Annotated in this window: 36 protein-coding genes, 6 pseudogenes and 1 riboswitch; of the genes and pseudogenes, 16 read left to right on the top strand and 26 right to left on the bottom strand. The window is 73.6% G+C overall.

Translation table 11 applies throughout. The annotated features are described in order from the left end of the window. The first annotated feature begins 296 nt into the window (after positions 1–296). Genes ACEPPI_RS24015 through ACEPPI_RS24005 form a run of 3 tightly spaced genes read left to right on the top strand, consistent with a single transcriptional unit; the run spans position 297 to position 2,502 of the window. On the top strand, positions 297–1,400 hold the full coding sequence (locus tag ACEPPI_RS24015; RefSeq protein ID WP_373917320.1) for a 7TM domain-containing protein: 1,104 nt from the start codon (positions 297–299) through the stop codon (positions 1,398–1,400). After that, positions 1,397–2,260 carry a sugar-transfer associated ATP-grasp domain-containing protein gene (locus ACEPPI_RS24010; protein WP_373917319.1) on the top strand — a complete coding sequence of 288 codons (864 nt, stop codon included), beginning with the start codon at positions 1,397–1,399 and terminating at the stop codon, positions 2,258–2,260. Before ACEPPI_RS24015 ends, ACEPPI_RS24010 begins: the two co-directional genes overlap by 4 nt. Further along, positions 2,260–2,502, top strand: coding sequence for a hypothetical protein (locus tag ACEPPI_RS24005; RefSeq protein WP_373917318.1), 243 nt, complete (start codon positions 2,260–2,262; stop codon positions 2,500–2,502). Before ACEPPI_RS24010 ends, ACEPPI_RS24005 begins: the two co-directional genes overlap by 1 nt. A gap of 58 nt (positions 2,503–2,560) precedes the next feature. Here ACEPPI_RS24005 and ACEPPI_RS24000 read toward each other — a convergent pair whose 3' ends face one another. Genes ACEPPI_RS24000 through ACEPPI_RS23990 form a run of 3 tightly spaced genes read right to left on the bottom strand, consistent with a single transcriptional unit; the run spans position 2,561 to position 4,523 of the window. Then, positions 2,561–3,217, bottom strand: coding sequence for a response regulator (locus ACEPPI_RS24000; protein ID WP_373917317.1), 657 nt, complete (start codon positions 3,215–3,217; stop codon positions 2,561–2,563). 8 nt (positions 3,218–3,225) lie between these two features. Further along, positions 3,226–3,414 (bottom strand): hypothetical protein, encoded by a 189-nt coding sequence (locus ACEPPI_RS23995; RefSeq protein WP_373917316.1) that lies wholly within the window; start codon positions 3,412–3,414, stop codon positions 3,226–3,228. Between the two features lie 8 nt (positions 3,415–3,422). Then, positions 3,423–4,523: a sensor histidine kinase gene (locus ACEPPI_RS23990; protein ID WP_373917315.1), complete on the bottom strand. Its 1,101-nt coding sequence runs from the start codon at positions 4,521–4,523 to the stop codon at positions 3,423–3,425. Between the two features lie 212 nt (positions 4,524–4,735). Between ACEPPI_RS23990 and ACEPPI_RS23985 the strand changes: the two are divergent. The 4 genes and pseudogenes from ACEPPI_RS23985 to ACEPPI_RS23970 form a co-directional block, all read left to right on the top strand. Then, positions 4,736–5,455, top strand: a pseudogene (locus ACEPPI_RS23985) (HAD-IC family P-type ATPase); the annotation flags it as partial. 327 nt (positions 5,456–5,782) lie between these two features. Then, positions 5,783–6,418: an ATP-binding cassette domain-containing protein gene (locus ACEPPI_RS23980; RefSeq protein ID WP_373917314.1), complete on the top strand. Its 636-nt coding sequence runs from the start codon at positions 5,783–5,785 to the stop codon at positions 6,416–6,418. Then, complete coding sequence (locus ACEPPI_RS23975; RefSeq protein WP_373917313.1) at positions 6,415–7,290, top strand: metal ABC transporter permease; 876 nt, start codon at positions 6,415–6,417, stop codon at positions 7,288–7,290. Before ACEPPI_RS23980 ends, ACEPPI_RS23975 begins: the two co-directional genes overlap by 4 nt. After that, positions 7,248–8,072 carry a metal ABC transporter solute-binding protein, Zn/Mn family gene (locus tag ACEPPI_RS23970; RefSeq protein ID WP_373917312.1) on the top strand — a complete coding sequence of 275 codons (825 nt, stop codon included), beginning with the start codon at positions 7,248–7,250 and terminating at the stop codon, positions 8,070–8,072. The genes ACEPPI_RS23975 and ACEPPI_RS23970 overlap by 43 nt, the downstream gene beginning before the upstream one ends. A gap of 66 nt (positions 8,073–8,138) precedes the next feature. Here ACEPPI_RS23970 and ACEPPI_RS23965 read toward each other — a convergent pair whose 3' ends face one another. Beyond that, on the bottom strand, positions 8,139–9,836 hold the full coding sequence (locus ACEPPI_RS23965) for a class I adenylate-forming enzyme family protein (RefSeq protein WP_373917311.1): 1,698 nt from the start codon (positions 9,834–9,836) through the stop codon (positions 8,139–8,141). Then, positions 9,833–11,617, bottom strand: a complete 1,785-nt coding sequence (locus tag ACEPPI_RS23960) for a CoA transferase (RefSeq protein WP_373917310.1) — start codon at positions 11,615–11,617, stop codon at positions 9,833–9,835. The genes ACEPPI_RS23965 and ACEPPI_RS23960 overlap by 4 nt, the downstream gene beginning before the upstream one ends. A 143-nt stretch (positions 11,618–11,760) precedes the next feature. On the opposite strand from ACEPPI_RS23960, the gene ACEPPI_RS23955 reads away from it, so the two are divergent. Beyond that, positions 11,761–12,969 carry an acyl-CoA dehydrogenase family protein gene (locus ACEPPI_RS23955; protein WP_373917309.1) on the top strand — a complete coding sequence of 403 codons (1,209 nt, stop codon included), beginning with the start codon at positions 11,761–11,763 and terminating at the stop codon, positions 12,967–12,969. On the opposite strand, the gene ACEPPI_RS23950 is transcribed toward ACEPPI_RS23955, so the two are convergent. Together ACEPPI_RS23950 and ACEPPI_RS23945 are read right to left on the bottom strand one after the other, a co-directional pair. After that, positions 12,956–14,044 (bottom strand): sugar ABC transporter permease, encoded by a 1,089-nt coding sequence (locus ACEPPI_RS23950; RefSeq protein WP_373917308.1) that lies wholly within the window; start codon positions 14,042–14,044, stop codon positions 12,956–12,958. The two genes, ACEPPI_RS23955 and ACEPPI_RS23950, sit on opposite strands and share 14 nt — an antisense overlap. Then, a complete protein-coding gene (locus ACEPPI_RS23945) occupies positions 14,041–15,159 on the bottom strand; it encodes an MFS transporter (RefSeq protein ID WP_373917307.1) in 1,119 nt (372 codons plus the stop codon). Before ACEPPI_RS23945 ends, ACEPPI_RS23950 begins: the two co-directional genes overlap by 4 nt. 351 nt (positions 15,160–15,510) lie before the next feature. Here ACEPPI_RS23945 and ACEPPI_RS23940 point away from each other — a divergent pair, with 351 nt between their 5' ends. Then, a complete protein-coding gene (locus ACEPPI_RS23940; protein WP_373917306.1) occupies positions 15,511–16,299 on the top strand; it encodes a hypothetical protein in 789 nt (262 codons plus the stop codon). A 144-nt stretch (positions 16,300–16,443) separates the two neighbouring features. After that, positions 16,444–17,139, top strand: a complete 696-nt coding sequence (locus tag ACEPPI_RS23935) for a sigma-70 family RNA polymerase sigma factor (protein ID WP_373917305.1) — start codon at positions 16,444–16,446, stop codon at positions 17,137–17,139. A gap of 124 nt (positions 17,140–17,263) precedes the next feature. On the opposite strand, the gene ACEPPI_RS23930 is transcribed toward ACEPPI_RS23935, so the two are convergent. The 3 genes and pseudogenes from ACEPPI_RS23930 to aceA all read right to left on the bottom strand — a co-directional run. Further along, the gene (locus ACEPPI_RS23930; RefSeq protein ID WP_373917304.1) at positions 17,264–18,154 is read right to left on the bottom strand and encodes a 3-hydroxybutyryl-CoA dehydrogenase; all 891 of its coding nucleotides are present in this window, start codon (positions 18,152–18,154) and stop codon (positions 17,264–17,266) included. Then, positions 18,151–18,639: pseudogene (locus tag ACEPPI_RS23925) on the bottom strand (malate synthase A); the annotation flags it as partial. The gene ACEPPI_RS23930 and the pseudogene ACEPPI_RS23925, both read right to left, overlap by 4 nt. Then, a pseudogene (aceA, locus tag ACEPPI_RS23920) lies at positions 18,636–19,373 on the bottom strand (isocitrate lyase); the annotation flags it as partial. The pseudogenes aceA and ACEPPI_RS23925, both read right to left, overlap by 4 nt. 337 nt (positions 19,374–19,710) lie before the next feature. On the opposite strand from aceA, the pseudogene ACEPPI_RS23915 reads away from it, so the two are divergent. From ACEPPI_RS23915 to ACEPPI_RS23900, 4 genes and pseudogenes are all read left to right on the top strand, one after another. Next, a pseudogene (locus tag ACEPPI_RS23915) lies at positions 19,711–20,838 on the top strand (acyl-CoA dehydrogenase family protein); the annotation flags it as partial. A 10-nt stretch (positions 20,839–20,848) separates the two neighbouring features. Next, the gene (locus ACEPPI_RS23910) at positions 20,849–21,622 is read left to right on the top strand and encodes an enoyl-CoA hydratase (protein WP_373917303.1); all 774 of its coding nucleotides are present in this window, start codon (positions 20,849–20,851) and stop codon (positions 21,620–21,622) included. Between the two features lie 318 nt (positions 21,623–21,940). Then, positions 21,941–22,168 carry a CbtB-domain containing protein gene (locus ACEPPI_RS23905; RefSeq protein WP_373917302.1) on the top strand — a complete coding sequence of 76 codons (228 nt, stop codon included), beginning with the start codon at positions 21,941–21,943 and terminating at the stop codon, positions 22,166–22,168. Positions 22,169–22,182: 14 nt separating this feature from the next. Further along, entirely contained in the window at positions 22,183–23,010 is an 828-nt protein-coding gene (locus tag ACEPPI_RS23900) for a CbtA family protein (RefSeq protein WP_373917301.1), read from the top strand. A gap of 106 nt (positions 23,011–23,116) precedes the next feature. Here ACEPPI_RS23900 and ACEPPI_RS23895 read toward each other — a convergent pair whose 3' ends face one another. Continuing rightward, positions 23,117–24,157, bottom strand: coding sequence for an MASE1 domain-containing protein (locus ACEPPI_RS23895; RefSeq protein WP_373917300.1), 1,041 nt, complete (start codon positions 24,155–24,157; stop codon positions 23,117–23,119). Positions 24,158–24,264: 107 nt separating this feature from the next. Then, positions 24,265–25,542 (bottom strand): PP2C family protein-serine/threonine phosphatase, encoded by a 1,278-nt coding sequence (locus ACEPPI_RS23890; RefSeq protein ID WP_373917299.1) that lies wholly within the window; start codon positions 25,540–25,542, stop codon positions 24,265–24,267. Positions 25,543–25,995: 453 nt separating this feature from the next. Next, positions 25,996–26,151, top strand: a riboswitch (cobalamin riboswitch). Between the two features lie 184 nt (positions 26,152–26,335). On the opposite strand from ACEPPI_RS23890, the pseudogene ACEPPI_RS23885 reads away from it, so the two are divergent. Together ACEPPI_RS23885 and ACEPPI_RS23880 are read left to right on the top strand one after the other, a co-directional pair. Beyond that, positions 26,336–27,976, top strand: a pseudogene (locus ACEPPI_RS23885) (5-methyltetrahydropteroyltriglutamate--homocysteine S-methyltransferase); the annotation flags it as partial. 354 nt (positions 27,977–28,330) lie between these two features. Then, positions 28,331–28,984, top strand: coding sequence for a deoxynucleoside kinase (locus ACEPPI_RS23880; protein ID WP_373917298.1), 654 nt, complete (start codon positions 28,331–28,333; stop codon positions 28,982–28,984). 37 nt (positions 28,985–29,021) lie between these two features. Here ACEPPI_RS23880 and ACEPPI_RS23875 read toward each other — a convergent pair whose 3' ends face one another. The 14 genes and pseudogenes from ACEPPI_RS23875 to ACEPPI_RS23810 form a co-directional block, all read right to left on the bottom strand. Further along, positions 29,022–30,392, bottom strand: coding sequence for a hypothetical protein (locus ACEPPI_RS23875; RefSeq protein WP_373917297.1), 1,371 nt, complete (start codon positions 30,390–30,392; stop codon positions 29,022–29,024). Positions 30,393–30,557: 165 nt separating this feature from the next. Continuing rightward, entirely contained in the window at positions 30,558–31,109 is a 552-nt protein-coding gene (locus ACEPPI_RS23870; RefSeq protein ID WP_373917296.1) for an MOSC domain-containing protein, read from the bottom strand. Between the two features lie 7 nt (positions 31,110–31,116). Continuing rightward, the gene (locus ACEPPI_RS23865; protein ID WP_356214527.1) at positions 31,117–31,350 is read right to left on the bottom strand and encodes an acyl carrier protein; all 234 of its coding nucleotides are present in this window, start codon (positions 31,348–31,350) and stop codon (positions 31,117–31,119) included. A 2-nt stretch (positions 31,351–31,352) separates the two neighbouring features. Next, a complete protein-coding gene (locus ACEPPI_RS23860; protein WP_373917295.1) occupies positions 31,353–32,399 on the bottom strand; it encodes an NAD(P)H-dependent flavin oxidoreductase in 1,047 nt (348 codons plus the stop codon). Further along, on the bottom strand, positions 32,396–33,262 hold the full coding sequence (locus tag ACEPPI_RS23855; RefSeq protein ID WP_373917294.1) for a hypothetical protein: 867 nt from the start codon (positions 33,260–33,262) through the stop codon (positions 32,396–32,398). Before ACEPPI_RS23855 ends, ACEPPI_RS23860 begins: the two co-directional genes overlap by 4 nt. After that, on the bottom strand, positions 33,249–34,172 hold the full coding sequence (locus ACEPPI_RS23850) for a diiron oxygenase (protein ID WP_373917293.1): 924 nt from the start codon (positions 34,170–34,172) through the stop codon (positions 33,249–33,251). Before ACEPPI_RS23850 ends, ACEPPI_RS23855 begins: the two co-directional genes overlap by 14 nt. After that, positions 34,169–35,137: an inositol monophosphatase family protein gene (locus tag ACEPPI_RS23845; RefSeq protein ID WP_373917292.1), complete on the bottom strand. Its 969-nt coding sequence runs from the start codon at positions 35,135–35,137 to the stop codon at positions 34,169–34,171. The genes ACEPPI_RS23850 and ACEPPI_RS23845 overlap by 4 nt, the downstream gene beginning before the upstream one ends. Continuing rightward, positions 35,134–36,456 (bottom strand): aspartate aminotransferase family protein, encoded by a 1,323-nt coding sequence (locus tag ACEPPI_RS23840; RefSeq protein WP_373917291.1) that lies wholly within the window; start codon positions 36,454–36,456, stop codon positions 35,134–35,136. Before ACEPPI_RS23840 ends, ACEPPI_RS23845 begins: the two co-directional genes overlap by 4 nt. 102 nt (positions 36,457–36,558) lie before the next feature. Next, positions 36,559–37,086 (bottom strand): hypothetical protein, encoded by a 528-nt coding sequence (locus tag ACEPPI_RS23835; RefSeq protein ID WP_373917290.1) that lies wholly within the window; start codon positions 37,084–37,086, stop codon positions 36,559–36,561. 228 nt (positions 37,087–37,314) lie between these two features. Next, positions 37,315–38,331 carry a phosphotransferase gene (locus ACEPPI_RS23830; protein ID WP_373917289.1) on the bottom strand — a complete coding sequence of 339 codons (1,017 nt, stop codon included), beginning with the start codon at positions 38,329–38,331 and terminating at the stop codon, positions 37,315–37,317. Between the two features lie 31 nt (positions 38,332–38,362). Continuing rightward, positions 38,363–39,358, bottom strand: a complete 996-nt coding sequence (locus tag ACEPPI_RS23825; RefSeq protein ID WP_373917288.1) for an ROK family protein — start codon at positions 39,356–39,358, stop codon at positions 38,363–38,365. Further along, complete coding sequence (locus tag ACEPPI_RS23820; RefSeq protein WP_373917287.1) at positions 39,355–40,479, bottom strand: zinc-binding dehydrogenase; 1,125 nt, start codon at positions 40,477–40,479, stop codon at positions 39,355–39,357. Before ACEPPI_RS23820 ends, ACEPPI_RS23825 begins: the two co-directional genes overlap by 4 nt. A 285-nt stretch (positions 40,480–40,764) precedes the next feature. Next, positions 40,765–41,271: a hypothetical protein gene (locus ACEPPI_RS23815; protein WP_373917286.1), complete on the bottom strand. Its 507-nt coding sequence runs from the start codon at positions 41,269–41,271 to the stop codon at positions 40,765–40,767. 427 nt (positions 41,272–41,698) lie between these two features. After that, positions 41,699–42,185: pseudogene (locus ACEPPI_RS23810) on the bottom strand (serine/threonine protein kinase); the annotation flags it as partial.

Genomic DNA, 42,185 nt, shown 5'->3' with positions numbered 1-42,185 from the left:
CCAACCACCCCCCGCCCCGCCCCCCGACCCGCGACGGCCGCCCGGGCCCGCGGGCCCCACCGACCGGGGCGGTCCGCCGCCGATCACCGCGGCCGGTTTCTTGCTTGTCGGGGGTGCACCGGACGGTTCGCCCTGTGTACTTTCGTTGCCCCTCCCGGGCCGATCGCCACTACTGCGCGCCGTGCCCGCTCGCCAAAGCTGGTCCTGTGGATGACCTTCAAACGAACACATCAGGGCCGGCCGTCGCGGACCGTACACCGCGCGGCGAACACCGGGGCGGCCGGGGGAAGACACCGGTGCTCCTCAAAGTGCTGGCCGCCGTGGCCGCGCTGGGCGTACTGCTGCTCGGCGTCCTCGGCTCGCCCGACCGGTCCCTCGGGCACTCGCCCGAAGTGATCGGCGAGCGGGAGATGGTGCGGATCAGCGGACCGAACGGCAAGACGCACGAAGTACTCGCCATGGTCGACACCGGCGCGTCGGCCTCCTCGATGGACACCCGGCTGGCCAAGGACCTCGGCTTCGACCTCTCGGCGGCTCCCAAGGTCACCGTCGCCTCCGCGCTGGGCCGCGAACAGCGGCCCGTCGTCGACTCGACCGTGCGCCTCGCCGGCCGGTCGTTCGTCGCCAAGACGACCGTCAACAACCGCTCCCGGCGCGAGACACCGGTCCTGCTCGGCCGACAGGACGTGAAGGGGCTCCAGGTGGCTGTCGGGAAGCGGCTGCTGACCCAGCCCGACGCCCCCAAGGCCCCGTCCGCCCTGCGCATCCTGTTCGCCAAGGCCCCGGCGATCGACCCGGTGTCCATGATGGCCCTGCTGCCCCTGGCCGCCCTGGTGATCGTCCTGCTGCGGGTGGTCGTCGGCCTGAACACCCTGGGCACCTTCAGCCCCGTCCTGCTGGCGCTGGCCTACGCGCAGTCGGGGCTGCTCCTCGGAGTACCCCTGACCCTGGTGCTGTTCGCGCTCGGATTCGTCATCCAACCGCTGCTGCGCCGGCTGCACCTGCCCCGCGTCGCCCGCCTCGGAGTACTGATCGGCGTGGTCACCACGGGCCTGATCGCGGCCCAGCTCTCCCTCGGCGGCATCGGGTTGTCCGACTCCTGGGGCATGACCCTGCCCGTCGTCGTCACCTCGATCATCACCGAACGGCTGTGGGAGCAGTGGGACCTCGACGGCCCCCGGTCGGCCGCCGTCGGAGCCGCGCTGACGATGGGCACGGCCGTCCTGGTGGCGCTGCTGCTCCTCACCCCGTACGTACGCCACCTCGCGGAGGCCGTGCCGCTGCAGCTGGCGGCCGTCTGCGCGGTGTGGGCGGTGCTGGTCGGGACCTACCGCGGGCTGCGGCTGAACGAGCTGTTCAGGTTCTCCCCCGCCGCCAGGGCGCAGGGTGGTGCCGCGTGATCCGGCTCCGCGGCTGGGACCCGGTCCTGGGCATGAACCTGCGCAACGCCCGGATCTCCGAACAGAACCCCTCGGCGGCGATCCGCCTGGTCAACGACAAGTACGCCACCAAGCAGGCACTGACCGCCGTCGGCGCGCCGACCTCCCCCACCGTCGCCCTGCTGCGCTCCCGCCCGGAGATCTCCTCCCTCGACTGGACCGGCATGCCCGACTGCTGGGCGCTGAAACCGAACCAGAGCCTCGGCGGCAACGGGATCCTGCTGTCGTTCGGCAGACGCCGCAACACCTGGTACTCCTCCTCCGGCAAGCGGATCACGCGGGAGGCCGTCACCGATCACCTGCGGCGCATCCTGGACGGGGAGTTCTCCCCGCGGCCGAACGACTGGGCGATGTTCGAGCCGCTGATCCGGGCCCACCCGGAACTGGAGCGGCTGTCGCACCAGGGCCTGCCGGACATCAGGGTGATCTGCCGTGGCGACCGGCCGCAGCTGGCGATGCTGCGGCTGCCCACCCGGTTCAGCGGCGGCCGGGCGAACCTCCACCAGAAGGCCATCGGCGCCGCCGTCGACCTGGCCACCGGCCGCATCACCCACGCCCTGGTCGGCAAGGAGCCCACCCGCCACCACCCCGACACCGGAGAACCCCTGATCGGCGCGGGCGTCCCGCACTGGCCCGAGGTGCTCGACGCGGCCCGCCGCTGCGCGGCGGCGACCGGCCTGCGCTACCTGGGCGCCGACATCGTCGTGGACGCCGACCGCGGCCCGTTGATCCTGGAGGTCAACGCCCGCCCCGGGCTCCAGATCCAGAACGTCACCGGCCGCGGTCTGGCGGCCACGTCCGCCCAGCACAGGAGGCACTGATGCGAGGGCTCGCCCTGGCTTCCAAGATCGTCGTCGCCGGACTCGCCGGGGCGTTCCTCGCGGTGAGCGCCGTCCGGGCGGAGCCGGCCCGGCCCGCCTCCGACCACGACGCCTTCCGGGAAGCGCCGGTCGGCGCGTCGGCCGGCCCGTCCACGCCGTCCACCCCGTCCACCCGGGCCACCCCGTCCGCCCGACCGTCCGTGCCCCCGTCGCCGTCTCCCGGCGCCTCCGGACGGCCCTGACAGGCACGGCCGGCATAGACCGGCCGCCGGTGACGGGCCGCCGGTGACCGGCGGCCGGTCACCGGTCGGGGTGGAGCCGGGCGTCCCGGGCGAGGAGCGCGGCCTGGACCCGGTTGGCACAGCGCAGCTTGGTCAGCATCCGGCTCACGTAGGCCTTGATCGTGCCCTCCCCCAGGTGCAGCCGTCTTCCGATCTCCGCGTTGGAGGCACCCGTACCGACCATGGCGAGCACCTCCCGCTCCCGGCCGGTGAGCGCCGCGATCCGGTCGAGCCGCGGGTCCACCGGCTCCTCGTCCGACGCGAGGTACCGGTCGATGAGGTGCCGGGTGATCCGCGGAGACACCATGGGGGTACCGCCCACGACGGTACGGACCGCCTGGATGAGCTCCTGCGGGGTGCTGTCCTTCAGCATGAACCCCATCACGCCCGCCCGGAGCGCCCGGGCCACGTACTCCTGCTCCCCGAAGGTGGTCAGCATGACCACCCGGACGGACGGGGCCCGGGCGGCGATCAGCTCGGCGGCATCGAGCCCGTCGGAGCCCGGCATCTGGATGTCGAGCATGGCGACGTCCACCCGGTGCCGGACGGCGAGCGAGGCGGCCTCGTGGCCGGAGGCGGCCTCCGCCACCACCTCGATGTCCTCGGCGTGCCCCAGCACCAGCCGGATCCCGGCACGCACCAGGTCCTGATCGTCGGCAAGGAGAACTCGGATCACGGCAGGCCTCACGGTGTGTGGAAGGAGATCGGGGTGAAAGGGGTGACGGGGCCGTGCCGGGCGTCGTCCTCGACGGAGACCCCGGGCGGCCCGGAGTCCGACGGGCCGTCATCCGCCGGGAAGGGCACGAAGGAGAGCGTGACGAACTGCAGGGCGACCGCGCCCACCACGCCCAGCACCATGACCGCGGCCGCCACGCTCCGGCTCAGCCACGTCTGCGCGCCGGCCAGTACACCGAGGTCCGCCGCCGGGTCGGACGCCGTGCGCGGGACGACCGGGCCGACGTGCAACGGGATGCGGGCGTCGACGCGGAACCCGCCCTCGCCCGTGCGGGCCGCGCGCAGCGAGCCGCCGAGCAGGCGCACCCGCTCGTGGAGGCCGGCCAGCCCGAGCCCGCTGCCGCGCGAGGGCCGCGCGGGCCGGCCGGCGGGCCCGGGCCCGTTGCGGACGTCGACCCGTACCTCGTCGGCCTCACAGTGGACGGCACCTCCACAGGGGCCCCGGCGGCGTGCCTGTGCACGTTGGTGAGGGCTTCACGGACCACCCGGTGGACGGCGCGCCGGGCGGTCGGGGCGGCATCCACCAGGTCCCGGCCGCTCCACCGCAGGTCCACCGGGATGCCGGCGGCGTGGGACTCGCCGACGAGGGCCGCGACATCGGCGTGGGTGCCCGTCGCGGCGGTCAGCGGATCCGGGGCCCCCATGGTGGCGTCGCCGGCCCGGAGCACGCCCAGCACACCCCGCAGTTCGTCCATCGCCTCGCGCACGGTGCTGTGCACCAGCACGGCGGTCCGCCGGATCTCCGGATCGCCCGCCCGGCCCGCCTCCAGTTCCAGCCCGCCGGAGTGCAGGGCCGCCAGGCTCAGCCGATGGCCGAGGAGATCGTGCATCTCACCGGCGATCCGGGCCCGCTCGGCCGCCCTGGCCTGCTCCTCCGCCGAGCGCTGCGCCCGCTCCAGGACGGCGTTGCGCTCCCACAGTGCGCTCAGCAGCCGCTCGCGCTGTCCGGCGAGCGCACCCACCAGCCCCGGCAGCGCGCCGCACACGATCCCGGTGACGAGGACGATCATGGCCTCGTACTCGCGGACCGGCACGGCCGCGCCCGCCGTGATCGCCGCGGTGAGCGCCGGCGGCCCCGCCACGCTCACCGTCAGCAGCGCCGGCCGGCGACGCAGGTCCGACCAGCGGGAGCCCGCCGTATAGGCCACCGCCACCAATGCCCCGCCGGTCAGCGGCTCGACCGCGACCAGCGCCGCGGCGGTCGCCAGCGCGACCGAGGGCCACCGCCGCCGAACCAGCACCGCCACAGCCGCACAGCCGGCGGCCGCGAAATAGGCCCCGGTCCCGATCAGCCCGCTGACGCCCCAGCTGTCGGTCCGAAGAGGACCAGGACCGTCGAGGTCACGGCGGCGATCAGCAGCAGATCGCCCAGCAGGCGGACCAGGGCGGGCGGCAGTCGCCGACAGGGGTCGGCCTTTCGTACGCGGTCGGTTCCGCGGCGGGCCCGGTCGCACCCGGCATCGAGGTGTGCGCACCCGGCGACGATCTCCCCGAGCCGCTGGCCGGGGCGCTGGCCGCTGCCGAGACCGCCGCTCTCACGCCCGTCCTGGTACGGGTCGACGGTGTCGGCCAGGCGCTCGTCGGGCTCGGGGACGTCCCGCGGCCGGGAAGCTACCGGGCCGTCGAGCGCCTGCGGCGGCTGGGAGTCGAGCCGATCCTCGCCACCGGCGACCGCGAGGCCCCGGCCGTGGCCGTCGCCTCGTCGCTCGGGATCACCCGCCTCCATGCCCGCTGCACCCCGGAGGACAAGGCCGCCCTCGTCGGGCGGTTGAGGGACGAGGGCCGGTGCGTCGCCGTCATCGGGGACGGTGTCAACGACGCCGTCGCACTGGCCGGCGCGGACCTCGGGATCGCCATGGGCGGCGGGGCCGACGTCGCCATCGGCGCGGCGGACGTGACCCTCGTGCGCGGTGACGTCGAGGCGGTGGCCGACGCGGTCCGACTGGCTCGCCGTACCCTCGCGACCATCCGGGTCAACCTGGTCTGGGCGTTCGGCTACAACCTCGTCACCATCCCGCCGGCCGCCGTCGGTCTGCTCAACCCGATGGTCGCCGCGGCAGCCATGTCGGCCAGCTCTCTGCTCGTGGTGGGGAACAGCCTGCGGCTTCGCGGCCGGGACCCCGCCGGCCGGCCCGCCGGTGCGCGGGCCCGTACCGCCCGGACAGGAAGTGGACGATGACCGGATCCCCCCGACGAGGAGCGACGCAGGGCCGCCGGGTCACGTGCCGGCGTCTGCGCGACGCGTACCTGGCCGCGTCCGCCCCGGTGATCGCGTGCCTGATCGGCCTGTGCGGACTGGCGGCCTGGGTCGCCTCGGGGGCTGCCGGAACCCCACCCCGCAGCGCGGTCGACGACGGCCGCGCCTACCTCCCGTACGCCGACGGGGAGATCACCCGCGGCGATGTCCGGCCCGCCGGGAACCGAGGCCCCTCGCCGTCCGACTACTGGAACGCGGGCGGCGGACGGCCGCTGTCCGGCGCGGCACGGACCGACGGAAAGGCGTGCGATGGGCGGGCTCGATGTGCACATGAGGGCGGTCGCCTGCCGACACGGCCGGGTGGAGGCGGTCTCCGAGGTGAATCTGGAGATCGCCGCCGGTGAGCGCGTGGCGCTGACCGGGACCAACGGTTCGGGCAAGACCACCCTGCTGCGTGCGGTCCTGGGCCTGCACCGACAGGTGACGGGCTCGATCCGGGTCGGCGGCCGGACCACCGGTTCCCCCGCCGAGTGGGCGTGGCGCCGCCGGGCCTGCGCCTGGATCCCCCAGAAGCCGGCCGCCGGACGGTTCCCCCTGCTCGGGGCCGAATTGCTCGCCAGCAGCACCGCGCCGCAGGATGCCGCCGAAGCCGCCGCCCGGCTGGGCGTCGCCGCGCTGGTCGAGCGCCCCCTGCACACCCTGTCCGGGGGCCAGTTGCAGCGGATGTACCTGGCCCGCGCGATCGGCTGCGTCGCCGCGGGCGCACAGGTGCTGCTGGCCGACGAGCCCACCGCCGCCCTCGACTTCGACGGGCAGGCGGAGGCCGCGGACGTCCTCACCGCGCTGCCGGTCACCCTGATCGTGGTGACGCACGACCGGGCTCTGGCGGACCGCTGCGACCGGGTGCTGGAGATGGCCGCGGGCCGGCTGCGGGAGGTCCGGTGACCCCGGTGTCCCTCGCCACCGCCGACCTCGGCGCGCTCCTGCAACTGCTTCCGGTCCAGCGGGCCGGGCTCGCACTGCTGCTCGCGGCGATCGGCCTGCCCGTCATCGGGGTGGTCATCGTCGGGCTCGACATCATGCCGGTCCGCTTCGCGATGATGCACGTCGCGCTGCTGGGCATCGCGGTCGGTCTGCTCACCGGCCTCGACCCCATGCTGTGCGCGCTCGTCGCCTGCGCCCTGGCCGGAGCGGGCGTCGCCCCGCTCGCCCGTACCCCGGACGGCCTGTCCGGAGCCATGGGTCTGCTGATGAGCCTCGCCATCGCCGCCGCGCTGCTGCTCCTCGCCGTGTCGGGGGTCAACGCGTCCGGGGCCTTCGCCCTGCTGTGGGGGTCGATCCTCTCCGTGGGGACACCCGACCTCGTCGTGCTCGGCGTCCTGGCCGCGGTCGTACCCGGCCTGTTCCGGTGGCGGCGGCACGACATCGGCCTCCTCCTCTACGACCGCGAGCTCGCCCAGTGCTCCGGAGTGCCCGTACGCGCCCTGACCGCGGCGCTCCTGGTGCTCGTCGCGATCGCCGTCGCGGGGGCCATCAAGCTCACCGGCGCCCTGCTCGTCGACGCCCTGACCCTGCTGCCCGCACTCGCCGCGCGCCGCCTGGGCGGCTCCCTGAGGTCGATCACCCTCTGGGCGGTCGGCATCGGCGTGAGCGTCAACGCGACCGGCTTCCTGCTGGCCCTGTGGCTGGACTGGCCGCCCGGCCCCGTACTCGTCCTGACGGCGGGGGCTCTCGTCCTCGCCGTCCACTTCATTCCCGAACGGAGAATCAGCTCATGGCGCGCACCCGCGTCCGTACCTCTTCCCTCCTCGCACTGAGCGCGGCCCTCGCCCTCGTCGCCGGCTGCGGCGACGGCACCGGTTCCGGGGCCGTCGCCGACGCCCCCGCCAAGGGCGGCCCTCCGGCCCCCGGGAAGGACAGGCCCGTGGTGGTCGTGACCACCACCTGGGAGGGCGCGTTCGCCAAGGCCGCCGGGGCCGAGGACGTCAAGGTCATCGTGCCGCAGTCCGTCCACCACGCCCCCGACTACGACCCCAAGCCCTCCGACCTCGCCGCAGTCGCCAAGGCGGACTTCGTGCTCTACGCGCCCTTCGAGCCGTACGCCGCGAAGATCAAGGAGGCCGCCGGCTCCGGGGCGAAGCTGGTCGAGGTCAACCTCGACAACGACCCCGACAAGGTCAGGGCCGAGGTCGACAGGCTGGGCGCGCTCTTCGGCACGCGGGACGCGGCCACGCGGTGGAAGGCCGGGTTCGACAGCGAGTACGGCAGGCTCAACAAGGACCTCCAGGCCGCGTGGCCCGGGGGCAAGAGCCCCTCCGTCGTCGCGCAGGTCTTCACGGGCTGGGCCGCGAAGCTCGCGGGCGCCACCGCGGTGGGCACCTACGGGCCGGAGGCCGTGACCCCGGGGCAGCTGGCCGGGCTCTCCGCGAAGAAGCCGTCCCTGGTGCTGGACAACGCCCACATGTCGACCGGGACCGTGCTGCCCGACTCGGGCGCCAAGCAGGTCGAGATCGTCAACTATCCGGGCGAGGACCTCGATCTGCTGCCCGTCTACCGCAATGCGGCGGCCGAGCTGAAGAAGGCCATGGGCGACTCCTGATCCGGGCGGCCCGGCCGGGCCGGAACCCGCGCGAGCCCGGCAGCCATCGGCTGCCGGGCTCGTCGCTCATCCGGCCTGGGCGAGGGGTGACGCCTCGGGCAGGCCCTGCCGGACCGGCAGCGGCACCCCGGCCAGGCATGTCCGCAGAGCGGTCCGGTCCGGCTTGCCCGCCGCCGTCAGGGGCACCTCCACCACCACGAGCAGACGCTCGGGGTGCTTGCGCCGCTCCAGCCCCCGCGCGCTCAGGTGGACGCCGAGGGCGTCCAGCGTCGGGGCCTGCGGGCCCCGCGCCACCACGCAGGCCGCCAGCCGCTCCCCCATCAGCCGATCGGGGACGCCCACGCACACCACGTCCCGGACCTGCGGGTGCGAACGGAGTTCGCGCTCGACCTCGGCCGGGCTGATGTTGGCGCCGCCGCGGATCACGATGTCCTTCAGGCGTCCGACCACGTGCAGCACGCCGTCGGCGTCGAGGTAGCCGAGGTCACCGGTACGGACCCAGCCGTCGGGGGTGCGGTAGCGGGCGTCCAGCTCGGGCGCGCCCACGTAACACAGCGGTGTCATGGGGCCCCGGGAGATGATCTCACCGATGTCGCCGTCGGGGAGCGCAGCGTGGGTCTCGGGGTCGGCGATGCGGATCTCGGCGACCCGGGGGTCGGGATGGCCCGCCACCACGCCCGCGGCGTCGGCCGGGGGCACGGTGTCGGCCAGCCCGGTGTGGCAGTTGACGCCGTCGGCGGAGCCGTAGAGGTTGACCACCGGGCAGCCGAAGGCCTTCGCGGCGGCGGCCGCGGTGGTCGCGTCGAGCGGGGCCCCGCCCAGGACCAGGGCGGTGGGGGCCGGCAGCCGCTCGCCCGTCGCGTCGAGGCGTTCGAGCATCATGCGGACCATGGTGGGCACGCCGAGGACGTGGGTCGGCTCGTGCTCGCGCACGGCCTCGATGGCGGCCTCGGGCGAGAAGCGGTCGAGCAGGACCAGGGTGCCGCCGTGCCGGGCGAGGGTGACGGCGGTTCCGTTGGACCCGAAGGCGGAGGCCAGCGGTACGAGGAAGAGGCAGCGCGGCGGGGCCGCGTCGGGGATGAGCGAGGCGAGGAAGTTCCCGCGTCCGCCGGCCAGCGCGTTGTGCGAGTAGGCGATCATCTTCGGCTCGGCTTCGGATCCCGAGGAGACCAGGATCCGGGCGGCGCCGTCGGGATCCGGGCGGGCGGGAACGAAGCCGCCGGGGTCGCGGCGCATCAGGTCCGACCAGGAGACCGTTCCCGCGGGCGCGCTGCCGGGGCCCACGGCGACGACACGGCGCAGGGCGGGAAGGGCGCGCGCGAGGGTGAGCAGGTCGGCCGCGTGGTGGAGGCCGCGGTGTTCGACGGCGGCGATGACGGCGGCGGCCCCGGCCCGGCGGAGCAGGCACTCGACCTCCAGGATCCCGCGGCCGACGGGAAAGGGCAGGGCGACGGCGCCGAGCGCGGCCAGGGCCAGGTCGGCGATGACGGCGTTGCGGTTGTCGGGCAGTTGCACTCCGACCACGTCGCCCTCGCGTATGCCGAGGTCTCTGAGGCCGGTGGCCAGACATCGCACCTTGCGGTCCAGGGCGGTGTAACAGAGTGCGCCCTTGGCGTCCAGGACGGCCGTGCGGTGCAGGTCGGCGATCTGGCGTGCCCGGAAGAGGCTGTAGACGTCGAGGTCGGGGCAGGTGCCGTCGACCACCCAGGAGCGGCGGAGTTCGGTGGGCAGCAGGTCGCGCAGTACGGGCCGGTCGGCGGTCATACGAGGCTCCAGGGGGCGGTGACGGCGGGGGCACCGTGCGCGTCACGGCCGATCGAGCCGGCGAAGCGCGCGTCGTGGTGCAGGTCGCGGAGGTCGGTGGTGACGGCGGTGGCGGAGAGGCCGTGGGAACTCAGCTGGGCCACCGCGTCGCTCGTGGAGAGGTCACGCAAGTCGTATGCGGCCGCGGCCCCGGCGCTCTCGTCGGCGGGGGCGAGCCAGCCGTCGGCGGTCGGCAGCGGGTGGCGAAACCCCGCGGGCCGCCTGGCGGCCTCCCCGCGCGCCACCCGCCGCAGGGCCGGGGCGGTCAGCGTCTCGGCCGCGCCGAGGAGCGAGGAGTCCACCCGTACGCCGTGGCCGGTGCGTTCCCTCAACAGCAGTCCCGCGAGAACGGCTTCGGCGCCGTGCAGACCCCCCAGTACGTCGAGCAGGGTCATCAGCGAGGGTGCGGGAGGCTCTCCTTCGGGACGGACCGCCTCTCCCACCCCCGTACGGGCCTGCGCCATGAAGTCGGTGCCCATGGGGGCGTCCTGGAGCCGGTCGGCCCAGCCGCTCGTGTACGCGTGGACCAGGGCCGGATTGACCCGGGCGAGGTCGTCGGCGTCCAGAGCGAACTCGGCGGCCCTGCCCGGAGCCCAGTTGTGCAGGAAGACGTCGGCCTCCGTGGCCATCTCCCGGAGCCTGCGGCGGTCGGCCTCGGCCTTGATGTCCACTTCGACGGCCTTCTTGCCCCGGTTGAGGGCGAGCCAGCGGGCCGAGATCCCGGAGCAGGCGGGCGGCATGCCGCGCAGCGGGTCCCCGCCCGGCGGCTCGATCCGGATGACCTCGGCTCCCAGCAGGCCGAGCAGGTGGGCGGCGAGGGGTGCCTGGACGCGGCGGCCCGCCTCCAGCACCGTCAGCCCGGCCAGCGGCCGGCCGGCGGAAGGGGAGGCCGTGGTACGGGGGCCCGATGGGGCGGGGCCGCCGGGCAGGGGCCGCAGCGACCAGGGCGCGGCGCCGTCGGCCTCCAGGGCGCGTTCGGCCAGGGTGCGCAGTACGCACACCTCGGCGCCGGAGAGCACGGCGGCCTGCCGGATCCGCGGGAGGGGGTGTGCGCGGGTCACCGAGTGGAGGGCCCGGGGGAAGGGGGCGCAGGCGGTGGCGTAGCGGAACTGGAACGGCCGCCACCCGGCCCGCATCGCGTCGGCCGGTGCGCCCAGGGCGCGCCAGAACGCCGCCCAGGCACCCGGGTCGAGGGTCTCCAGCTCGAACAGCACGCCCTCGGCCGAGGTGAAGGGTGGTCCTCCCGGAGCGAGTTCGGCGGCTTCGCCCTCATCGGCCCCTGCGGCGGCGAGGTACTGGGACACGGCGAGCAGCCCGGCCCGGTCGGCACCGGTGGTGAAGTGGGAGGGTCCGGTCCCGCGGGCCTGGCCGACCAGGCCGGCGAGCAGCCCCTGGACGGTGAGGACGGCGGTGGCCGTCGCCGCGTAGTCGGCGGCCAGGCCGCGGGGGCTGCCGTCGCGCCGTCCGTGGACCGCCATCATGCCGGTCGCGGCCTGCACGGTCGCCTCGTCGACGAGCCCGCTGCCGGGCTGCGCCCAGGTGACGCTCGCGTGAGCCGGGTCGAAGCCCGCGCCACGGAGCGTGACGCGGCCCGGCGGGCCGTCGTCGGCGGGCCCGTCGGATCGCGCTCCGAGCAGCCGCAGGTGTTCGGCGACGACGTCGGTGATCTGCGGGGGCCCCGAGGCGTGGAAGCCCAGTGTGTCGAGCGGCCGGACCGTCTGCGTGGTTGCGGGGGACGCCATGCCTCTCCTCTCCCGGCGCGGCGGTGGCCGTCGCCCAGGTCGAACGGAACGCGGGAACTCCGGAGGGTGCGCACCCGACCAGTTCCTCGGACAGGGAGTCGGACAGCAGTTCCCACGGGTTCCCGGGAACGGGGAGGAATGCGGTGACGGATTCGGGCACGGCGTACGACGGTTCGGTTCAACCCGAGCCCGGGACGGCCGAGTTGAGGGAGGAGATCGATCGGTTCGTCCGTACGCGGGTGATCCCGTCCGAGCCGGTGCTGGACGCGGGCGGAAAGGGAGCGGCCGCCGCCCTGGCGGAGTTGCGGGCCGAGGCGCGTGCGGCCGGGCTGTGGGCCCTGCCGCTCCCGGCGGACCTGGGCGGCGGAGGCCTGACCTTCCGGGCGTACGCGGCGCTGGCCGAGGCCGAGGGCGCCAGCGATCACGGTCCCGCCGCACTGGGCTCCGCCCCGCTGCTCGACGTGACCATGCTGAACCGCCACGGCGGCACCCGGGTGCGCGAGGAGTACCTGGAACGGCTGGTCGCGGGCGAGCTGCGCACCTGCTACGCCATGACCGAACCGGACGTACCGGGCACCGACCCGCTCCTCACCGGCACGCGTGCCGAGGTCCGGGCGGACGGAAGTTGGAGGATCAGCGGCCGCAAGTGGTTCACCTCCGGCGCCGTCGGCGCCGATCTCGTCACCGTCATGGCGCGTACGGGCGGGGCGGCGGGCGACCGGGAGGGCCTCTCCCTGCTTCTCGTACCGACCGGCTCACCGGGCTTCCGCGTCGTGCGCGAACTACCCGTACTGGGGGCGGCGGGCCAGTACGAGATCGAGCTCGACCGGGTCCTCGTGCCCGGCGACCACCTCCTCGGCGCGGGTGGCGACGCCCTGGCCATCGCGGGTGAACGGCTCGCGCTCGGCCGCACGCTGCGCTGCCTGCGCTGGCTCGGCCAGGCCCGGCGCGCCTTCGACCTCATGGCCGAACGCGCCGCCACCCGCCACGGATCGCGCGGGCCGCTCGCCGACCACCAGCTGGTCCAGCAGCACGTCTTCGACGCCCTCCTCGCGCTGCGTACCACCCGGCCCCTGGTCCACGAGGCGGTGGCGCTGATCGCGGCCGGACGGGACGCCCGCATCGAGGTGGGTCTGGCGAAGGTCGCCGCCGCCCGGATGCTGCAGCAGGTCACGGACTCCGCCATCCAGGTCCACGGCGCCGCCGGGCTCGGCCCGGACACGGCGTTGCCGTCCCTGTTCCGCGGCGGCCGCGCGGCCCGCATCCTCGACGGCCCGGACGAGCTGCACATCACCTCGGTGGCCCGCCGCGTGCTGCGCGGCTACGGCCCGGGCGCCGCTACACGCGGGTGATGTCGACGAGGTCTGCCAGCGCGGCCAGCCCGAGGGCCAGGAAGAAGTCACCCCAGATGAGTTCGTGACGCACCGCCAGGCCCTTGGCGGCGTCGTAGCAGCCGTCCAGCAGCATCCCCGGCGGACGGCCCGAACCCGGCTCGCTGAGGTGGGACGCGGCCAGTCTGCGCAGGATCGCCACGGCCCGGCGCTCACACGCCCGGGCCCGGGGTGCCCCCGCGCGCGACAGCTTGAGCAGTGCGACGGCGGTGATCGCAGCGGCCGAGGTGTCGACGGGTCCCCGCGGCCGGGACGCCTCGTTGGGCGGGACGAGCCGCCCGGTCAGCGCCCGCGCCAGCAACCGCTCGGCGGCGAAGGCTAGCCGCTCCGGCCGCCGGCCGGCGACCTCCGGGTGGAGGAGTGCGTCGGCCACGGCCAGGAGCAGCCACGCCTCTCCGCGGCTCCATCCCGGTGCCGGATCCGCGCAGGGGGACCAGCCCGTCGCCGGGTCGAACTCCCAGGCGGGCCGCGGCCGGCTGCCGCTTCCCGCGCCCTGGGGGCCGAGGGCGAGATCGAGGTGCCGGTGGAGGTGGGCCGCGGCCACGACGGCCCCCTCGGGTCCGGCCGCGGCCAGGAGGGGCACCAGCCCCGGTACGGCGTCCGCGCGGGCCAGCAGGCGGGGGCCGCCGAGCGCCGCGCCCCAGGGCACGATGCCCGCCCCGGGGTCGTAGGAGTCCAGACAGGCCCGGGCCGCCTGCGCCCGGAGCTCTGCGGCTCCGGACCCGTCGAGGGCCGGTGCCGTCGCGTACCAGAAGATCAGTCCCCGAGTGGCGGTGTCGGCCCCCACCCACGGCGCGAGCCGGGCCGTGCAGTCCGCGGCGGCCCGCCGGTGTGCCGCGTCCCCGGTGTACCGGGCCCGCAGCCACAGCAGTCCGGCCCAGAAGCCGCCGGTCCACGAGCCCCGGCCGGTCGTCTTCCACCGCCCGTCGGCCGGGTCCGCGTACAGCGGAAAGCGGGCGCCGACCTCGGCCTCGGTCACCGTCACCCGGTCGATGACGGCTGCGAGCGCCCGTCCGGCCCGGTCGTCGGGGGTCATGCCGCCTTCCCCGTCCGCGCGCGCCGGTCCCGTACGGCCCAGAGGAACGCGACCGCTCCCGCCGCCGCGAACTCCACCGCGACCAACAGCCAGCCGGCCCCGTACCGCCCGCTCTGCGCGAGCAGGCCGAACAGCGGCGGGCCCACCGCGAATCCGGCGAAGAACCCGGCCGCGACGAGCGCCGAGTCCTGTCCTGCCCGGCCCGCAGCGGCGCGCTGCACGACCAGCACCATCGAGACGGCGTTGCCGGAGACCGCAAACACTCCGACGGCGACGGCGCCGGCCCATACCAGCGGGCGCAGGAGCGACCCGCCGGCCAGGAGGGCCGCGGCGCCCACGGCGCCGCAGGCCAGCAGGCCCGGCAGCCACTCGGCCCGTCCCGGGCGGGCGGCCTTCGACCACCCGACCCGGCCGAGGACCCCCGCTACGCCGAGGGCGGCGACCAGACCACCGGCCGCGGTGGGGCCCATCCCCAGGCCGCGCACCCCGTACAGGGCGAGATAGGTGTTGACGGAGGCGATCCCGGCGCCCAGGAACAGCGAGAATCCCGCCAGCCAGGCCACCATCCCCCTCGGTGTGTACGACGTGCGAACGGGCGGGGCCGATCGCACGGGCGGGTCGGCGGGCAGCGCGCGCAGCGCCCACGCCCCGGCGAGGAGTGCCGCCCCGGAGGCGGTCCACACCGCGCCCCGCCAGCCGAGTCCGCCCGCGAGGGCGGTGAGCGGCAGTCCGGCGGCGAACGCGCCCAGCTGCACGCCGGACTGCTTGAGGCCGGTCACCGCACCCCGCCGGTCCGGCGGGACGGTGGCCAGGATCGCCTTGTTGGTCGCGGGGTTGGCCAGGGCCTGCGGTATGCCGCCCAGCGCGACCGCGCCCAGCAGTAGGCCCGCGCCGGGGGCGGCACCGATCAGGGCGAGGGCCACCGCGGAGACGACGAGCAGGAGCACGAGCGAGCGCCGGGGCCCGACCCGGTCCACCATCCGGCCGCCGGCCGGGGACAACACGGCGGCCGTGCCGAATCCGACCGTGGTCGTCAGCCCCAACACCGCCGGGGAGATGTCCAGTTCATCCAACAGGCGGGGTCCCAGCGCACCGAGCAGGAACAGCTGCAGCATCGAGAACGCCATGGCGCAGGTGAGCAGCGCGGTCAGGCGACGGGCCTCCCCGTCCCGCGTGCCAGGCGCCCGGGCAGTGGCTGCCGTCGTCCCCTCTGCCGCCACAGAAATCCCCGTTCCCGGATGTTGAACCTCACGACCGACCGGGAAGGCAGTCGGACGGACGGGCACCACGGTTCCCGCTCCCTCCTGTGCCCTGCGCCACACCGGGCGGGGGGAGTTCGAGGCGCGGCACAGGTGTGGTCGAGAACTTGTCAGGAAGTGCGCACCCCCCTGCGCAGCCCGGAAGGCCGGTGCGAGGATGAACCCGCCATGACGCCAGGTCACTGTTTCCGAGCGGGACGGGCTGCGATGTTCGCAGCCGTCTGCGTGCTGCTCGCGACCGTCGGCCACGTGCTCATGTCCGGTATGGCCGTGCCCTGGTGGGCGATGTCCGCCGCGTTCGTGGGCACGGCGGCCGCGGCCTGGTCCCTCGCGGGCCGTGAACGGGGGCCGCTCGCCGTCATCGCGGCGACGGTGGCCGTCCAGGCCACGCTCCACTCGGGCTTCTCCCTGGCCCAGTCGGTCCTGCACCCTTCCCTGCCGTCCGGCACCTCGTTCGCCCGCCAGTGGGCCGCGTACCTGATGTGCGGGGAAGGCGCGGCGTCGGACCTGTCCGCCCGGGACGCCCTGAAGGTCGTGAGCGACGCGGGGCTCGGCGGTCTCGTGTCCCAGCCGCCACCGGGCACCGCCCTCCAAGGCGCCGCCGCCCACGGCATGCACGACATGCCGGGGATGGCCGGGATGCACGACATGGCGGGCATGGCCGACGTGGCGTCCGGGGCCACCGGCACCCTCGTGCCGGCGGGTGGTCACGACATGGCCGGCATGTCACCGGCCGGAATGCTCGCCGCCCACCTGCTGGCCGCGCTGCTCTGCGGCCTGTGGCTGGCCCACGGGGAGAAGGGCGCATTCCGCGTCCTGCGCGCCGTCGCGGGCCGGCTCCGGACGCCGCTGCGCCTGCTCATCGGCCTCGCCCCGGCCCCGGTCCCGCCGCGCCTGCGCGTACGCCGGGTACGGCGCCGCCGCGCGCTGCCGCAGCTGTTCCTCGTCCACGCCATCACCTCACGGGGTCCGCCGACGGGAACCGCTGTCCTGTGACAGCCGGTTCCCCGAGCGTGCGCTGACGGCTCTTCTCCCGTCCGTCGCCCCTCGGGCATCGGCCGTGCCCTCCGGCCGGCCGTACCCCTTCACCGGCTCCGCCGCGCGCGGCGCCGGACACCTTGCCCTTAAGGACCTGTGGCGATGACTCCTGCCCTGCCCACCCTGCCCCGTCCCGTCCGCGAAAGGCCGGCCCGGCACACGCCGGACTCCGATGCGGCGGTGACCCGACTGGCCCTCGCCGCGCGTGACGGCGACCCCGCGAAGGCCGACCGGTTCGTCCGGGCCCTGCACCGCGACGTATGGCGGTACGTGGCGTACCTCAGCGCGGATCCCCAGGCGGCCGAAGACCTCACCCAGGACGTGTTCCTGCGGGCACTCGCCGCGCTCCCCCGGTTCGAGGGCCGCTCCTCCGCCCGCACCTGGCTCCTGTCCATCGCCCGGCGCACCGTCGTCGACAGCGTGCGCCACGCCGCCGCCCGACCCCGGCTGTCGGACCGCGACGACTGGCAGACCGCCGCCGAACAGAGCCAGCCCCACGGCCTCCCCGGTTTCGAGGTCGGCGTCGCCCTCGCGGAGCTCCTGGCCGCGATCCCGGCCGAGCGCCGCGAGGCCTTCGTCCTCACCCAGCTGCTCGGCCTGCCGTACGCCGAGGCCGCGCTCGCCGTCGGGTGCCCCATCGGTACGGTCCGCTCCCGCGTGGCCCGCGCGCGCACGATGCTCATCGCCCTGCTGACGGACGCCGAACCGCCCTCGGTCACCACGGCACACCTCCCTTCGTGCGACGACCGGGGCACCGGAGCGTCCGCCTCGTCCGTGGCCCTGGCATCGCTGGTCTGATCGCCTGGACGTTCGCGCGGGGGCGCCCGGGCGACGCGAAAGGGGGTGCGGCGGACACCACTCCACCGCACCCCCTTCACCACCCGCTGCCGGGCCCCTCAGCCCGGCGGCAGCACCGGGTCCCTCATCGGTCCCGGTCGTACGTGTGGAACCCCCGGCCAGTCTTCCGGCCCAGCAGCCCTGCCTGCACCATCCGCATCAGCAGCGGCGGCGGGGCGTAGAGGGGTTCCTTGAACTCGTCATAGAGCGACTCGGCGATGGCGGCGACCGTGTCGAGGCCGATGAGGTCGGCCAGCCTCAGCGGGCCCATGGGGTGGGCGCAGCCGAGCTCCATGCCGGCGTCGATGTCGGCCGCGGTGGCGAAACCGGACTCGGCCATCCGGACGGCGGAGAGCAGGTACGGGACGAGGAGCGCGTTGACGACGAAACCGGCCCGGTCCTGCGAGCGGATCACCGTCTTGCCCAGGACGTCCCGGGCGAACCCCTCCACCGTCTCCACCGTCTCCACCGTCTCCACCGTCTCGCGGGAGGTGTGCAGCGAGGGCACGATCTCCACCAGGGGCAGGACGGGCACCGGGTTGAAGAAGTGCAGTCCCACCATCCGGTCGGCGCGTGCGGTGGCCATCCCCAGGCGCATGACGGGGAGGGAGGAGGTGTTGGTGGCGAGGATCGCCCCGGGATCGACGAGGATCTTGTCGAGGGCCGCGAAGGTCTCGGTCTTGACGTCGGCGTTCTCGGTGACGGCCTCGATGACCAGCTGCCGGTCGGCCAGGTCGTCGAGTTCGCCGGTGAACACGAGGCGGGTGAGGGCGTGCTCGGCGGAGATCCGGTCGAGCTTGCCCCGCCGGACGGCGCGTTCGAGGGAGACGGCGACCCGTTCGCGGGCCGCCCGGGCGGCGCCGGCGTCGGCTTCGCGGACGACCGTGTCCAGACCGGCGCGGGCGCAGACCTCGGCGATCCCGGCGCCCATCCGGCCGCCGCCGACGATCCCGACCCTGCGGAGGGCGGCGCTCACGACCGTACCTCCGGGATGCGCACGAGGTGACGGGTGTAGGCGTCGGGGGTGAAGAAGAGCGGGAGTTCGGTGGCGAGCGCGGTCCGCTCGAACAGCTCCCGTACCTCGTCGAGGGCGGCCCAGGGGTGTGCGGCGCCGAGGTCGGCGAGCTCCTCGTCGAGCACCCGGAGCACCGTGTCGCGGTCCAGGACCCCATGGCGCAGCCACTGCCAGATCTGGACCCGGGCGATCTCGGCGGTGGCCGCGTCCTCCATCAGCCCGTCGAGGGCCACCGTGCCCTGGCCGCGCAGCCATGCGTCGAAGTACCGCAGTGCGACCGCGATGTTGGTGCGCACGTCCTGTTCGGTGGGCGGGCCGCTGATCCGCCGGACGGAGAGCAGGTCCGCGGCCTCCACCCGTACGTCCTCGCGGGTGCGGTCGAGCTGGTGCGGGCGCTCGCCCAGGACCCCGTCGAAGACCTCGTGGCAGACGGGGACCAGGGCAGGGCGTCCGTACGGGCGATGATCAGGGTCGGGGTGTCGGCGATGTCGGCCGCCAGGCGGGCCGCGTTCAGGGTACGGACGTGCTGCGCGGTCGGGACGAGGACCTTGCCGCCGAGGTGGCCGCACTTCTTCTCCGAGGCCAGCTGGTCCTCGTAGTGGATGCCCGCCGCGCCCGCCGCGATCATCGCCTTGGTCAGCTCGAAGGCGTTGAGCGGGCCGCCGAAGCCGGCCTCGGCGTCGGCGTCGGCGTCGGCGTCGGCGTCGGCGTCGGCGTCGGCGTCGGCGACGATCGGGGCCAGCTAGTCGGTGGTGTCGCCGGCGTCCTCGGCCGTGGCGATCTGGTCGGCGCGCAGCAGCGCGTTGTTGATCCGGCGCACCACCTGGGGAACGGAGTTGACCGGGTACAGGGACCTGTCGGGGTAGGTGTGCCCGGCCTGGTTGGCATCGGCCGCCACCTGCCATCCGGACAGGTAGATCGCCTGCAGGCCGGCCCGCACCTGCTGGACGGCCTGGCCGCCGGTCAGCGCGCCGAGCGCGTGGACGTAGTCGAGTTCGTGCAGCTGGCGCCCCAGCCGTTCGGCTCCGCGTCGTGCCAGGGTGTGTTCCTCGCGGACGCTCCCGGACAACCGGACCACGTCCCGTGCCGAGTACGTGCGCTCGATGCCCGCCCACCGCGGGTCCGTGGCCCACCGCTGCTCCAGCCGCTCGGCCGCCGTTGTCGTGTTCATGTCTGCCATGACCGTCACCGTCTCCCTGTGTCGCTTCGCCTGCCAACGCACCCGTCCCTCGCGACGGGTTGATGGCACTCTGTGCCGTGATCTGGGGTCGTGGCCGCCGGACCCGGGGGGCGGATCTGAGCAATGCCGCAGGTCAGCCGAGTCCGGATTGCCGGGATCTCCGACGTCAGGACGCGAGTCGGGCCCGGAGTGTCCGCCTCGGCTGCCGAGGTCCGGCGGCCGCAGGACAGACTCTGGCAGCGGCACGCAGTGCCATCAATCGGGGACTGCTGCCAATTTCTGCGAATCTTCGGCGGCGGTTTTGCCAAGGTTGCGAAGGGTCGGCAACGGCGGATCCGTGCGTACTCTGGACCCGGAGCAGCTCGCCCTCGCCGAGGTCACCCTCGACTTCGCGCAGGAGCAGCTCGCCCCCCACGCGGTCGCCTGGGACCAGGACAAGCACTTCCCCGTCGACGTGATCCGCCGCGCGGCCGGACTCGGCCTCGGCGGGGTCTACGTCCGCGAGGAGCACGGCGGTTCGGCCCTGTCCCGGAGCGACGGCGTCCTCGTCTTCGAGACCCTCGCCACGGGCTGCCCCTCCATCGCCGCCTACCTCTCCATCCACAACATGGTCGCGTGGATGATCGACCGCTACGGCGACCGGTCCCAGCGCGAGCGCTGGCTGCCGGGCCTCTGCTCCGCCTCGGTCCTGGGCGGCTACTGCCTCACCGAGCCGGAAGCCGGTTCCGACGCGGCCGCCCTGCGCACCCGCGCGGAGCGGCACGGCGACCACTACGTACTGACCGGCGTCAAGCAGTTCATCTCCGGAGCCGGAGCCGCCGGCCTCTACGTGGTCATGGCCAGGACGGGCGAGCCCGGCCCGGCCGGGATCTCGGCGTTCGTCGTCGAACGCGACGACCCCGGGGTGTCCTTCGGCCCGAACGAGCGGAAGATGGGCTGGAACGCCCAGCCCACCCGCCAGGTCGTCCTCGACGGCGTCCGGATCCCCGCCGGCCGTCGCCTGGCCGGCGAGGGCGACGGGTTCCGCATCGCCATGAACGGCCTCAACGGCGGCCGCCTGGGGATCTCCGCCTGCTCGCTCGGCGGCGCCCGGAGCGCCCTGGACCGCAGCCTGTCCCACCTCGCCACCCGCGAGGCCTTCGGCACCCGCCTGCTGGACGCCCAGGCACTCCAGTTCCGCCTGGCCGACATGGCCACCGAACTGGCCGCCGCCCGCGCGCTGGTCCGCCAGGCCGCCGAGGCGCTGGACTCGGGCGATCCGCTCGCCCCGCGCCTGTGCGCGATGGCCAAGCGGTTCGCGACCGACACCGGGTACGCGGTGGCCGACGCGGCCCTCCAACTGCACGGCGGATACGGATACCTCAGCGAATACGGCATCGAGAAGATCGTCCGCGACCTGCGGGTCCACCAGATCCTGGAAGGCACCAACGAGATCATGCGCGTCATCGTCGCGCGCGGACTCACGGAACCCCCGCATGACCCACGAGACCATCCTGCTGGAACGCAAGGGCCGCGTCGCCGTGCTCACCCTCGACCGGCCCGAGGTGCTCAACGCCCTCGACCTGCGGGTCATGACGGAGGTCGTGGCCGCCGTGGAGGAACTGGACCGGGACCCGGGCGTCGGCTGCATCGTCCTCACCGGCTCCGCCAAGGCCTTCGCCGCGGGCGCCGACATCAAGGAGATGCGCCCTCGGAGTTACATGGACATGTACCTCACGGACTGGTTCACGGCTTGGGACCGGCTCGGTGAAGTCCGCGCCCCCACCCTCGCCGCGGTCTCCGGGTACGCCCTGGGCGGGGGCTGCGAACTGGCCATGCTCTGCGACATCCTCCTCGCCGCCGACACCGCGAAGTTCGGGCAGCCCGAGATCAGGCTGGGCGTCATCCCCGGAATCGGTGGCTCCCAGCGACTCACGCGGGCCGTCGGCAAGGCCAAGGCGATGGAACTGTGTCTGACCGGGCGCACCATGGGCGCCGAGGAGGCCGAACGCGCCGGGCTGGTCTCCCGGATCGTCCCCGCCGGGGAACTGCTCGACGAGGCCCTGGCCGTGGCCACGACCGTCGCCGAGATGTCCAAGCCGGTCGCGATGATGACCAAGGAGGCGGTGAACCGCGCCTTCGAGACCACCTTCGCCGAAGGCGTCCGCTTCGAACGCCGCCTCTTCCACGCGGTGTTCGCCACCGCCGACCAGAAGGAGGGCATGTCGGCCTTCGTGGACAAGCGCCCGCCGCACTTCACCCACGGCTGAGCGCGCCCGGTGTCCGGGGACGGGCCACCGGCCCTCCCCCGGACACCGGGTGGGGACGCCGCGCCGTCCCGCACGCCGGGCCCCGCTGTGATCAGGAACTCATCCGCTTGGCCGGACCGGCCGCAGGCGGTAGCGTCACGCCGACATCTGCACATAGCGACGACGGCGAGACGGAAGTCCGGTGTGAATCCGGCATGGTCGCGCCACTGTGTGCTGCGTCCGCACTCCCCCGGGGGTGCCGGCCGCGGCGAGTCAGACCCTCGGACCGTCGTTCCGCACCACCATATGGGACGCGTCGTTCCCCGAGGAGGTTCCACCATGGCCGAGGCCGTCGCTTCCGCTGCCATACCTGTCCCCGCCCTCTCGCCCTCTGCTCCGCTGCCCGTGCGCGCGGTTCTGCCCTGGGCGCTCTTCGTCGGTCTCCTGATGCTCGTGGCCCTGTACTTCGTCGGCGCGGAGCAGGGTGCCACCGCCGTGTTCTCCGGCGAGGGCGTGCACGAGTGGGTGCACGACGGCCGACACCTGCTCGGCTTCCCCTGCCACTGAGAGGCACACGCACCATGTACGCCTCCACTGTCAGAGGTCTGCTGGTCCGCGGCATGCTCGCGGGCCTGATCGCCGGTCTGTTCGCCTTCGCCGTCGCCTACGTGGTCGGTGAGCCCCCGGTCCGGGGCTCCATCGCCGTCGAAGAGGCCACGGCCGCCAAGGAAGCCGCCCCCGCGGCCGGCCACGCCGGTCACGGCGGCGGCGCCCCCGCCGCCGCCGAGGAGGAGGTAGAGCTCGTCAGCCGGCCCGTACAGTCCACCGTCGGCCTCGCCACCGGTGTGCTGGTCTACGGGGTCGCGCTGGGCGGCATCGCCTCCCTCGCGTTCTCCTTCGTCCTGGGCCGCGTCGGCGGGTTCAGCCCCCGCGCGACGGCGGCTCTCACGGCCGCGGGAGCCTTCACCACCGTCTACCTCGTGCCGTTCCTGAAGTACCCGGCCAGCCCGCCGGCCGTCGGCAATCCCGACACGATCGGCCAGCGCACCACGCTGTTCTTCCTGATGATCCTGCTCAGCGTCCTGCTCGGGGTGGGCGCGATCATCCTGGGGCGGCGGCTGGCACCGCGTCTGGGCAACTGGAACGCGACGCTGACGGCGGGCGCCGGCTTCGTCGTCGCCGCGGCGCTGGCCTTCCTGGTGCTCCCGGACAACACCGACGCCGTGAAGCCCGAGTTCCCCGCGGCCCTGCTGTGGGAGTTCCGGGTCGCGTCGGTGACCGTCCAGGTCGTGATGTGGGTCGTGTTCGGGATCGTCTTCGGCGTCCTCGCCCAGCGACTCCTGGCCCACCGCACCGATCCCGCCGGTGCCGAGACGGCGGCGCCGCAGCCGGCGCCGGCCCTCGGCTGATCGGCGTACCGCACCCACCCCCAGAGCCCTGCCGCACCGGATGTCCGGGGCGGCAGGGCTCTGGGTATTCTGCCGCCGCGGCGTTGGGCGGTACGGGCGGCGGGCGTCACCGTCGCCCGCCCTCGCCCTCCCCCTCGTCGTCGTATGCGCGCTCGTGGTCGGGATCGTGCTCGTGCTCGCGAGCGACCGTCGGCAGGCCGTCGGTGTCCGGTGCGGTCCTCGCGACCATCTCGGCCAGCCGCCCGCAAGCCCGTTCGACCCTTTCCAGGGTCTGGTTCCGCTCGGTGACGACCGCCGAGAGCAGCAGCGCGGTCAGCGCGGCAGCACTGTTGAACGCCTGCAACGAGACCATGGCGGTGAGGAGGGTCTGGCCCGCGAAGGGGCCCGTCCGGTGCGTGGCGGCGTGGATCGCGAAGATGGATGCGGCCAGCGCGCAAGGTGCGGCTCCGGCGAGCTGGAAGCGGAAGGCCGCCCAGGTCAGCAGCGGGAAGGCGAGGAAGAGCAGGGGTGCGGGAGAGGCTTCGAGGATGCCGACGGCGATCGTGGCGGCCACGAGCACCAGTGCCTCCGCCCACCGCGATGTCGGCACGCCCTTCGGCCGGCGCGCGGTGCTGAGGACGAGCAGGACCGGCGTGACCAGCAGGACGCCCATCGCGTCGCCGGTCCACCAGACCCACCACGAGGGCCAGAACCCGCCGGCGGGCAGTGCGCCGGCCAGGCTCAGGGTGCCGATCCCCACGGTCGCGCTGATGAGCATGCCGGCGAACGCTCCGAGGAAGACCAGTGCGAGCGCGTCCCGCAATCGGTTCATCCGGGTGCGGAAGCCGACGAGGCGAAGGAGCGCGTAGGAGGCCAGGGATCCGAGGGTGTTGCCCGCCGTGATGGCCAGGACGACGGTGAGCGACGGCCCGGGTGAGAGGTTGACCAGGAACGCTCCGAGCGCGATACCCGGCCAGACCCGCGGGCCGAGCAGGAGCAGACCGGCCAGGGCGATGCCGGTGGGGGGCCACAGCGGTGACACCTGACCGCGCACGAGCTGCTGGAGCAGCCCGAGCTCGCCCCCGGCGTAGTACAGCGCGGCGACGGCGCCGCTCTTCAGGGCCGTCGCACCGGCGCTGCGAAGCCTGTGGCGCCACGCGTCGGTCATCGGGGGTTCTGTCCCTGCTCTCGTCCCTCGCTGGTCTGTCCATCTTGCACCCCTGCGGGCTCCGCCACGCCGCCACCCGCACGTGTCCCCGATGCCCTCCGGCGGCTTCAGCCCGGGATGCGCAGGGCGAGTACGGCCATGTCGTCGTGCCCGTCGCTGGGATGTCCGTCGGCCAGGGCCCGTACGAAGTCCTGCAGGGGCAGGGAGGCGTGCGCGGCGGCGAGCCCGGCCAGTGCCTCCAGGCTCTCGTCGATGGGGTGGCCGGGGTGTTCGACGAGGCCGTCGGTGAAGAGGACCACCGTGGTGCCGGGGGACAACGGGTGGGTGTGGTCCGGGCGCCGCTGCTCGCTGTCGACGTTCAGCGGCAGTCCGGGTTCGGCGAACAGGTAGTGCGGCCGGCCGCCGGGAGTGATCAACAGTGGGGGGACGTGGCCCGCGGTGCTCCAGAGCATCCTCCACCCGCCCCCCGCGCGTTCGATGCGCGCCAGGCCGGTGGTGGTGACCGGGTTGTCGGTGATGGCCTGCAGGGTCCGGTCGAGCTGGGTGAGGACCGCGCCGGGCGGACCGCCCAGTTCGAACAGCAGGGAGCGCAGCATGTTGCGGATGGAGGCCATGGCCGCGGCCGCCTGCAGATCGTGGCCGACCACGTCGCCGATGACGAGCGCCACGGCGCCGTCGGGCAGGGGGATGGCGTCGTACCAGTCCCCGCCGAGTGCGTTGGGCTCGGCGGCGGGCCGGTAGATGGCGGCGGCGGCGAAGGGTCCCAGGTCGGGCAGTGTCGGCAGCAGGAGGCGCTGGAACTGCTCGGAGGAGGCCCGAACCCGTTCGAGGAGGCGGACGTTGTCGATCGCGATGCCGGCGGCGCGGGCGAGGGCGACGACCATGTTCTCGTCGTGGACGTCGAAGGCCCTCCCGTCGCTCCGCTCGGACAGGTAGAGGTCTCCGTAGGTCTCGCCGCGGACGCTGATGGCCACGCCGAGGAGGGTGCTCATCGGTGGGTGGCCGGGCGGGAACCCCACCGAGGACGGATGGGCGGAGATGTCGTCGACCCGCAGCGGCTCGGGGTGGCGGATCAGGTATCCGAGTACGCCCAGGCCGCGGGGGAAGCCCACGTCGGCCAGGGCCGCGCGTTCCTCCTCGGAGAGGCCGACGGCGATGAACCGCGCCAGCCGCTCGCCGGAGTCGTCCAGTACGCCCAGTGCCCCGAAGCGGGCGCCGACCAGCTCCATGGCAGTGGTCACGATGCGGTTCAGCACCGCCGGCAGCTCCACCTCCCGGGTGATGTCCAGCACCGCGCCCAGCAGGCCCTCGATCCGGGCCCTCGCCGCGGTCAGAGCCTGCAGCCGCTCTTCGATCCGGCCCAGCTCGGCTTCCAGGCGCAGCAACGGGTCGGGCCTGGGAGGCCGCTTCCCCCGCTCCCACTCCCTGCCGCCCGGCATCACGACCGCCCGGTGGACCGGGACACGAACCTCTGCTCCCGCCCACCGCACCCGGCGCCGTACGCCACCGCGGCGGCATGCCTGCGAGCCGGTGCCCGTCCCGCGTCCCTGGGGCCCGCCCGGTGCTCGCGCCGGATCCGGTCATCAAGCCGCTCAAGCGATCGGTACACCCACGGACTCCTGACACGACCGTGCAACGGCCCACAGGATGGCCCGCCGACGGCGCGGCACCGGAGTATTGCGCCGAAAGCGGCATGTCGCGGGCGATCAGCGCGCTCGCACCCCCGTCCTGTCTCATTTCGCCGTCCGGATGAGGGACGGGGCTCGCCGCTGAGCGATCTTCCGCCCTAGGGTGGCCGGTGCAGCTGGTTCGCCCCGTCCGCCAGGCGGGATGCGTCGTAAGAGGGAACCCGGTGGGAATCCGGGACTGCCCCGCAGCGGTGAGCGGGAACGACCGCCGTCATACGCACTGGGACCGGACAACGGTCCTGGGAAGCGACGGCCAGTAGGTGCCCGCCGGGAGACCGGCAGGCGTGCCCGCGAGTCCGAAGACCTGCCCGTTGCCCGCACGCGGACGATTCCCGTGCGGAGATCCCGGTGACCTCGTGGGCGGGTCGGCGTACACGACGAGCGGCACGTGTGGTGTTTCCCCGCGACGTGGTCCGCGCGTTCTGTCGTTCCTTCGCGTCCGCGTCCCCTCACCGGGACGTTCAGGACACATCTCGCGAAGGAGAGTTCCGTGACAACGAAGCCCACGGCCGCGGCAGCACGAGCCACCGTGTACGGCTACCCCCGTCAGGGTCAGAACCGCGAACTGAAGAAGGCCGTCGAGGGCTACTGGAAGGGCCGCGTCACCGCCGACGCCCTGCGGCGCACGGCCGCCGGCCTCCGCCGCTCGAACTGGCGGCAGCTGGCCGACGCGGGCATCACCGAGGTGCCGACCGGCGACTTCTCGTACTATGACCACGTCCTGGACACCAGTGTCATGGTCGGCGCCGTCCCCGGGCGGCACCGCGCGGCGGTCGCCGCCGACGCCCTCGACGGCCTCTTCGCGATGGCCCGCGGCACCCAGGACGTCGCCCCGCTCGAAATGACCAAGTGGTTCGACACCAACTACCACTACCTGGTCCCCGAGCTCGGCCCCGACACCGTCTTCACCGCCGACTCCACGAAGCAGGTCGCCGAGCTGAAGGAGGCCCTCGCGCTCGGGCACACGGCCCGCCCCGTCCTCGTCGGCCCCGTCACCTACCTCCTGCTGGCCAAGCCCGCCCCGGGCGTGGCCGCCGACTTCCGGCCGATCACCCTCCTCGACCGGCTGCTGCCCGTCTACGCCCGGGTCCTCGCCGATCTGCGCGCCGCCGGCGCCGAGTGGGTCCAGCCGGACGAACCGGCCCTGGTCCAGGACCGCACCCCGGCCGATCTGAACGCCGCCGCCCGCGCCTACCGCGAGCTGGGGGCGGCCACCGACCGTCCGAAGCTGCTGGTCGCCTCGTACTTCGGCCGGCTCGGCGGCGCCCTCCAGGTGCTCGCCGCCGCCCCCGTCGAGGGGCTGGCGCTGGACTTCACCGACGCCGGCGCCGCGAACCTCGCCGACCTCGCGGCCGTCGGCGGACTGCCCGGCAAGCGGCTCGTGGCGGGCGTGGTCAACGGCCGCAACGTCTGGATCAACGACTACCGGAAGTCCCTGGCCACCCTCGGGACCCTGCTGGGCCTCGCCGGCCGGGTCGACGTCGCCGCCTCCTGCTCACTGCTGCACGTCCCGCTGGGCGCCGCGGCCGAGCGTGACATCGACCCGCAGATCCGGCGCTGGCTCGCCTTCGCCCGGCAGAAGACGACCATCGGCTCGTTCCCGCAGACCGACGAGCTGCGCCTCGCCCGCGCCGACCTGCGGGCCGGCCGGATCGACACGGCCGCCTACGAGGAGCGGATCAAGGACGAGATCCGCGAGGCCCTCTCCTTCCAGGAGAAGACCGGGATCGACGTCCTGGTGCACGGCGAACCCGAACGGGGCGACATGGTGCAGTACTTCGCGGAGCAGCTCACCGGCTACGTCGCCACCCGGCACGGCTGGGTGCAGTCCTACGGCACCCGCTACGTCCGCCCGCCGGTCCTGGCCGGGGACGTCTCCCGCCCCGAGCCGATGACCGTGCGCTGGACCTCGTACGCCCAGTCGCAGACGGCCAAGCCGGTCAAGGGCATGCTGACCGGCCTGGTCACCATGCTCGCCTGGTCCTTCGTGCGCGACGACCAGCCCCTCGGGGACACCGCCCGCCAGGTGGCGCTCGCCCTGCGTGACGAGGTGGGCGACCTGGAAGCGGCGGGCACCCCGGTCATCCAGGTCGACGAGCCCGCCCTGCGCGAGACCCTCCCGCTGCGGGCCGACACCCTCCGACGCCACGAAGGGGACCTGGTCACCAGAGCGTCGGCCACCGGCCTCCGACGCGAGGGCCGCGCGGGGCGGCCCGTCCGGCGCCCCGGCCGATGGGGGTGAATCGTCATTTAAGATTCAGTTCGGCCGTAGGGCTGTGGCCCGTCACCCCGCGCGGCGGCTGCGCAGCGGTCGGATCCGCCGGCCGAGCAGAGCCACCCGTGTCAGGGCCCCGGTCCGGACGGGGCCACATGACGCCGATCACGAAGATCCCGGGCATCGCGTGACCGCCGGAGTGCGTCCCGGCGGCGTGCGGCGCCCAGCCCACCCGCCGACGAACAGAAGACCCCCAGGGAGAAGTGAGGTATGCCGGTGCTTTGCGTCGGAGGCATGATCGGAATCGGCAAGACGAGTGTCGCCGAACTGCTCGCCAAGGAGCTGGGCAGCGAAGTCTTCTACGAGAGCGTCGAAGACAATCCGATCCTCCCGCTCTTCTACACGGCGAGCCCCGAGGAGATCCAGGCGAACCGCTACCCCTTCCTGCTCCAGCTCTACTTCCTCCAGACACGGTTCGCCGCGATCAAGGAGGCGTACAAGCAGGGCGACAACGTCCTCGACCGGTCCATCTACGAGGACTGGTACTTCGCCAAGGTCAACCACGACCTGGGCCGGATCAGCTCCCTCGAAATGCGGGTGTACGAGGGGCTGCTCAACGAGATGATGCGCGAGATCGACGGCCTGCCGTACCGCAAGGCACCCGATCTCATGGTGTACCTCAAGGCCGACTTCGAGACGGTGCTGCACCGCATCGGGCTGCGGGGCCGCGATTTCGAACAGGACGAGAGCCTCGTCGAGTACTACCGCACGCTGTGGTCCGGCTACGACGACTGGGTGCACAAGCACTACTCGGCCAGCGAGGTCCTCGTCATCGACATGAACCACACGGACGTGGTGCACAACCCCGAGGACGCGGCCCGCGTGGTGCGGGAGGTCAAGGAAGCCCTCGGGCAGCGGGGCTGAGGACCCTTTCGTCAGACGTGGTCGGCGGGCGGCGGACTCAGTCGGCGACCGAGTGCGGATCGTCGAGTTCGTGCAGCCCTGCCGGGTCCACGTCCGTCAGCACCTCCCCCGCCGCCGTGACGAATCGCTGTGCGTGGCCCCGGTGGACACACAGGAGTTGGTCCCGGACGGCGGCCCGGTCCCGGTACACCGCCAGTGCCACACCGTACTTGCTGCTGTGGCCCGCCATCGCGGTGTCCGCGCTCCATCCCGTGCCGTCGTGGGCGGACCACCACAGCTGTTGGCCGGCGGGGTCACGGTGGACGCACATCAGCCTGCCGTCGAAGACGGCGAGGCCGATGTTGCTCCGGGTGCGGAGCCCGGGCAGGGCTCCTTCGGAGGTCCAGCCGGCGCCGCGCAGCCGGCTCCAGTGGATCGCGCCGTCGCTGGGGTTGCCGTGCAGCAGGTGCAGGGCGCCGTCGTACGCGGCGAGCGCCGGGGACCTGGTCGTGGCGCAGCCGGGGACGGGTTCGGGAGGGGTCCAGGTGCGGCCGTCGCGGCTGATGGTGACCATGATCCGCTGGCCGGCGTCGGCGTAGGCGAGGTGGAGGGCGTCGCGGAAGACGGCCAGCGCCGGGCCGTAGACGCTCTCGGCGGTCGGGACCGGCCGGTCCGGGCTCCAGGTCTTGCCGTCGTACGAGGTCAGGGCGATGCCCCAGTCGCCCGAGCCGCCGCGGTGGGCGCAGTACAGCCGGTCCTGGAACACAGCCAGGGCCGGGCTGCCCAGGGTGTGGTGGGCGGGCAGGGGCCGGTCGTCGGACCAGCCGCCGTCCGCGCGGTGCAGGGTCCACCACAGGTCGGGGTCGTCGCCCCGGCCCTGGTAGAGGCAGTACAGGTCGTCGCGGAAGACGGCCAGGGCGGGGGTTTCCGAGGCGTAGCGGGCAGTGAACGGTGTGTCGGCTCCCCAGCCCGTGCCCGTTTCGAACACGCTGAACCACAGGCCGGTCTCGCTCGCCGGTGCGTCGAGGGCCACCGGGGCCAGGAGCGTGGGCGCGGCCCACGGCGAGCGCAGCTCGCACCCGGTGCCCCGGGCGGCGGCCCGGATCCGTTCGGCCCGTCCGGCCAGCCGCGCACCGGCGGCTTCGGCGACGGCCGCGGGCAGGGCTCCGGCGAGCACGTCCTCCACGAGGCCGGGGAAACCGGTGACGGGCCCGCTGCCGTCCGGGGGCGCGAGGAGGTCGACGGACCGTTGGTCGAGGCGGAGGGTGAAACCCCACTCCAGCGGGCGAACGGCGACGGCCGCCCCCACCGCTGCGAGTTCCTCGCCCGCCCGTTCCGCGCGTTCCACGGCCTTGGCCGACGGGGCCTCCGCGCCGAAATCCGGTGCCGTGCCGTTCTCCCGCCCGGGGGCGGCGCCTTCGATCGCCATGCTGTCTTCCTGCCTGCGGACGTGGATGTTCGGGGCCCGTTCCAGGCGGCGTGCGCACTGGTCGACGGGCTTTCCCACCGTTCGACGGGTCTGCCGGTGGGGGCAGGGGGCCGGGTGGCGGGCGGGGTGCGTCGGGGCGGGTGGCCGGGCCGGGCCCAGTCGGCCTCAGGAAAGATCTGCGGGGACGGGCGGCAGGCGCGGCCGTGCGCGGTGCGGGAGGGGGTGGATCCGGTCGCCCACCCGGATCGTCCCGCCGCTGACGACCTCGGCCCGCAGTCCGCCGCGGTGCAGCAGGCCGCGGATCAGCCCGGGGCGCACGAGCTGTTCGAGGCGGGCGCAGGGTTCGCTGAGTTTGAGACCGCGCAGGATCACCGCGCCGATCCGGAACTCGTGGTCCACCAGCGGGTTGAGCCGGATGTCGCGGCAGACGAGGTTGCGGCGGCATTCGGCGGGGGTGAGCGCGATGCCGTGTTCGCGGGCCAGGGCCTCCAGGGACTCGGCCTCGATGAGGGTGACGTCACAGACCCCGGACGCCCGGCCGGTCCCCCGCCGCCGGGGCCGGGGGCCCTCGCCCGCCCAGTAGTTGCGGTCCCCCGCCAGACCGCGGCCGGTCACCGCTCGGGCCCGTGCGACGCGGAAGGTGGGCTCGCCGGGTCCCGCGGCGAGGTGCAGGGAGACGACCCGTCCGGGTCCGGGCGGCGGTGGGGCCACAGCCATGGGCGGTTCACCCCTTCAGGAAGTGGTCCGACAGGGAGCGAAGGGTGCGGAACTGGTTCACGTCGATCTGGTCGAGATGCAGTTCCCGGCCGATCAGGTCCTCCAGCAACAGGATGAACTCCATGAAGCCGAGGGAGTCGATCAGCCGGTTCTCGATCAGGTCGAGGTCCTCCGGGATCTCTTCGACGGTGGGGTTGTGTTCGAGCAGCCAGTCCACGACCGGCTTGATCGCCTCGTCCATGGTCACCTCTCCTGGATCCGGTGCGGTTCTTCGGATCTGCTCGTGCGCCCTGCCGTGGCGGCGGTCGTGGCGCCCTCTGCCGCGCACCGCTCGCTCTCGTACTCCCGGCGGAGCCGCGCGACGGCTGCGGCGGCCGGGTGCCGGGTGGTGACGCGGGCACAGGACCGGCCGCAGTACATGGCCATCTCCTCGATGTGTCCGGTGGTGCCTTCGCCCGGAGCCGCCGCGCTGTAGCGCGGTACCGGATATCTTCGGCCGTCCACTCGGGTGGTGGCGATGAACACGGCCGGGGCGCGCTCCGGGGCGGTGGTGAGGCGGTTGCGCAGGACGCGGTGCGGGCGGTGCGGCCAGCCGATGTCGAAGAGGGAGGTGACGACGGTTTCGTCGGCCGCGGCCTCGACCACCCGTCGTTTGAACTCCGGATGCGCCGTGGATTCCGCGGCCGGTACGAACAGGGTGCCGGCCATGGCGCCGTCCGCGCCGCGCGCCACCGCGCCGGCGAGGTCCTTCCCGGTCGCGATCCCGCCCGCGACGGCCAGGACCGCGTGCGGGTGGCGTGCCCGGACGGCGGCCAGCAGGAGGTCCACCGGCTGCCGTCCGAGCAGGTGGCCGCCGGCTTCGGTGCCCTGGAGGATCAGGACGGCCGCGCCCCGGCCGAGGGCGGTGTCGGCGTCCGCGAGGGTGCCGACCTGGACCACCAGCGGGTGTCCGGCGGTGTGCACGGCCCGGGCGGCGTCGGCGTCGGGCAGCCCGAAGGAGGTGACGAAGCCTCCCGGGGGCAGTTCGGGCAGGGCCGCCCGGAGCTGGTCCAGGCAGCGCGCCGGGCCGGTGACCTCGGGGACCACGTTCACCCCGAACGGCCGGTCGGTGGCGGCCGCCGCCTCCCGCACCAGCCGGGCGGCCCGTGCGGGCGGTTCCTTGTACAGGGCAAGGGTGCCGCCGGCTCCGGCCCGGGACACCGCGGCGCACAGAGCGGGGCCGGCGACGGCGCCCATCCCGGCCTGCAGCAGCGGGAGTTCGAGCCCGAGCAGGGCGGCGAGCCGGGTCACGAGCGCTCCCCCGCCCGCCGTACCGCGCGGTGCGCGGCGGCCAGGTCCCCTTCGAAGAGGTCACCCAGGGCGTGCACCCAGCGTTCCAGGCCGAAGGCGACGCAGCCGGTGAAGGCCGGGCGGCCGGCGTGGTGGATGGCGCGGCGCTCGCCGAAGAAGTTGCGGTGGTTGTTGGTGGAGGCGACGGCGGTGCCGTCGGTGTGCAGGTACTCCTCCTTGACGGGGGCGAGCAGCTGCATGACGGTGCGGGCGCCGTCCTTCTGGAAGAAGGGGTCGGTGGCGGGCTGCCGGTCCAGGGTGAGACCGAGGGCCGCGCCGAAGGCGGTGATCCGCTCCTGGTGCCGGTCGAGGTGGGCGCGTACGGTTTCGGCCGGCCCGACGCACACGATCTCCCGCATGGTGAATCCCCAGAGCCTGCGCAGCCCGTCGTGGTGGTCCTCGTTGCGGAAGCACTGCGCGACGGTGGTGATCAGGACGGGGGTGTCCGCGCTGGTTCCGGTGAGGTGCAGGAAACAGCCGTAGCAGGCCGCGGAGGGCAGCAGGTGGGTGGCGTCGGCCAGATCGGGCGCGGGCAGCGCGGCGCCCGCGGGCCGGTCCGCGGCGAGGGCCTCCAGCCGGTCGGGGCGGATCCGGGTGACCGGGCTGCCCAGGTGCGGGAAGTTGCGGAAGTAGTCGAGGGTCCGCAGGTCCTCGGCCCGCAGCAGCGGTGGGTAGCTCTGCTGCCGGGCTCCGGCCTCTTTTCCCCACCGGGTGAACACCTCGTCCAGGGCGCCCCGCAGCAGTACGGCTGGTTCGTCGAGGGTGGCCAGTCCGTCCCGGACCGCCCAGGCGGTCCCGGTCGCCGTGGGGTCAGTGAGGGGCATCGAAGACCCCGATCCGGTTGAGGAAGTCGGTGGTCTTGTGCAGGACCTTCGCGTGCGCGGCCTGCCGGGCGGGGTGGGCGAGCAGTCGCCGGCGCAGCGCGAAGCCGTCCGGGAGGCCCGCGTCGCGGTAGACGGCAGGGTTGTAGAAGGACTCGATGCTGGTGGTGAGGTAGCGGCGGAGGTAGTGGCCCAGTTCGTGCCGGTCCTCCTCGTCGAGGCCGCTGTGCTGCAGGCGCTCCCACAGCAACTGCACCAGGCGGCGGCCGAAGGCGATGTGCCGGGACTCGTCCTGGTGGTGCAGGCGGTTGATGTGGCGGATGGTCGGGTGCAGTCGGCGGTCGGCGGCCAGGTGCACGTTGTAGTGGTCGACCATCTGCTCGAAGATCAGGATCCGGGCGAAGACGAGGAAGTTCTCGATGTTCGGATCGCGCGGGGATCCGGGCAGTTTCACCGACTTGTCGGGGTAGATCTTGTCCGCGTACTTGAGGCAGAAGGTGGCGAAGAACCACATGTGGTCGTTCTCCTCGCCGATGAAGTGGTGGAAGAACTCGGAGGGCAGCTCGAAGCCGGGCATGTGGATGCGCCGGGTGACCTCGATGAGCAGTTCGCGGATGCCGTGCACGTTGAGGCTGTAGAAGTTGACGCTCTCCCAGCGGCTCAGTGCCCGGAGCCGGGTGGGACTCAGTTCGTCCATCAGCTCGGTGCCGTGGACGGAGAGGAGTTCGGGGGACATCCAGAGTCCGTCGGCGGGGATCGTGGACGGCCAGTCGAAGGTGGTGAAGGGGTTGTAGTAGTCCGCGGTGGCCTTGTCCGAGAGCCGGTCGAGCAGGGCCCTGAACTCGGTGTCCTCGTCGGTGGCGGTGCCGGCCGCTGCGGCGGGCGGGGTGTCCAGGGGGCGCATGGGCGTCATTTCTTCCACCGGACGGCCGACAGCAGGGCCCGGTGGAGCTCGGGGGTGGCCGCGGCGACGCAGGACCGCTGGTTGGTGATGCTCAGGTCGGTCAGGACGGTGTCGCCGAGCGGCTGCCCGTATCCGTCGGTGATGACCGCCCCAGCCCGCTCGGCGAGGAAGACGGCCGCCGCGATGTCGTACGGGAACAGGTGCAGGACCCTGCCGTTGCCGACGCGTTCGAACTCGGGCAGCAACGCCGGGTCGTCGCGCAGCAGCCGGTTCCCGATGTCCACGTAGGCGTCGAGCTGGCCGGTGAGCAGCCGGGAGATCGACCAGGTGGCGCTGTTGAAGACGAAGACCCCGCCGGTGTTGGCCGAGAGGTCGATGAGGTGGCCGTGGGCCTCGGTCATCAGGCGGGCCGGGTGGCCGTTGAACTCCAGCGACCAGAACATCCGCGTGAGGTCGGTGGTGGCGGTCAGGGCGGGGACGGGATGGTCGTAGCCGTGCGCGACGATGCCGGGCGTCGCAAGGTCCCCGTAGAGGTAGGCGCCCGTGCGCAGTTCCATCAGCAGCGCGTGCTCGACGTCGGCGATGCGCGGGCGCTGCGACATGCGGGCGACGGCGACCGAGACGGTGGCCGACTCCAGGCCGGCGACGGCGGGCCGGGTGCCGTCGATGGGGTCGACGACCAGCAGATGGGCGGGGTCCGTGCCGTGGTACTGGAGGCCGCGGTCCTCGGAGTAGACGGCGACGGGCAGGTCGTGGCCGACGACGTACTTCCAGACGGCCGCCTCCGCGACCTCGTCGAGGCCGAACTGGGCGTCCCCGCCCGGCGAGTGGCCCCGGACCAGGCGGCTGCCGGCCCGGTGCTGGGCAGCCAGTACGGCCTCACGGACGGCGTCGGCAAGGCCGGTCACGTACCGGCGCACGGCCGCGGGCTCCGGAGGGCGGCCGGGCGCGGTGCCGGGCGCGGTGCCGGTCATGCGGCGGCCTCGGCGGCGAAGAGGGCTTCGAGCCGGTCGCAGAGCAGGTCGGCCTCCGTGCGGGTGAGGATCAGCGGCGGGCGGATCTTGATCACGTTGCCCCGGCCGTAGCGGGAGGTGCGCAGGATCAGACCGTGGTCCATGCCGCGGCGGGCCAGCGCCTGGGCCCGTTCGCTGTGCGGGCGGCCCCGGTCGTCGCCGATCTCGATCCCGATCATCAGGCCGAGGCCCCGTACGTCCACGACGGCGGGGTGCCGGGCGGCCAGGGCGCGCAGCCGTTCCATGACGTGGGCACCGACCTCCCGGACGTTCTCCAGGAAGCCCGGGCGGCCGATCACGTCGAGGGTGGTGGCCGCCGCAGCGGCGGCGAGTACGTTGCCGCCGTAGGTGAAGGAGTGGTGGTCGCTGCTGAGCCCGGCCATCCGCTCGTCCGCGACGATGGCCGCGATCTGGGCGCCGGAGCCGCCGAGGCCCTTGGCGGTGGTCAGGATGTCGGGCCGGACCCCGTAGTGCTCCGCGGCGAACATCCGGCCGACGCGGCCTATGCCGGTCTGGATCTCGTCGAAGATGAGGACGATGCCCCGTTCGTCGCAGAGGGCGCGCAGGGCGGGCAGGTAGCCGTCGGGGGGCACGATGTTGCCGCCGCTGCCGGAGACCGGTTCGACGACGACGCAGGCGACGCTGCCGGAACTGGCGTGGTCGAGGAAGTCGTTGATGCGTTCGACGCAGAGCATGCCGCAACTGTCGGGGCCGGCCTGGCGGTAGAAGCAGCGCAGGCAGTAGGGGTCGGGGACCTGGAGCACGCCGGGCATCAGGTGCGGGAAGGGAGCCTTGCGGAAGGACTCGCCCGACATGGTGGTCGTCATCATGGTCTGGCCGTGGTGACTGCGGAACAGGGTGATGACGTCGCGGCGGCCGGTGGCCACCTGCGCCATCTTGACCGCACCCTCGTTGGCGGTGGAACCGCCCGACACCTTGAGGTGCACCTTCGTCAGGTTCGGCGGGGTGACCTCGACCAGCCGCCGGACCAGCTCGTTGACGGGGGCGGTCTGGAAGGTCGAGGTGGTGTGCACCAGCCGCTCGGCCTGGTCGCGCATGGCCTTGACGACTTCGGGGTGGCCGTAGCCGAGACTCAGGTTGAAGGTGCCGGACGCGCAGTCGAGGTACTCGTTGCCGTCGGTGTCGTAGAGGTGGACGCCCTCCCCGTGGTCCATCTCGTACGCGCTGACCGGGTAGTAGATGTGGTTCTGTGCGTAGCTCAGGGCATCGCCGCGGACGTCGTCGCGGGCGTCGCGCTGGGCGCGCATCAGGTCGGCCATGTGACTCCTGTCGACTTCCGTCCCGCGGATGTTACGGACGGCGGATATCGATGTCTCCGGATTTCGGAATCGAAGATTCCGTCAAGGATTACGGTGCGGAAGTCACAGGTCCAGAACGAAGGTGAACGCGGCGTCCCAGCCGTCGGGCGTCTCACGCACGTCCATCAGGCATTCCGGCCGAAAGTATTTGTCGAGGTGATTTCGACGCTCGCCCGGAAAATACAGCATCGTGGTCAGCACGGCTCCGCCGGGCGGCTGCACCTTCACGTGCACGTGACGTGTCCGCCCGGGATACACGGCGGGCAGCACCGTCTCCAGCCGCCACTGCCCCTCGGCGTCCGCGAACTGGTGACCGCGCAGCCGAAAACCCTCGTCGTCATAGACTCCGGCATCCCCGACCTGCCAGAAGTCGAGCAGTGTGCCTCCGATCGGCTTGCCCTCGGGGGTGCGCACGGCTCCGTGCAGCAGCATCGGGACGCCCCCTTCCACGTCGCCTCGGAAACTGGTCCTGAAAGGGGTGTCGGGCTTGTAGTACGGACCTTCGCGCAGGGCCGGCGTCGGCGGTGTCCCGTTGCAGCGAACGGTCGGCGTGAGCGCGTTCAGGACGTTCTCCGGACTTTCGTTCACCACTGCGGAATTCTCCCTTGCTCAAGGATCTTTCGCTTCGGTCCAGGCAGACTAACCCGCCTTCCCGACACTGAGAAGAAGGCCAGGCGTCACCTACTCGCCATTTAATCGGCGCATATTGTCTGGTTCCGTGATCTGCACGGACAGAAGTCACCTCCTGGGAATGCGGCGGCGCACGGGACGGATGGGAAAAGGGGTGACAGTCCGGTTGCCGTCGCCCCCCGGCCGAGATCAGCACCCCCGGGCGGCCGCCCGGTGCAGTACGGTGCGGGCGCGGGCGAAGTAGGCCGGGTCGGGCGGTGCCGTGAGGATGTCCGCGAGCGCGAAGAGGTCCAGCGTCCGGCTGAGCCGCAGCCAGTCCCCGGGCAGTCGCCCGCTCCCGCCCCGGAAGCCCTTGACGAAGCCGGCGGTGAAGGCGGGCGGGTACTCGTGGGCGAAGCGCAGCATGTTCCCGACGTCGAAGAGCGGGGAGCCGCTGAAGGCGAGCTCCCAGTCGAGCACGGCGGCCACCGCCCAGTCCCCGGCCCGCCGCTCCACCAGGAGGTTCTTCGGGTTGAAGTCGCAGTGCACCAGGCTGCGTTCACCCGTCACGGCGGCAAGCGCCCGGGGTCCGCGGCGCGCCAGGGCGGACAGTACGGCCGCGTCCGTGCCGCTCAGCGGACCGTCCGCGGGCGCGGTGGACAGACAGCGGTCGACGAACCCGGACAGGTCACCCAGCGGGGCCGCGCCGTTCGGGGCCGCGCCGTTCGGGGCCGGGACCAGGGAGGAGTCGCCGAAGACGCCCGGTCGAGGCAGCCTGACCCGGCCGATCCGCGCCAGCACCGCGCCGACGGCCCGGCCCAGGTCCCGGGCCTCCCCGCTCGCCGGGCCGTCCGCGAGTACCTGGCTGAGCGGGGTCCCGTGGACGAACCGGTAGAGCAGGGTGGGGCGGCCGGTCGCCCGTCCGTACGGATCGGCCGCGACCACCGCGGTCACCGGTACGGTACGGGCCGCCGCCCGGCCGAGTACCGCGAGCTCCACGGCACAGGTGTTGCGCGGGACCCGGCTGCCGCTGGGCCGGTAGCGGCGCAGCACGTAGCGCTCCGCGGCCGGTGCGCCGAGGGGCTGGGCGGTGAGCAGGGTCATGTCGTTGGTGAACCCGCCGGGCAGCGGGTCCACCCCGTGCACGAGTGCCCCGGGCAGGGCGTGCCCGGTCAGCCAGGCGTGGGTGGCGGGGTCCAGGAGGCCCACCGGATCGGGGTGCGTCACACCGACCGGCCTGCCCGGCCCGGGGCCGTCCTCATGCGTCCCTTCCGCCCGATGGCCCAGGGCCGGAGTGAGGCCGCCGCTGTGCTGTGGCGGCCGACTCTGCTGCCTCGGCTGCCCCTGCCGCCTCAGCTGCCTCAGCTGCCTCAGCTGCCAGGACCAGGCCGCCCGCCGGTCCGGCGAGCCGGCCGAGCCGCGCCGGGAGCACGAAGTCCCCGGCCGCGTGCTCGGGCAGCCCGGGGTATCCGCCCAGTGCCGCGGTCAGTTCGGAGCGCAGCAGCGGGAACAGCCCGGGGAGTTCCGCGACGCCGCCGCCGATCACGATCCGCTGGGGCGCGGTCGTGTACACGATGTTGCGCAGTCCCGCGGCCAGGTAGGCCGCCTCCAGTCGCAGTGCCTCACGCAGTGCGCCGCCGGTCAGTTCCTCGGCCGGTGTCCCCCAACGGGCGCCCATCGCCTCGCCGCCCGCGAGCCCCTCCCAGCAGTCGCCGTGGAAGGGGCAGGAGCCGGGGAAGGTGTCGCCCGCGATCCGGGGCACGGCGAGGTGGCCCATCTCGGTGTGGACCAGCCCGCTGACCACCTTGCCGCCGATCACCGCGCCGCCGCCGATGCCGGTGCCGACGGTGAGGTAGACGTACGTGTCCAGGCCGCGCGCCGCACCCCAGCGGCCCTCACCGAGGGCCGCGCCGTTGACGTCGGTGTCGATGCGCACCGGCACACCGAGCGCGGCGGCGACCGGACCGGCGACGTCCACTCCGGACCAGCCGGGTTTGGGGGTGGCCGCGAGGTGGCCGAACCTCGCGTGGCCCGGGCGCAGTTCGAGGGGCCCGAAGGAGGCGATGCCGACCGCGTCCAGCGGTCCGGTCTCGGCGGCGGTCTCCTGGAAGAAGGCGATGGCCCGTTTCAGGGTGGGGCCCGGTTCGCCGGTCGGGAAGCGGATCTCGGCCTCGATCCGGTCCGGGGCCGAGCCGACCAGGCAGACGAACTTGGTCCCGCCGGACTCGATCGACCCGAGCCGGGGCGCGCTCACGTGCCCACCGGCCAGCCGTCGGCGCCGACCGGGCCGGAGTGCGAGCGGATGACCACCTTGAGCGCGTCGTAGCGGGGTGCCCCTGCGGGGCCGCCGCCCGTGGTGTCTGCGTGGGTGGGCCCGCCGAGCGCCGCGAAGGCCTCTTCGTACCGTTCGAGCGGGAACTCGTGCGTCACCAGCCGCTCCAGGACCGGTGCGGAGCCGGAGTCCTGTGGGCCGGCCAGTTCGGCGGCCAGGTCCACCGCGACCGGGAAGACGTCGGCACGGTAGTCCCCGGCGCCGATCAGCCGGATGCCGCGGTTGGTGAGCCGGAGCGGGCGCAGCGGCACGGTGTAGGTGTCGTCGAAGCCCATCACCACCACCCGGCCGCCGTCGTCGATCAGGCGCAGCGCCGCCTCCAGGCCGGTGCCCGTGGTGTCGAAGACGACGGAGGGACGCTCGCCGCCCGAGGCCTTCACCACGGCTTCGGCCGCGTCCCCCGCGGCGACGTCCACCACGTGCGCGAACTGCTCGCGGGCCCGCTCCAGCCGGTAGCCGTCCGGTTCCGCGACCGTGACACGGCGCGCCTGGCGGGCGGCGACCAGCGCGGTCAGCGTCCCGATCGGGCCCGCGCCGAGCACCACCACGGTGTCGTCGAAGGTGAGGGAAGCGGCGCGGACGTTGCTCAGGACGCACGCGAGCGGCTCGATCAGGACCGCGCCGCGGAAGGACAGCCCGGCGGGAACCCGTTCGACGAATCGTTCCGGCAGGGTCACGGCCTCCGCGTAGGTACCGTCACGGTCGACGCCGACCTCGGTCCCGGCCTTGTGGCGGCAGAAGTTGGTCGCTCCCCGGCGGCACGGAACACACCAGCCGCAGTACAGGGTGGGGTTGACCACCACTCGCTCCCCCACCACGACCGAACGCACCTGCGGCCCGGTCTCCCGCACCACACCCACCGACTCGTGCCCGAGCACCACGCCCGGCCGGGCCGGAAAACGCCCCAGCAGGATCTTGCGGTCCGTTCCGCACACCCCCGTACCGACGACCTCCACGACGACGTCGTCACCGTTCACGAGCCGCGCGGCGGGCCGGTCCTGCAGTTCGGCGGAGCCTGGACCCTGATAGACGAGAGCGCGCACGAGACCTCCCCATCGGTGTTCGGAGGGCGACGCTAGCCCAGCCGGACCCGACCGGAAACAACGCCTCTGAGCCACTCCACGGCGGCGGCCGGCCGGGCCCGGAGCCCGCGACCTCCAGGCCGACCGCAAAGGCCGCTGGTCAGAAGTGGCGACGGCCCGGGGCTCGGACGACACCGGGCCCCGGGCCCCGGGCAGAACATGTCCGAATCCAGGAAACCGGCCGCCCCCGTCCGTCACCCGATGCCGCCAACGGCCCCGCCGGACTGCTGCCGGGCGGAGGCAGGGTCAGTCGAGGTCGATCGTGAAACGCCTCGTGCCCGTGGCGATCGTGTCGGCGTGGACCGAGCCGCGAGCCCGGTCGTACTTCCCCGTGCCGCCGGTGATCCCGTTGTCGAACGAAGGGGGCGGACCCGGGTTGAGATTGCCGAAGACCATCCCCTGCACGGAGAGCTGGCCATCGGGGAGGACGTACGTCACGACGCACTCCTCCGCTCCGCCGTTGTCGACCCGGGTGGTGGTGCAGGTGCCGCCGGTTTCGCCGACCTGCTTGCCGTCCTTGTCGAAGAGGATCGAGCGGAAGACGGTCCGATCGCCCTGGGCGGGGGCGCCGCCGGGGTTGACGGGGAAACGCGTCTGCTCCGCGAGCCGGCCGGTGAGTGTGATGACCCGGTGTCCGCCCTCGGCGCGCGTCGAATCGGTGCCCGCCGCGGCGGCGGCCGCGACGGGGGCGCAGGCGAGAAGGGCAACCAGTGCGGTGGCCGTGCCGAGACAGGCCGCTCTGATGGGGCGCATCGTGTGGCTCCCGAGGTTGATGTTCATGGATGGTCAGGTGACGACACCGTCATGCGATTTCATTCATAACCCGGCTCTGCCACCGCCGGGAACGTCCCGGTACGACCCACCGGTAGATCCGATCAATCGGACCAACCGGGACGAGGTACGACCCGGGCGCTGCCGGCCCCGCCTCGTGCGGCACCGGCCGACGTGACCGGGCGACAGGTCGATGCCGAGGCCGGCCTCGGCCGGCGGCAGGACGAGCACCGGCAGGGCGGCCGCCTCGATCGGGGCGAGGCAGCCACCCGGACGTTGTTGCGTCCCGGTCAGGGCCCGGGAGGGCCGAGCCGCAGGGGCGCCCGCAAGGTGTCGTCGTCAAACCCGGGACCACGTGCGCCGGCTCCACACACAGCGGAACGGCCCGGTCGTGGCACGGCCGCGCGGGTCATGACCGTTCGTAGTAGTACCCGTCGCCGTGTGCGGGCCCGACGTTGTGCTGGAGCCCGGCCGGCTCGCTCCTGGTGAAGTACGACGGGTCCAGCACCCCGCAGAACTGGCTGTTGGACTGACTCTTGTCCACCGCTGCCGAACCGATGTTGATCCGGTTCCCGCCTGATGCCACCGACACCACCTTGGCCATGTTCTCGCAGTGACCCATGGTGGAGTCGCTGATCAGCCGGACGGCCCCGGACCGCGCGATGATCACGGTGACCGGCTGGTCGATGTTGAACTGGGCCTTGTAGGCCCAGGAGCCCGCGAAGTACGAGGGGAGCGCGTCGCCGCCCGACGAGCCGCCGCCGCTCGGCGAACCCGAACCACCACCCGGAGTCGTGCTCGCTCCGCCCGCACCGTTGCCGCCCGCACCGCCGCCACCCGCACCGTTGCCGCCGCCCGGACCCGAGCCGCCGGCCGCGCCCCCGGCGGCGGGCCCG

Origin of the sequence: Streptomyces sp. AB3(2024) (assembly GCF_041862025.1) — a bacterium.
In the GTDB taxonomy this organism is placed as follows: domain Bacteria; phylum Actinomycetota; class Actinomycetes; order Streptomycetales; family Streptomycetaceae; genus Streptomyces.
The sequence above is the reverse complement of the archived record's forward strand: the minus strand, read 5'-3'. Positions and strand labels throughout refer to the sequence as shown.

Bases quoted from the DNA above. Each gene is read 5' to 3' on its own strand.
- ACEPPI_RS24005 (WP_373917318.1), top strand. From the start codon at position 2,260: ATGCGAGGGCTCGCCCTGGCTTCCAAGATCGTCGTCGCCGGACTCGCC.
- ACEPPI_RS23980 (WP_373917314.1), top strand. From the start codon at position 5,783: ATGGGCGGGCTCGATGTGCACATGAGGGCGGTCGCCTGCCGACACGGC.
- ACEPPI_RS23970 (WP_373917312.1), top strand. From the start codon at position 7,248: ATGGCGCGCACCCGCGTCCGTACCTCTTCCCTCCTCGCACTGAGCGCG.
- ACEPPI_RS23965 (WP_373917311.1), bottom strand. From the start codon at position 9,836: ATGACCGCCGACCGGCCCGTACTGCGCGACCTGCTGCCCACCGAACTC.
- ACEPPI_RS23960 (WP_373917310.1), bottom strand. From the start codon at position 11,617: ATGGCGTCCCCCGCAACCACGCAGACGGTCCGGCCGCTCGACACACTG.
- ACEPPI_RS23950 (WP_373917308.1), bottom strand. From the start codon at position 14,044: ATGACCCCCGACGACCGGGCCGGACGGGCGCTCGCAGCCGTCATCGAC.
- ACEPPI_RS23945 (WP_373917307.1), bottom strand. From the start codon at position 15,159: ATGCTGCAGCTGTTCCTGCTCGGTGCGCTGGGACCCCGCCTGTTGGAT.
- ACEPPI_RS23940 (WP_373917306.1), top strand. From the start codon at position 15,511: ATGTTCGCAGCCGTCTGCGTGCTGCTCGCGACCGTCGGCCACGTGCTC.
- ACEPPI_RS23935 (WP_373917305.1), top strand. From the start codon at position 16,444: ATGACTCCTGCCCTGCCCACCCTGCCCCGTCCCGTCCGCGAAAGGCCG.
- ACEPPI_RS23910 (WP_373917303.1), top strand. From the start codon at position 20,849: ATGACCCACGAGACCATCCTGCTGGAACGCAAGGGCCGCGTCGCCGTG.
- ACEPPI_RS23905 (WP_373917302.1), top strand. From the start codon at position 21,941: ATGGCCGAGGCCGTCGCTTCCGCTGCCATACCTGTCCCCGCCCTCTCG.
- ACEPPI_RS23900 (WP_373917301.1), top strand. From the start codon at position 22,183: ATGTACGCCTCCACTGTCAGAGGTCTGCTGGTCCGCGGCATGCTCGCG.
- ACEPPI_RS23895 (WP_373917300.1), bottom strand. From the start codon at position 24,157: ATGACCGACGCGTGGCGCCACAGGCTTCGCAGCGCCGGTGCGACGGCC.
- ACEPPI_RS23880 (WP_373917298.1), top strand. From the start codon at position 28,331: ATGCCGGTGCTTTGCGTCGGAGGCATGATCGGAATCGGCAAGACGAGT.
- ACEPPI_RS23875 (WP_373917297.1), bottom strand. From the start codon at position 30,392: ATGGCGATCGAAGGCGCCGCCCCCGGGCGGGAGAACGGCACGGCACCG.
- ACEPPI_RS23870 (WP_373917296.1), bottom strand. From the start codon at position 31,109: ATGGCTGTGGCCCCACCGCCGCCCGGACCCGGACGGGTCGTCTCCCTG.
- ACEPPI_RS23865 (WP_356214527.1), bottom strand. From the start codon at position 31,350: ATGGACGAGGCGATCAAGCCGGTCGTGGACTGGCTGCTCGAACACAAC.
- ACEPPI_RS23855 (WP_373917294.1), bottom strand. From the start codon at position 33,262: ATGCCCCTCACTGACCCCACGGCGACCGGGACCGCCTGGGCGGTCCGG.
- ACEPPI_RS23850 (WP_373917293.1), bottom strand. From the start codon at position 34,172: ATGACGCCCATGCGCCCCCTGGACACCCCGCCCGCCGCAGCGGCCGGC.
- ACEPPI_RS23845 (WP_373917292.1), bottom strand. From the start codon at position 35,137: ATGACCGGCACCGCGCCCGGCACCGCGCCCGGCCGCCCTCCGGAGCCC.
- ACEPPI_RS23840 (WP_373917291.1), bottom strand. From the start codon at position 36,456: ATGGCCGACCTGATGCGCGCCCAGCGCGACGCCCGCGACGACGTCCGC.
- ACEPPI_RS23815 (WP_373917286.1), bottom strand. From the start codon at position 41,271: ATGCGCCCCATCAGAGCGGCCTGTCTCGGCACGGCCACCGCACTGGTT.